The 57,671-nt window shown below is 72.1% G+C and carries 46 protein-coding genes, 1 other RNA gene and 2 pseudogenes (2 of these 49 cut by a window edge); 10 read left to right on the plus strand and 39 right to left on the minus strand.

The window, feature by feature from the left end:
- From ACIQPT_RS28215 to ACIQPT_RS28240, 6 genes are all read right to left on the minus strand, one after another.
- Positions 1–486: the start of a beta-N-acetylhexosaminidase gene (locus tag ACIQPT_RS28215; protein ID WP_401159811.1), read on the minus strand. The gene continues 1,248 nt to the left of window position 1, outside the view; the window shows 486 of its 1,734 coding nt (coding positions 1–486); it begins with the start codon at positions 484–486; its stop codon lies beyond the left edge, outside the window.
- Positions 487–490: 4 nt separating this feature from the next.
- Entirely contained in the window at positions 491–1,393 is a 903-nt protein-coding gene (locus tag ACIQPT_RS28220; RefSeq protein ID WP_401159813.1) for a carbohydrate ABC transporter permease, read from the minus strand.
- Positions 1,390–2,376 carry a carbohydrate ABC transporter permease gene (locus ACIQPT_RS28225; RefSeq protein ID WP_401159815.1) on the minus strand — a complete coding sequence of 329 codons (987 nt, stop codon included), beginning with the start codon at positions 2,374–2,376 and terminating at the stop codon, positions 1,390–1,392. The genes ACIQPT_RS28220 and ACIQPT_RS28225 overlap by 4 nt, the downstream gene beginning before the upstream one ends.
- Positions 2,377–2,378: 2 nt before the next feature.
- Entirely contained in the window at positions 2,379–3,683 is a 1,305-nt protein-coding gene (locus ACIQPT_RS28230) for an extracellular solute-binding protein (RefSeq protein WP_401159816.1), read from the minus strand.
- 269 nt (positions 3,684–3,952) lie between these two features.
- The gene (locus tag ACIQPT_RS28235) at positions 3,953–4,249 is read right to left on the minus strand and encodes a DUF3039 domain-containing protein (protein ID WP_006124925.1); all 297 of its coding nucleotides are present in this window, start codon (positions 4,247–4,249) and stop codon (positions 3,953–3,955) included.
- A gap of 30 nt (positions 4,250–4,279) precedes the next feature.
- The gene (locus tag ACIQPT_RS28240) at positions 4,280–4,840 is read right to left on the minus strand and encodes a YqgE/AlgH family protein (protein ID WP_401159818.1); all 561 of its coding nucleotides are present in this window, start codon (positions 4,838–4,840) and stop codon (positions 4,280–4,282) included.
- A 287-nt stretch (positions 4,841–5,127) separates the two neighbouring features.
- Here ACIQPT_RS28240 and murA point away from each other — a divergent pair, with 287 nt between their 5' ends.
- Positions 5,128–6,468, plus strand: coding sequence for a UDP-N-acetylglucosamine 1-carboxyvinyltransferase (gene murA, locus ACIQPT_RS28245; RefSeq protein WP_401159820.1), 1,341 nt, complete (start codon positions 5,128–5,130; stop codon positions 6,466–6,468).
- A gap of 72 nt (positions 6,469–6,540) precedes the next feature.
- Here the strand turns inward: murA and ACIQPT_RS28250 are convergent.
- A pseudogene (locus ACIQPT_RS28250) lies at positions 6,541–7,026 on the minus strand (helix-turn-helix transcriptional regulator); the annotation flags it as partial.
- A gap of 167 nt (positions 7,027–7,193) precedes the next feature.
- Positions 7,194–7,577 (minus strand): annotated as a pseudogene (locus ACIQPT_RS28255) (AraC family ligand binding domain-containing protein); the annotation flags it as partial.
- Here ACIQPT_RS28255 and ACIQPT_RS28260 point away from each other — a divergent pair.
- Positions 7,576–8,040, plus strand: coding sequence for a DUF2000 family protein (locus ACIQPT_RS28260; RefSeq protein WP_401159822.1), 465 nt, complete (start codon positions 7,576–7,578; stop codon positions 8,038–8,040). The pseudogene ACIQPT_RS28255 and the gene ACIQPT_RS28260 overlap by 2 nt on opposite strands.
- Before the next feature lie 115 nt (positions 8,041–8,155).
- Here the strand turns inward: ACIQPT_RS28260 and ACIQPT_RS28265 are convergent, their stop codons facing one another.
- From ACIQPT_RS28265 to ACIQPT_RS28290, 6 genes are all read right to left on the minus strand, one after another.
- Complete coding sequence (locus ACIQPT_RS28265; protein ID WP_003968811.1) at positions 8,156–8,437, minus strand: HU family DNA-binding protein; 282 nt, start codon at positions 8,435–8,437, stop codon at positions 8,156–8,158.
- A 376-nt stretch (positions 8,438–8,813) separates the two neighbouring features.
- Complete coding sequence (locus ACIQPT_RS28270; protein WP_401159824.1) at positions 8,814–10,250, minus strand: NAD-dependent malic enzyme; 1,437 nt, start codon at positions 10,248–10,250, stop codon at positions 8,814–8,816.
- 428 nt (positions 10,251–10,678) lie between these two features.
- A complete protein-coding gene (locus ACIQPT_RS28275) occupies positions 10,679–13,060 on the minus strand; it encodes a HelD family protein (RefSeq protein WP_401159826.1) in 2,382 nt (793 codons plus the stop codon).
- Positions 13,061–13,191: 131 nt separating this feature from the next.
- Complete coding sequence (locus ACIQPT_RS28280; RefSeq protein ID WP_401159828.1) at positions 13,192–14,229, minus strand: anti-sigma factor family protein; 1,038 nt, start codon at positions 14,227–14,229, stop codon at positions 13,192–13,194.
- A complete protein-coding gene (locus ACIQPT_RS28285; RefSeq protein WP_063739458.1) occupies positions 14,226–14,813 on the minus strand; it encodes a sigma-70 family RNA polymerase sigma factor in 588 nt (195 codons plus the stop codon). Before ACIQPT_RS28285 ends, ACIQPT_RS28280 begins: the two co-directional genes overlap by 4 nt.
- Before the next feature lie 66 nt (positions 14,814–14,879).
- Entirely contained in the window at positions 14,880–15,518 is a 639-nt protein-coding gene (locus tag ACIQPT_RS28290) for a CGNR zinc finger domain-containing protein (RefSeq protein ID WP_401159934.1), read from the minus strand.
- Positions 15,519–15,647: 129 nt separating this feature from the next.
- Here ACIQPT_RS28290 and ACIQPT_RS28295 point away from each other — a divergent pair, with 129 nt between their 5' ends.
- Positions 15,648–16,271 carry a GNAT family N-acetyltransferase gene (locus ACIQPT_RS28295; protein ID WP_401159831.1) on the plus strand — a complete coding sequence of 208 codons (624 nt, stop codon included), beginning with the start codon at positions 15,648–15,650 and terminating at the stop codon, positions 16,269–16,271.
- Here ACIQPT_RS28295 and ACIQPT_RS28300 read toward each other — a convergent pair.
- The 7 genes from ACIQPT_RS28300 to ACIQPT_RS28330 form a co-directional block, all read right to left on the minus strand.
- The gene (locus ACIQPT_RS28300) at positions 16,204–16,767 is read right to left on the minus strand and encodes a GNAT family N-acetyltransferase (protein WP_401159833.1); all 564 of its coding nucleotides are present in this window, start codon (positions 16,765–16,767) and stop codon (positions 16,204–16,206) included. The two genes, ACIQPT_RS28295 and ACIQPT_RS28300, sit on opposite strands and share 68 nt — an antisense overlap.
- A gap of 52 nt (positions 16,768–16,819) precedes the next feature.
- Entirely contained in the window at positions 16,820–17,962 is a 1,143-nt protein-coding gene (locus ACIQPT_RS28305; protein WP_401159834.1) for a uroporphyrinogen-III synthase, read from the minus strand.
- A 216-nt stretch (positions 17,963–18,178) separates the two neighbouring features.
- Entirely contained in the window at positions 18,179–19,510 is a 1,332-nt protein-coding gene (locus ACIQPT_RS28310) for a nitrate/nitrite transporter (RefSeq protein WP_401159836.1), read from the minus strand.
- Positions 19,511–19,666: 156 nt separating this feature from the next.
- Positions 19,667–20,875 (minus strand): acyltransferase family protein, encoded by a 1,209-nt coding sequence (locus ACIQPT_RS28315; protein WP_401159838.1) that lies wholly within the window; start codon positions 20,873–20,875, stop codon positions 19,667–19,669.
- Positions 20,872–23,025, minus strand: coding sequence for a glycosyltransferase (locus tag ACIQPT_RS28320; protein ID WP_401159840.1), 2,154 nt, complete (start codon positions 23,023–23,025; stop codon positions 20,872–20,874). The genes ACIQPT_RS28315 and ACIQPT_RS28320 overlap by 4 nt, the downstream gene beginning before the upstream one ends.
- A gap of 78 nt (positions 23,026–23,103) precedes the next feature.
- Positions 23,104–23,790, minus strand: a complete 687-nt coding sequence (locus tag ACIQPT_RS28325; protein WP_401159842.1) for a hypothetical protein — start codon at positions 23,788–23,790, stop codon at positions 23,104–23,106.
- Positions 23,791–23,952: 162 nt separating this feature from the next.
- Positions 23,953–24,924 carry a LysR family transcriptional regulator gene (locus tag ACIQPT_RS28330; RefSeq protein WP_401159844.1) on the minus strand — a complete coding sequence of 324 codons (972 nt, stop codon included), beginning with the start codon at positions 24,922–24,924 and terminating at the stop codon, positions 23,953–23,955.
- Positions 24,925–25,026: 102 nt separating this feature from the next.
- Between ACIQPT_RS28330 and ACIQPT_RS28335 the strand changes: the two genes are divergently transcribed.
- Entirely contained in the window at positions 25,027–26,454 is a 1,428-nt protein-coding gene (locus tag ACIQPT_RS28335) for an MFS transporter (protein WP_401159845.1), read from the plus strand.
- On the opposite strand, the gene ACIQPT_RS28340 is transcribed toward ACIQPT_RS28335, so the two are convergent.
- From ACIQPT_RS28340 to ftsE, 11 genes are all read right to left on the minus strand, one after another.
- Complete coding sequence (locus ACIQPT_RS28340) at positions 26,363–27,253, minus strand: ABC transporter ATP-binding protein (RefSeq protein WP_401159847.1); 891 nt, start codon at positions 27,251–27,253, stop codon at positions 26,363–26,365. The genes ACIQPT_RS28335 and ACIQPT_RS28340 overlap by 92 nt on opposite strands.
- Positions 27,254–27,282: 29 nt before the next feature.
- Positions 27,283–28,356 carry a FecCD family ABC transporter permease gene (locus ACIQPT_RS28345; RefSeq protein ID WP_401159849.1) on the minus strand — a complete coding sequence of 358 codons (1,074 nt, stop codon included), beginning with the start codon at positions 28,354–28,356 and terminating at the stop codon, positions 27,283–27,285.
- A complete protein-coding gene (locus ACIQPT_RS28350) occupies positions 28,353–29,426 on the minus strand; it encodes a FecCD family ABC transporter permease (RefSeq protein WP_401159851.1) in 1,074 nt (357 codons plus the stop codon). The genes ACIQPT_RS28345 and ACIQPT_RS28350 overlap by 4 nt, the downstream gene beginning before the upstream one ends.
- Positions 29,423–30,304, minus strand: a complete 882-nt coding sequence (locus ACIQPT_RS28355; RefSeq protein WP_401159853.1) for a siderophore-interacting protein — start codon at positions 30,302–30,304, stop codon at positions 29,423–29,425. The genes ACIQPT_RS28350 and ACIQPT_RS28355 overlap by 4 nt, the downstream gene beginning before the upstream one ends.
- Entirely contained in the window at positions 30,301–31,332 is a 1,032-nt protein-coding gene (locus ACIQPT_RS28360; protein ID WP_401159855.1) for an ABC transporter substrate-binding protein, read from the minus strand. The genes ACIQPT_RS28355 and ACIQPT_RS28360 overlap by 4 nt, the downstream gene beginning before the upstream one ends.
- 140 nt (positions 31,333–31,472) lie before the next feature.
- On the minus strand, positions 31,473–32,342 hold the full coding sequence (locus tag ACIQPT_RS28365; protein WP_401159857.1) for an AraC family transcriptional regulator: 870 nt from the start codon (positions 32,340–32,342) through the stop codon (positions 31,473–31,475).
- A gap of 113 nt (positions 32,343–32,455) precedes the next feature.
- Positions 32,456–32,843: a transfer-messenger RNA gene (gene ssrA, locus ACIQPT_RS28370) on the minus strand.
- Between the two features lie 96 nt (positions 32,844–32,939).
- Positions 32,940–33,428, minus strand: a complete 489-nt coding sequence (gene smpB / locus ACIQPT_RS28375; RefSeq protein ID WP_381145779.1) for an SsrA-binding protein SmpB — start codon at positions 33,426–33,428, stop codon at positions 32,940–32,942.
- An 18-nt stretch (positions 33,429–33,446) separates the two neighbouring features.
- Positions 33,447–34,634, minus strand: coding sequence for a S41 family peptidase (locus tag ACIQPT_RS28380; RefSeq protein ID WP_401159859.1), 1,188 nt, complete (start codon positions 34,632–34,634; stop codon positions 33,447–33,449).
- A gap of 68 nt (positions 34,635–34,702) precedes the next feature.
- Positions 34,703–35,620 carry a permease-like cell division protein FtsX gene (gene ftsX / locus ACIQPT_RS28385; protein WP_401159861.1) on the minus strand — a complete coding sequence of 306 codons (918 nt, stop codon included), beginning with the start codon at positions 35,618–35,620 and terminating at the stop codon, positions 34,703–34,705.
- A 54-nt stretch (positions 35,621–35,674) separates the two neighbouring features.
- Complete coding sequence (gene ftsE / locus ACIQPT_RS28390; RefSeq protein WP_003968787.1) at positions 35,675–36,364, minus strand: cell division ATP-binding protein FtsE; 690 nt, start codon at positions 36,362–36,364, stop codon at positions 35,675–35,677.
- A 260-nt stretch (positions 36,365–36,624) separates the two neighbouring features.
- Here ftsE and ACIQPT_RS28395 point away from each other — a divergent pair, with 260 nt between their 5' ends.
- Positions 36,625–36,825 carry a hypothetical protein gene (locus ACIQPT_RS28395; protein ID WP_401159863.1) on the plus strand — a complete coding sequence of 67 codons (201 nt, stop codon included), beginning with the start codon at positions 36,625–36,627 and terminating at the stop codon, positions 36,823–36,825.
- A gap of 234 nt (positions 36,826–37,059) precedes the next feature.
- On the opposite strand, the gene ACIQPT_RS28400 is transcribed toward ACIQPT_RS28395, so the two are convergent.
- From ACIQPT_RS28400 to ACIQPT_RS28415, 4 genes are all read right to left on the minus strand, one after another.
- A complete protein-coding gene (locus tag ACIQPT_RS28400) occupies positions 37,060–37,947 on the minus strand; it encodes an LPXTG cell wall anchor domain-containing protein (protein WP_401159865.1) in 888 nt (295 codons plus the stop codon).
- 340 nt (positions 37,948–38,287) lie between these two features.
- A complete protein-coding gene (prfB, locus tag ACIQPT_RS28405; protein WP_030589137.1) occupies positions 38,288–39,394 on the minus strand; it encodes a peptide chain release factor 2 in 1,107 nt (368 codons plus the stop codon).
- A gap of 70 nt (positions 39,395–39,464) precedes the next feature.
- On the minus strand, positions 39,465–40,715 hold the full coding sequence (locus ACIQPT_RS28410; RefSeq protein WP_401159867.1) for a serine/threonine-protein kinase: 1,251 nt from the start codon (positions 40,713–40,715) through the stop codon (positions 39,465–39,467).
- 170 nt (positions 40,716–40,885) lie between these two features.
- Complete coding sequence (locus tag ACIQPT_RS28415) at positions 40,886–42,580, minus strand: serine/threonine-protein kinase (RefSeq protein ID WP_401159869.1); 1,695 nt, start codon at positions 42,578–42,580, stop codon at positions 40,886–40,888.
- A gap of 478 nt (positions 42,581–43,058) precedes the next feature.
- On the opposite strand from ACIQPT_RS28415, the gene ACIQPT_RS28420 reads away from it, so the two are divergent.
- From ACIQPT_RS28420 to ACIQPT_RS28440, 5 genes are all read left to right on the plus strand, one after another.
- On the plus strand, positions 43,059–46,913 hold the full coding sequence (locus ACIQPT_RS28420) for an FHA domain-containing protein (RefSeq protein WP_401159871.1): 3,855 nt from the start codon (positions 43,059–43,061) through the stop codon (positions 46,911–46,913).
- A gap of 295 nt (positions 46,914–47,208) precedes the next feature.
- Entirely contained in the window at positions 47,209–48,573 is a 1,365-nt protein-coding gene (locus tag ACIQPT_RS28425) for an ABC transporter substrate-binding protein (protein WP_401159873.1), read from the plus strand.
- 106 nt (positions 48,574–48,679) lie between these two features.
- Positions 48,680–49,966 (plus strand): carbohydrate ABC transporter permease, encoded by a 1,287-nt coding sequence (locus tag ACIQPT_RS28430; RefSeq protein WP_401159936.1) that lies wholly within the window; start codon positions 48,680–48,682, stop codon positions 49,964–49,966.
- Positions 49,963–50,841 (plus strand): carbohydrate ABC transporter permease, encoded by an 879-nt coding sequence (locus ACIQPT_RS28435; protein WP_401159875.1) that lies wholly within the window; start codon positions 49,963–49,965, stop codon positions 50,839–50,841. The genes ACIQPT_RS28430 and ACIQPT_RS28435 overlap by 4 nt, the downstream gene beginning before the upstream one ends.
- 178 nt (positions 50,842–51,019) lie before the next feature.
- A complete protein-coding gene (locus tag ACIQPT_RS28440) occupies positions 51,020–53,251 on the plus strand; it encodes a CDP-glycerol glycerophosphotransferase family protein (RefSeq protein ID WP_401159877.1) in 2,232 nt (743 codons plus the stop codon).
- Positions 53,252–53,275: 24 nt separating this feature from the next.
- On the opposite strand, the gene ACIQPT_RS28445 is transcribed toward ACIQPT_RS28440, so the two are convergent.
- The 3 genes in view from ACIQPT_RS28445 to ACIQPT_RS28455 are tightly spaced (each overlapping or abutting the next) and all read right to left on the minus strand, a layout consistent with a single transcriptional unit that may run on beyond the window.
- Positions 53,276–54,418, minus strand: a complete 1,143-nt coding sequence (locus tag ACIQPT_RS28445) for a glycosyltransferase (protein WP_401159879.1) — start codon at positions 54,416–54,418, stop codon at positions 53,276–53,278.
- A complete protein-coding gene (locus tag ACIQPT_RS28450; RefSeq protein WP_401159881.1) occupies positions 54,415–57,327 on the minus strand; it encodes a CDP-glycerol glycerophosphotransferase family protein in 2,913 nt (970 codons plus the stop codon). The genes ACIQPT_RS28445 and ACIQPT_RS28450 overlap by 4 nt, the downstream gene beginning before the upstream one ends.
- Positions 57,324–57,671: the 3' end of a CDP-glycerol glycerophosphotransferase family protein gene (locus ACIQPT_RS28455; RefSeq protein WP_401159882.1), read on the minus strand. Its footprint extends 3,114 nt past the window's final position; 348 of the gene's 3,462 nt are visible here — the last part of the coding sequence; the start codon falls outside the window, past its right edge; it ends in the stop codon at positions 57,324–57,326. Before ACIQPT_RS28455 ends, ACIQPT_RS28450 begins: the two co-directional genes overlap by 4 nt.

The following is a 57,671-nucleotide window of genomic DNA, read 5'->3' on the forward strand; positions in this document are numbered from 1 at the left end:
GACCGCCGGGACCTCCCAGGTGCGGCCCGGGGCGAGGGGCGTCCGTCGGAAGGCGTCCGGGCCGAGGAGCTGACGGAGGGTCTGCGCGCCCCGGAAGACACCCGCCGCGCTGCCTCCCGTGAGGCGTACGGCGTCCGCTTCGACGGCCAGGCGGTAGGCCTCGGGGGCGAGCGCGGCGTCGAGGGCCAGGACGATGCCGCGCTTGCCAGCACCCGCGCCTGTGCCTGTGCCCGCGCCTGTGCCTGTGCCCGTGCCCGCGCCTGTGCCCGTGCTGCCGGCCTCCGGCAGGGGCAGTCCGGTGGCCGCGCCGAGCGTGGTGCGCAGCCAGTGGGCGACGCCCTCCGTGCCCGGTGCGGCGCTCAGCGGGGTCGTGCGGTCCAGGGCGTACGGGCCGGAGGGGGCGGGGGTCAGGGTGCGCGGGGCCGGGATCAGGCCGAGAGCCGCGGTGTCCACGGAGTCCGGCGCCGTCGTGTCCTCGGGTGTCATGCCATCAGTCCTTAACCGCTCCGCCCAGTCCGGAGACGAGGCGTCGCTGTACGAGTACGAAGAAGACCAGTACGGGGATGGTCATCACCGTCGAGGCTGCCATGATCCCTCCCCAGTCGTTCTCGTCCGGTTTGAAGAAGACCAGCAGCGCCATCGGCAGCGTCGACTGGGAGGTGTCGCTGATGATGAACGACTTCGCGAACAGGAAGTCGTTCCAGGTGGTGATGAAGGAGAAGACGCTCGTCGCGACCAGGCCGGGGAAGACCAGCGGGAAGAGGATCTGCCACAGGAAGCGGGTGCGGCTCGCTCCGTCGATGTAGGCGGCCTCCTCCAGGGCCTCGGGGACGGCCTTGACGAAGCCGCGCAGCATCCAGATGGCGAACGGCAGCGAGAAGGCGAGGTGCGGCAGGATCAGCGAGCCGAGCGTGTTCAGCTGGCCGAAGTCCCGCATCAGGAAGAACAGCGGGATGGTCAGCGCCTCCACCGGCACCATCTGCGCGACCAGGAACATGATCAGCAGCGTGGTGCGGAACTTGAAGCGGAAGCGGGTCACGGCGGTGGCGGCCAGGAAGGCGACCAGCGCGGAGAGGATGACGACCGTGCCCGCCACCAGCAGGCTGTTGAGGAAGTAGCGGCCGAAGTCCTGCTGTTCGAAGACCCGGCGGAACGAGTCGAGGGAGGGCGCGAGCGTCCAGGGGCGGGCGTCGGTGGACTGGATCTCCCCGGCCGGTTTGAACGCGGAGAGCACCATCCAGTAGAGCGGGAAGGCGACGGCCACGGCGATGAGCAGGGCGGCGGCCTCGGCGGCCAGCCTGCCGGGGCGCTTGACGCGCAGGAGCCCACGTGCGCCGCCTGTGCCCTTGCGTACAGGGCTGTCATGTACGGAGCTGTCGGTCGTCGCGCTCACAGTTCCTCCCCCTGGCGGCGTACGAGACGCAGATAGACGAGCGTGACGGCCAGCAGGATCACCAGCATCACGACGCCGATCGCCGATCCGAGGCTGTACTGCGAGGACGCGAACGCCTTCTGGTACGCGTACACGTTGAGCACCAGGTTCTGGCCGGCGATGCCGCCGCCGTTGGTCATGACGTAGATCTGGGTGAAGACCTTGAAGTCCCAGATGATCGACTGGATGGTGACGACGATCAGGATGGGCTTGAGCATCGGCGCCATGATGGTGCGCCAGATCCGCCACTGGGACGCGCCGTCCAGCGAGGCGGCCTCCAGCACTTCGGTGGGGATGGCCCGGATGCCCGCGTACACGGTGACCATCACGAACGGGAACGAGCACCACAGGACTTCGAGGAGCACGAGCGCGAAGGCGCTGTAGCGGCCGTACGTCCAGGAGAAGTCGCCGAGCCCCAGCACCTTGTTGACCGGTCCGAAGTCGGGGTCGAAGAGGAAGACCCAGACGGTGGAGCCGGTGATCGCGGGGGTGGCCCAGGCGCCGAGCGCGGCCATCATCAGCGCGAGCCGGGGCAGGGCGCGGATGCGGGTGAGCAGGACGGCGAGTGCGCAGCCGACGAACAGGGTGGAGACCACGCAGGCCGCGGCGAACAGGACCGTGGCGAGGAGGACCTGCCAGAACTGGCTGTCGTTGAAGAGGGTCGCGTAGTTGCCGAAGCCCTGGAAGGTGGTGGGTTCGCCGCCGCTGACCTGGGCCTGGGTGTACTCCAGGAACGAGATCAGGCCGAGCTGGTAGATCGGGTAGACCAGCAGCCCGGCGAGCAGGACGAGGGCGGGCAGGAGGTAGAGCCAGGGGGTCCAGCCGGAGTGCCCCTTGGGGGACACGGACCGGCCGCGCCGAGGCGGGCGGCCGGCGGGGGTGCCGGCGCCCGCCCCGGCCGTACCGGTGGCCGGGGCCTTGAGAGCGGTGGTGTGCGTGGTCATCGTCAGCCCGCGTCGGTGAAGGCCGCGTCCATCTTCTTCGCCGCGTCGTCCGAGGCCCGCGCCACGTCCTTACGGCCGGAGACGATCTCCTGGAACATGTTCGGCAGGACCAGCGAGGCGTCGATCTGGCCCCAGGCGGGCGAGGCGGGGACGAACTTGGCGCCCGCGCCCAGGGTCTGGACGAACGGGGCGACGAAGGGCTGCTTCTTCGCGGCGTTGTCCAGGACGTCGGTGTAGGTGGGCAGGAAGCCCATCGCGTCGAACATCTGGGCCTGGGTCTTCTTGCCGCTCAGCGACTTCATCAGGTCGACGGCGAGGGTGCGGTGCGAACTGCTCTTGAGGACACCGAGGTTGTTGCCGCCCGCGAAGGCGGGGGCGATGGAGCCCTCGGCGATGCCGGGCAGCGGAACGACGGCGTACTTGCCCTTGACCGCGCCCGCCTCGACGGCCGCGTGGCTGAAGTCGCCGCCGATGGCCATGGCGGCCTTGCCGGAGGCGAAGGCGGTCACGGTGGCGTTGCCGCCCATGGAGGCGCACTTGGCGGCCGGGCAGTTGTCGTCGCCGAAGAGGGAGGTGTAGGCCTCGATGCCCTTGCGGGCCTTCTCGCTGTTGATGCCGGACTTGTACGCACCCCCGCTCTCGCCCGCGAGTTCGCCGCCGTGGGCCCAGATGAAGGGCATCGCGCCGTAGGTGTACGCGCCGCCGACGGCGAGTCCGTAGAGGTCGGGCTTGGCCTTGCGGACCTTCTTGGCGGTGGAGATCAGCTCGGCCTGGGACTTGGGGGCGTCGATGCCGAGGTCCTTGAAGACGTCGGTGCGGTAGTAGAGGGCCCGGACGCCGACGAAGAAGGGGGCGCCGTAGACCTTGTCGCCGACGGTGACGGACTGCTTGGCGATCGGGTCGGTGTCCTTGGCCTCGTCCCAGGCGCCGAACTCCTCGGTCACGTCCGCGAGTCCGCCGTCCTTGACGTATCCGGCGGTGTCGCTGTTGCCGTACTCGATGAGGTCCGGGGCGCTCTTGGGGTCGTTGAACGCCGCCTTGATGCGCTGGGCGCGGGTGTCGACGGGTATGTACTCGACCTCGACCTTCGCGCCCTTGTGGGCCTTCTCGAAGTCGGCGACGGCCGCGTCGACGACCTTCTCCTTGGGCTTGTTGCCGACCTCCTGGAAGAGCCAGACACGGAGTGTGCCGCTCTTCTCGTCACCCTTCGCACTGGTGTCGGAGGTCTGCGGCGCGCAGGCGGTGGCGGTGAGGCCGGCCAGCACAAGCGCCGCAGCCGGGGCGGCAATTCGGGCAGAAAGCTTCATCCGGAACCCCTACCGGTCATGCGTTGCATCATGTGCAACGTGCGTTTCGTTCTGCACAACTGGCAGGAGAGTAGATCCGCGTTCCGGAGACGACAAGTGGTCTCGACCACTCTGTGACCAGCGGATGCAGCCCGTGCAACGCGACGCCCCGGTCACCCTCCGTGAGCAGGCAGAGGGAGCCGGGCAGTGGGGCCTGGCATGGAGAAGGCCCCCGGGGCGCGCGGTGAACGCGCGCCCCGGGGGCCCGACAGCAAAGTGAGGGAGCGGACCTACTTCTTGTCCTTGCCGCCGCCCTTGCCCTTGTCCTTGTCGCCGCCGGCGCCCATGGACTCGTAGATCTCCTTGCACATGGGACAGACCGGGTACTTCTTGGGGTCGCGCCCCGGTACCCAGACCTTCCCGCACAGCGCGACCACGGGAGTGCCCTCCAGGGCGCTCGCCATGATCTTGTCCTTCTGGACGTAATGGGCGTAGCGCTCGTGGTCGCCGTCGCCCCTCGACACCTGCGGCGTCGGTTCGACGAGGGTCCCCGTACCTGCCCCGCGATCGGGCTCAAGAGTGCTCATAACCGCCAAGGGTACTGAAAGAGACGGGCATCAGTTGAGCGAAGGGTCGTCCGGATACGTGGCGATCATCGCGAGCTCGCTGCGCTGGCGGCGGAGCACCGCCCGCCAGAGCTGCTCGGGGCGCGGGGACGAGACGTCGCCGGGCTCCGACTCGACCACGAACCACGCGCCCTCGTTCAGCTCGCCCTCCAGTTGACCGGGGCCCCAGCCCGCGTATCCGGCGAAGATCCGCAGCGAGCCGAGGGCAGGGCCGAGCAGCTCCGGCGGGGTCTCCAGGTCGACCAGGCCGATCGCCCCGTGCACCCGCCGCCAGCCGAGCGGGCCCTCGTCGCCGGGGATCACCGCCACGCCGAGCGCGGAGTCCAGCGAGACCGGGCCGCCCTGGAAGACGACGTCCGGCTCACCGGTCAGGCCGGCCCAGGACGCGAGGATGTCACCGACGCCGACCGGGGTCGGGCGGTTGAGGACCACGCCGAGGGAGCCCTCCTCGTCGTGGTCGAGGAGCAGCACCACCGCGCGGTCGAAATTCGGGTCCGTGAGGGCGGGTGCGGCCACGAGCAGTCGCCCTGTGAGCGAGGACACCTCGGTCATGGCAGGAATGATCCCGCATCTTCGCCCTTCGCGGGGGCCGAGTGACCGTGATGCCGCCCTCAGGAGAGCGAGCGCAGCTCAGGGCGCACGGAGGCACGGGGAGCGCACCGGACGACGGGGGCGCGGTGGGCCATCCGGACGGTAACCCTCCGCAAGATCGGATGCGCGGAGGGTGTTGTGGCGGATTCATGACGTTCGTACACCCCCCTTCGCCTTACGGAAGGGGGGTAGGAGGCCATTACCCTTTTCGTTGGCCCCCTGCCCGACCACTCCGGAACGCGAGATACATGACCGGCACAGACGATGTCCTGCTTGTCCACGGCGGCACCCCGCTGGAGGGCGAGATCCGCGTCCGAGGCGCCAAGAACCTGGTGCCGAAGGCAATGGTCGCCGCGCTGCTCGGCAGCGGGCCCAGCCGTCTCCGCAATGTTCCCGACATCCGTGACGTACGGGTCGTCCGGGGACTGCTGCAGCTGCACGGCGTCACCGTCCGCCCCGGCGACGAGCCGGGCGAACTGATCCTCGACCCCTCGCACGTCGAGTCGGCGAACGTCGCCGACATCGACGCCCACGCGGGTTCGTCGCGCATCCCGATCCTTTTCTGCGGCCCGCTGCTGCACCGCCTCGGCCACGCCTTCATCCCGGGCCTGGGCGGCTGCGACATCGGCGGCCGGCCGATCGACTTCCACTTCGAGGTGCTGCGCCAGTTCGGCGCGACCATCGAGAAGCGGGCCGACGGCCAGTATCTGGAGGCCCCGCAGCGACTGCGCGGCACCAAGATCCGGCTGCCGTACCCCTCGGTGGGCTCCACCGAGCAGGTGCTGCTCACCGCGGTGCTCGCCGAGGGCGTCACCGAGCTGTCCAACGCGGCCGTCGAGCCGGAGATCGAGGACCTCATCTGCGTACTGCAGAAGATGGGCGCGATCATCTCCATGGACACCGACCGGACCATCCGGATCACCGGTGTCGACCAGCTCGACGGGTACACCCACCGGGCGATCCCGGACCGCCTGGAGGCGGCCTCCTGGGCGTCGGCGGCGCTGGCGACCGAGGGCAACATCTATGTGCGCGGCGCCCAGCAGCGCTCGATGATGACCTTCCTGAACACCTTCCGCCGGGTCGGCGGCGCCTTCGAGATCGACGACGAGGGCATCCGCTTCTGGCACCCGGGCGGCGCGCTCAACGCCATCGCGCTGGAGACGGACGTGCACCCCGGCTTCCAGACCGACTGGCAGCAGCCGCTGGTCGTGGCGCTGACGCAGGCCGCCGGCCTGTCGATCGTCCACGAGACGGTGTACGAGTCGCGGCTCGGCTTCACCTCCGCGCTCAACCAGATGGGTGCGCACATCCAGCTGTACCGCGAGTGCCTGGGCGGCTCCGACTGCCGCTTCGGCCAGCGCAACTTCCTGCACTCGGCGGTCGTCTCCGGACCGACCAAGCTGCAGGGCGCGGACCTGGTCATCCCGGACCTCCGGGGCGGCTTCTCGTATCTGATCGCGGCGCTGGCGGCGCAGGGCACCTCCCGGGTGCACGGCATCGACCTGATCAACCGCGGTTACGAGAACTTCATGGAGAAGCTGGAGAAGCTCGGCGCGAAGGTGGAGCTGCCGGGCGGTTCGCTCGTCTGACCCACCCGCGTGCCGCGACGGCCCGCACAGTGCTGCCGCACACAGCGCTGCGTACCCGGTGCCCCGGTCCCCTCACAGGGGGCCGGGGCGCCGTGCTGTTCCGGCGAACCGGCCCGGGGTGGTGCCCGCGATCCGCTTGAAGTGCCGGGTGAGGTGGGACTGGTCGTGGAAGCCCACGGCGGTCGCCGCCTCCCCGGGCGGCACCCCTTCGAGCAGCAGGCGGCGGGCCCGGTCGACCCGGCGGGACGTCAGGTACTGGTGCGGTGCGATGGCGTACGCCGCGCTGAACGCCCGTACGAGATGGGCGGGGTGCGCGTGGACCAGCCGGGCGGCCTCCGCCAGGGTGATGCCCTCGCCCAGCCGCTCGTCCAGGAGCTCGCGCAGGTCCCGGGCGACGCCCGGGGCGAGCGGCGGGCCCGCGGGGGCCCGAGCGGGGCGCAGGTGGCCCCTCAGCCGCTCCCCGATGAACGCCAGGCGGCTCTCGGCCTCCAGGGCGCCGTCCGGGTCCGCCAGGGCCGTGTGGAGCCGGCCGACGCGGGTGCGCAGCAGCGGGTCGGCAGGGCGTGGCCGGCGGGTCAGGACCGGATAGGCCGCGGCGTCTGGTGCGGTGCATCGCAAGGCGCTGGAACGTCCTCATCGCGGAGCGATTCGGGCGTTTCGGCAACGCCGCGAGGTGCCGTGCCAGGCGCCGCGGACCCGGTCCTGATCCGCCGGCCACGCCCTGGGTCGGGGGTGTCCACGGCGGGGCCGATGAGGCCCGCGTCGAGCTGCGTCATGTCCAGGTAGAGCACCCGTTTGCGGAAGCCGTCGGCGGTCGCGGGCGAACCGTTGTGCGGGACCTGCGGCGGCAGCAGGCTCACCGTGCCGTCCGGGGTGCCGCGCTCGTGGCGGTCCAGGTCGTAGCGGACGGCTCCGTCGTCGACGATCAGGAGCGTCCAGGCGTCGTGGACGTGCATGGGGTAGGCGTGCTCGGTGAAGCGGGCGTGGAAGACCTCCACGACGCCCGGGACCGCCGGACGCCAGGCGGCGACATCCTGGATCTCCTGCCGTGCGACCACGTTAAGAACGTACAAGACCCGGCCCGGGGCGACCGGCGAGTCTCGGACCATGAGAAACACGCACGAGACCGGCAGCGACACCACGACGACCGGGAGCGCACCCGTCCGCTTCGACACGAAGGTCGCGGTGCTGCTCCGCGACGACCTGGAGTCCTGGCAACGGCTGAATGTGACCGCCTTCCTGGTCAGCGGTCTGGGAACGGCGGCGCCGGAAGTGATCGGCGAGCCCTACGAGGACGCCGACTCCACCCCGTACCTGCCGATGATCCGGCAGCCGGTGCTGGTCTTCGAGGGATCGAAGGAGACGCTGACCGCGGCGCACGCCAAGGCGCTCTCCAGGTCCCTGACGACGGCCGTGTTCACCTCGGACCTGTTCGGTACGGGGAACGACCGGGACAACCGGGCGGCGGTACGGGCGGTGGGGCGGGACGCGCTCGATCTGGTGGGGCTGCTCGTGTACGGGCCCCGTAACGCCGTGGACAAGGCCCTCAAGGGCGCGCGGATGCATCCCTGACGTTCCTGGGCTGCTCCGGTGTACGGGCGCCCCAGCGGGGCGCATGTGCCCCTGGCATGCGCGAGGGCGGCCACCCCTGGTCGGGGGTGGCCGCCCTCTGTTGCGCCTTTGAGGGTTACTTACCCTTGGCGGCTTCCTTGAGCTTCGAGCCCGCGGAGACCTTCACGCTGTAGCCGGCGGGGATGTTGATCGGGTCGCCGGTCTGCGGGTTGCGAGCGGTGCGAGCGGCACGGTGGGTGCGCTCGAAGGTCAGGAAGCCGGGGATGGTGACCTTCTCGTCGCCCTTGGCGACAATCTCACCGACGGTCTCGGCGAGCGCGGCCAGCACGGCGTCGGCGTCCTTGCGAGTCACCTCGGCGCGGTCGGCCAGGGCGGCCACCAGCTCACTGCGGTTCATGTTGTTACTCCCGTGTTCTTCTTGCCTGTGAGGCGTGAGATCGAAGCCGATGCTGCCAGGGCCCTCTGACAGTCCCCGGACCCGGGTCTGATGTCAGACCCTCTCGCCCGATTACGCATCCTGCCCCCACCAGCGGCGGGAAAGCCAATCCGGAACCCTTCGGGGTCGATGAAAAGCGCCACGGTTTGCTCGTGGTGACGCTCCGTCGACTTGGCCGAGCGGTCCGCAGCGGATGCCGGGCCCCGCAGGGCCCACTGCCCGCCCACCCTAAAGGGGCGTTTGGGGCGCCGCGACCCGCGACGCGCCGTACGGCACGGGCGGGTGCGGCCCGGGGTGTCCCGCGGATACCCCTTGCGGGGCCCCCGAAACGGTGGGGTCAGACGGAGGTGGCGGTGGCCGATCCGGGGCCGGCGGCGGCCTTCGCGGCGGCCCGGACGGCTCCGGCGACCGCGCCCGCCACCTTGTCGTTGAAGACCGAGGGGATGATGTAGTTCGCGTTGATCTCGTCCTCGGCGACCACATCGGCCAGCGCGCCGGCCGCGGCGAGCATCATCTCCGTGTTGACGGTGCGGGACTGAGCGTCCAGCAGACCGCGGAAAACACCCGGGAAGACCAGCACGTTGTTGATCTGGTTGGGGAAGTCGGAGCGGCCGGTGGCGACGACCGCGGCCGTCTGACGGGCGATCGCGGGGTCGACCTCGGGGTCCGGGTTCGCGAGCGCGAACACGATCGCACCGTCCGCCATCGCGGCGACGTCGTCGCCGTTCAGGACGTTCGGGGCGGAGACGCCGATGAAGACGTCGGCGCCGACGACGGCCTGCTTGAGGGTGCCGGTGACGCCCTCGGGGTTGGTGTTGTCGGCGATCCAGCGCAGCGGCGAGTCCGGGTCGGCGGCGACCAGGTCCTCGCGTCCGGCGTGCACGACACCGTGGATGTCGGCGACGACGGCGTGCTTGACGCCCGCGGCGATGAGCAGCTTCAGGATGGCCGTACCGGCCGCTCCCGCACCGGACATGACGACCCGTACGTCCCCGATGCCCTTGCCCACCACGCGCAGCGCGTTGGTGAGGGAGGCCAGGACGACGATCGCGGTGCCGTGCTGGTCGTCGTGGAAGACGGGGATGTCGAGGGCCTCGCGCAGCCGGGCCTCGATCTCGAAGCAGCGCGGCGCGGAGATGTCCTCCAGGTTGATGCCCGCGAAGCCGGGGGCGATGGCCTTGACGATCTCGACGATGGCGTCGGTGTCCTGGGTGTCCAGGCAGATCGGCCAGGCGTCGATGCCCGCGAAGCGCTTGAAGAGGGCCGCCTTGCCCTCCATGACGGGCAGCGCGGCCATCGGGCCGATGTTGCCGAGGCCGAGCACCGCGGAGCCGTCCGTCACAACTGCGACGGAGTTGCGCTTGATGGTGAGGCGGCGCGCGTCCTCGGGGTTCTCGGCGATGGCCATGCAGACCCGGGCGACGCCGGGGGTGTAGATCATCGACAGGTCGTCACGGTTGCGGATGGGGTGCTTGGACGCCATCTCGATCTTGCCGCCGAGGTGCATGAGGAACGTACGGTCGGAGACCTTACCCAGCACGACGCCCTCGATGTCGCGCAGACCTTCGACGATCTCGTCCGCGTGCGAGGTGGAAGTGGCGGCGATGGTGACGTCGATCCGCAGCTTCTCGTGGCCGGAAGCGGTCACGTCGAGGCCGGTGACCGAGCCCCCGGAGGACTCCACGGCCGTGGTGAGCTGGGAGACCGCGGTGCCGCTCGCGGGCACCTCCAGCCTGACCGTCATCGAGTACGAGACGCTGGGCGCCGTTGCCATGGCCGAGTCCTTCGCTTTCCTTAGCTTCATTGCCGCGCAACCGGAACCCTCGTTCCGGTCACGCTTCCCGATCGTCGCACCTACCGACTGGTAGCCGGTAATGACTGCCGCCTTTCGGAAAGTAGTTTCCACCATACGAGAAACTACCCGTTCGGCGGAACCCCCAAGGGGACCCGAACCCGGCCGGGCGACCCGTGAAACAAGAACAGACCCGCGCCACCAGCAGGTGACGCGGGTCTGTCCGGTTCTTCACTTGGGTGGCACCGACCCGCCATGCTCGCCTCGCGGCAAGTGGTCGCTCGAAGCGACGAAGGTTGGGCCCGGGGGCTTGGATCGAGTCGGTGCCAGTACCAAGGTAACAAACACCCCCGAGAAGTGATTCCCGTGCGACAGGTTGACTCGCGGAACCCTCCCCGACCGGCTGTACGTCAGTCCCTCAGCAGGTCCGGCACCCCGTCCTCGTCCGGCAGATCCCGCTCCCCCGAGACCACCGTGAGCTGCTGCGTCGCCCGGGTGAGCGCCACGTACAGCACCCGCAGACCGGCCGGGGACTCGTCCGCGATCTCCGCGGGCGAGACGACCACCGTGGCGTCGTACTCCAGCCCCTTGGCCTCCAGGCTGCCCAGCGCCACGACCCGCTCCCCCAGCTCCGCGAGCCATGCGCGGGCCTGGGCGCGCCGGTTCATCGCCACGACCACACCGACCGTGCCGTCCACCTCCGCGAGCAGCCTGGCGGCCTCCTCGCGGACCGTGGCGGCCAGGTCCTCGTCGCGCACCGGCTCGAAGCGGGGCACCACCCCGGTCGAGCGGACCGCCGCCGGGGACTCCATGCCGGGCATCGCCAGCGCCAGCACCTTCGCGGCCAGCTCCGCGATCTCCGCCGGGTTGCGGTAGTTGACGGTGAGGGTGAAGCGGCGGCGCGGCCGGGAGCCGAGCGCCTCGTCCCGGGCGGCGCCCGCCTCGTCCGGGTCGGACCAGGAGGACTGGGCCGGGTCGCCGACGATCGTCCAGGTGGCGTGCCGGCCCCGGCGGCCGACCATGCGCCACTGCATCGGGGTGAGGTCCTGCGCCTCGTCGACGATGACGTGGGCGTATTCGGTGCGCTCCGCCGCGAGCCGCTCGGCCCGCTCCCACTGGGTCTCCTCGCGCTGCGGCATCAGCTCCTCCAGACCCGAGAGCTGGTCCAGCGGGTCCGCCTCACGCCGGCGCTTCGGCCGGTTCGGGGTGCCCAGCAGCGCCTGGAGCTCGTCCAGGAGCGCCACGTCGTGGACGGAGAGCGGACCGTTGCCGTCCGCGTCCAGACGCTTCAGGGAGCGGGCCAGCCGGCGCACCTCGCCCTGGTTGAGGATGCGCCGGGACCAGCGGCCCAGACGCCGTTCGTCGGCCATCGCGGCCAGCACCCGGCGCGGCGTCAGTTCGGGCCACCAGGCGTCGAGGAACTCCAGGAACGGGGTCTCGGTGGAGACGTCCTCGTCGAACGACGAGCGCAGCTCCGCCACCAGCTGGGGGTCGGTGTACCGGCCGCGTCCGGAGGACCTGTTCCACAGGGCGTCCAGCAGCAGCTTGCGGGCGCGCGGGCGCAGCAGGTTGACCGGGGCGGTGCCGCCCAGGGCGTTGTGCCGGATACGCCGGAGCTCGTCGGCCTCCAGCTCCACCCGGGCCCCGAAGGCGACGACACGCAGCCGGTCGGGGGGCGTCGCGGCACCGCCCTGTTCCGGCTCGTCGCCGAAGGAGAGCTGGCCGTGCTCCTCACGTGGTGCCGCGGGCCGGCCCTGTTCCAGCGCGCCCCGGGCGGCCTTGCGCAGCACGTGGAGCATCCGGGAGGAGCCCTTGATCCGGGCCACGGCCGGTTCGTCGTACGTCGTCGCGCCCTGGAGGCCCGCCGCGTCGTCGGACAGCGAGCCGACCGCGCGGATCGCGACCTGGCCCTCCTCGCCGAGCGAGGGCAGCACCCCTTCGGTGTACGCGACCAGGAGCGGGGTGGGCGAGACGACCAGGATGCCGCCCGCGTACCGCCGCCGGTCCTGGTAGAGCAGATACGCCGCCCGGTGCAGGGCGACCGCGGTCTTGCCGGTGCCGGGGCCGCCGGTGACCTCGGTGACGGAGGCGGCGGGGGCCCGGATGACCAGGTCCTGTTCGGCCTGGATGGAGGAGACGATGTCCCGCATGGTGTGGCTGCGGGCCTGGCCGAGCGCCGCCATCAGCGCGCCGTCCCCGATCACCGGCAGCTTCTCGCCGTCCAGGAACGCCGTCAGCTCCGGGCGCATCAGGTCGTCCTCGACCCCGAGGACCTTGCGGCCCTTGGAGCGGATGACCCGGCGGCGTACGACGCGGCCGGGCTCCTTCGGGGTCGAGCGGTAGAACGGGGCGGCGGCCGGGGCCCGCCAGTCGATGACCAGCGGGGCGTAGTCGGAGTCCAGGACCCCGATCCGGCCGATGTGGAGCGTTTCGGCGATATCGGCGGTGGCGTCCTCCCGGACGGTGTCGTCGGCCGGTTCGACGGAGGTGTACGCGCCGTCCGGGCCGCGCTCCCCGTCCTTGCCGAGCAGCAGATCGATCCGCCCGAACAGGAAGTCCTCGAACTCGCTGTTCAGCCGATTGAGGTGGATCCCCGCCCGGAACACCTGGGCGTCCCGCTCCGCGAGCGCGCCGGGGGTACCGACCTGGCCGCGCTTCACGGCGTCGTTCATAAGGAATTCCGCCTCGTCGATCTTCTCTTCGAGGCGGTGATAAACACGGTCGAGATGCTCCTGCTCGACACCGATTTCCCGGTCCCGCAGCGATTCGACAGCGGCATCCTGCGCGGCCACCGAGGCCCCCTTCGTCACAGCACTGGGCAGCCGTCAACCCTATGCGAACGGGGGCCCGAGCGCACCTGCCGCCCGGATCCCGATCGCGCGTCGTACCGGGTGGGGCGCAGGGGAGCGCGGTGGGGCGCGGTTCAGGCCCCGATCTCCACCAGCCGCTCCCCGTCGAAGGTCCGCACCTCGAAGCGGTCGATGTCCTTCCGGTCCATCGCCGCGCCGCCGTGCACGTACAGCGGGGCCTTCGCCGTCGGGTTCGTGGCGCCCTCGATGCCGTACCCCCACTGCGGGACGGACCAGGAGGTGACGACCTCCTCCTCACCGGTCTTGGAGACGGCGACCAGATTGCACTTCTGCGGTCCCTTGACGTTCTTCAGCTCCAGGACCGTGTGGGTGCCCCAGGCCTTCTCCTCCATGCCGACGGTCGCGCCGACCCGGGTGGTGGGGTCGGTCGCGGAGACCTTCTCCGTCATGTGCTCGAAGAAGGCGTCCTCGGCCGGGCTGGTGGGATGCGGGTCGTTCGCGGCCACCGAGCCGCCGCCGCGGTCGTCGCCCGCGGTGACCGCGAAGGCGGCGACCGGGCCGCCGATGATCAGGGCGGCGGCCGCGGCGACCAGATACCGGCTGCGCCGGGTGCGGCGGTGCCGCTTGTGCGCGACCTCGTCCATCAGCCCGCCGAGCAGCCGGGGCGCGGGCCGCTCCGGCACGTGCGGCACGGGACGGGCCCCGGGCACGGCGGCGGGCGACTCGGAGAGCATCGCGAGCATGGGCTCCATCGCGGCGAACTCGTCGAGATGCGCGGCGCACCGGGCGCAGCCCGCGAGGTGCGCCTCGAAGGCGCTCGCCTGCGCGTCGTCGAGGATGCCGAGGACGTACGCGGCGGCCGCGTCGTGCTCGGGCCCTTCGGGAGGCACCCCGAACGGCTCGCCCCGGCCGGAGGGACCACCGGGGCCACCAGGACCGGAGGGACCGCCAGGACCGGAGGGGCCACCGGGGCCTGAGGGACCACCGGGGCCGCCGGGGCGTGCGGGGCCCGTGCCGTGGCCGGAGCCGGGGAGGTGCGCGGGCCCTGAGGGGTGTGCAGGACCCGCGGTATACGGGGGACTCGAGGGACCGGACGGCGTGCGGGGGCCGGGAGGCCGGGGCCCGAACGGCTGCCACTGCTGGTCGCTCATGCCGTGATCCCCCTCTCTTCGAGTGCGAGCTTCATCGAACGGAGTGCGTAGAACACCCGGGACCGCACGGTCCCGCTGGGGACGCCGAGCACTTCGGCGGCCTCATTGACCGTACGTCCCTTGAAGTAGGTCTCGACCAATGCTTCCCGGTGCGCGGGGGTCAAATCTTCGAGCGCGTCCGAGAGCGTCATCAGCCACAGCGCCTTGTCGATCTCGTCCTCCGCGGGAATGACCTCCAGCGGCGACGGATCCACCTCGCGCGGCCGGGCCTGCCGGCTGCGGTGGTTGTCGATGACGATGCGCCGGGCGACCGTCACCAGCCAGGGTCGGACGGAGCCGGTGGCCCGGTTGAGCCGGCCGGCGTTCTTCCAGGCACGGATGAGCGTCTCCTGCACCACGTCCTCGGCCCGCTGGCGGTCGCCCGCGACGAGTCGGAGCACGTACGCGAGCAGCGGCCCGGCATGTTCGCGGTACAGCGCCCGCATCAGTTCCTCGTCCGGTATCCCGGAGGGGGACGGGGGCGGCTCACTGCGATGTCGTGCCCTGTGCGGACGGTCATCGGCCACGGCCGCATCCTTGCGCACCCGAACCTCCCGGTCGAGACCTCTGAAACGAGCTCTTCGACCATCGATACGGGGGCAGGGGCCGGTTCATTCAACGCCGGGCGGAATTTCTTTCTCCGGACCGCACGCGTCGGGTGCGCCCAGGGTCCTGCGCCGGTGCCGGGCGACCCGCTCCCGGTTGCCGCAGACCTCGCCGGAGCACCAGCGCCGCCGCCCGCCGCGCGAGGTGTCCAGGTAGAGCCGGTGGCAGGCCTCGCCCTGGCAGCGGCGCAGGGCCGCCCGCGCGACCGGGTCGGTGAGCAGGTCCACCGCGTCCCGGGCGACGACCGCGAGGAGCCCCGCGCAGTCGGGCGCGGTGCTCAGGGCCCGCACCAGGCCGCCGTCGGCTCCGCGCACCGCGCGGGGGCCCGGAGGCGCCCCGGCCGCCAGGGAGTTGAGCCGCTCCAGCGCTCCGTCGGCCTCGGGGCCGCCGAGCTGAGCGATCATCAGGCGACTGACGGAGGAGCGCAGTTCGTGGAAGCGGACCACCCAGGTGTCGTCCAGTGCCGTCAGTTCGGTGCCCGGCGGGACGAGCCGGGCGGCGGTCAGCCACTGGGCCAGGTGCGCGGTCCCGTCGAGCTGTTCGCAGGTCCCGGGCACCCCGCCCGCACGTTCCGTGGCCACCAGGTCGAGACAGATCCGGCCCGCGTCGAACCGCCACATCCGCGCACCCCTGCCCGCTGCCATGCTCACGCTCACCGCCTTGGGTCACCCGGTGGAACGACCCTCCCCAGAGTGCTCCTGTCGAGGCCCGGCCGGAACCCCTGCCGCCGCCCCCGTACCGTGACAGCCATGGGGTACGAGGGGGAGGTACGTATGGACCCGTACGACGGGAGCACCGTGATCGGCTCCGAAGGGTTGCGGCTGCGCCGGTGGCGCGAGGAGGATCTGCCGGCGCTGCTGCGCGCGTACGACGATCCGGCGATGCGGCGCTGGCTGGACACCCAGGTCTCCGGAGCGGAGGGGGCAACCCGCTGGCTGGAGACCCGGCGTACGGAGTGGGCGGCGGGCACCCGCTTCGCCTTCGCCGTGACAGAGAGCGGGCGGGACGGCGAACCGCTCGGCAACATCGTGCTGAAGCGGCCGGATCCGGCGAACGACTGCGCAGAGGTGGGCTATTGGACAACGGCACCGGCGCGCGGCCGGGGCGTGGCGCCACGGGCGCTGGCGGCGCTGACCGACTGGGCGTTCGCGTCGTTCGGCGAACAGGGCCTGAAACGGCTGGAGTTGCTGCATCAGGTGGACAACGAGGCCTCGTGCCGGGTGGCGGAGAAGTGCGGGTACGCGCTGGCGCGGGTGATCCCGGCACTGCCGCCCGCCTATCCGCTGGACGGCCATGTGCATATGCGTGAGGCTCCGGCAGCAGCGGCGCTCAGCCGGCCGGCGGGTCGTCGTGGAGAAGCCGCTGGAACAGGTGGTGGTCGCGCCAGCGGGCGTTGATGTGCAGATAGCCGGGTGCGGTGCCGATCCGCTCGAACCCGGCCTTGGTGAGCACCCGTTGGGACGCGGCGTTCTCGGTGACGGTGGCCGCCTCGACGCGGTGCAGGCCCAGCAGGTCGCGGGCCGCCTCGCCGACCGCGCGGACGGCGGCGGTGGCCAGTCCGCGTCCGGTGTGGCCCTCGTCGACCCAGTAGCCGAGGCGGGCGTTGCGGAAGGGGCCCTTCTCCACGCCGGAGAGCGTGAAGGCGCCGATCACCCGGTCGTCGGCGTCCGCGAGCACCCAGGGCATGGCCCGCCCGGCGTCCCGGTCGGCCAGCAGCGCGGTGAGCCGGGCGGCCTGGCCCTCGACGGTGTAGAAGGTCTCGGGGCGTACGGGTTCCCAGCGGCGCATGTACGCGCGGTTGCGGGTGAGGGTCGCGGCGAAGGAGGGCGCGTCGGTGAGCGCGGCGGGCCGGAAGGCCACGTCCGGGGCGAGTAGATGGAGGTGATCGTTCATCCGGTCACGCTAACCGGGGCGTTCCGGCTCCCGCGTACGGGGCCCCGGGCGGTCAGCGGCCGTACTTCGTGTCCGCCGACGGGTCCAGCGCCAGCCGGTAGCCGCGCTTGACGACCGTCTGGATCAGCCGGGGCACGCCCAGCGCCGTGCGCAGCCGGGCCATCGCCGTCTCCACCGCGTGCTCGTCGGTGCCGCTGCCGGGCAGCGCCCGCAGCAGCTCGGCGCGGGCCACCACCCAGCCGGGGCGGCGGGCCAGCGCGTGCAGGAGGGCCATGCCCGCGGGCGGCACCGCGCGGAGCTCGTCGTCGACGAGGACGGCGTGGCCCCGGATCTCGACCCGGTGGCCGGCGACGGGCAGGACGCGGGCGGCGAGCGGGAGGCGGGCGCACATCAGCTGGACGAGGGGGCCGAGCCGGAAGCGTTCCGGCTGGAGGGTGGTGATGCCCCGGGCCTGGAGCGGGAGGGCGGTGACCGGTCCGACGCAGGCGACCAGCACGTCGTCGCGCAGGGCGCCGAGGATCTCGGGCAGCAGTCCGCGGGTCTCGGCGCGGCCCAGGAACGAGACGGCGGCGGGGGCGCTGGTGAAGGTGATCGCGTCCAGGCCCCGGGCGGCGGTGACGTCGATCATCCGGTCGAGCGGGGCGATGTCCTGCGGCGGCATCCAGCGGTAGACGGGGACGACGACGACGTCGGCGCCCGCGGCCGTCAGGGACTCGACGAAGCCGGGCAGCGGTTCGCCGTGCAGCTGGAGGGCGACGCGCCGTCCTTCGACGCCTTCGGTGAGGAGCCGGTCGAGGACCTCGGCCATCGATTCGGACCCGGGCGACCAGGTCTCGGTCAGCCCGGCGGCCCGGATGGCGCCCTTGACCTTGGGGCCCCTGGCGAGGAGTTCGACCCCGCTCAGCGTCTTCAGGAGGGCATCGCCGATGCCCCAGCCGTCGGCCGCCTCGATCCAGCCGCGGAAGCCGATCGCGGTGGTGGCGACCGCGATGTCGGGGGCGTGGCCGATCAGTTCCTTGGTGGCGGCGAGGAGTTCGCTGTCGTCGGCGAGCTGCACGATCCGCAGGGCGGGGGCGTGCAGCACGGCGGCCCCGCGGCGTTTGAGGAGGGCGCCGAGCTCCTCGGCGCGACGGGCGGCGGTCACCCCGACGGTGAAGCCCGCGAGGGGGCCGTGCGTTGTGTCGTCGTCCTGCATGGCGTGTTCCCCGGCTCCTGTGTTCCCGCTGGTACGCGATGGTTCCCGCTGGTACGCGATGGTTCCCGCTGGTACGCGATGTGCGGAGGCCCGAGCCTGCCAACGGTGCGTGACAGGCTCGGTTCCCCCGTATTTCCCGGCCGTTACGTCACATGACGCCGGGGTGTCGTCCCATGGATCCCTTGGATCCCTCGTGCACCTCTGCTCAAGCCCCGCTCACACCTCCGCATAGCCGAGCCGGGCCCGCGCGGCCACGGGGGCCGGGCGGCGAAGGTATACCGCCCAGGTGAGGGTGAGACACACCCCGTAGAAGGCGAGGAAGGACCAGAAGGCCGCGGTTCCGGTGCCGGAAGTCTGGAAGGACTGGCGGAAGGCGAGGTTGATGGCCAGTCCGCCGAGCGCGCCGACGGCCCCGATGAGGCCCATGGCCGCGCCGGAGAGCCGCCGTCCGTGGGCGGCGGCCGCCTCGCCGTCGAGGCCCCGGGCCAGCGCCTTGGTGTGGAAGATGCCGGGGATCATCTTGTACGTCGATCCGTTGCCGAGGCCCGTCAGGACGAACAGGGCGGTGAAGCCGGTGAGGAAGACGGGCAGCGAGGCGCTCCCCGAGGCCTGGATGACGACACCGGTGGCGGCGGCCATCGCGGCGAAGGTGGCCAGGGTGATCCGCGCGCCGCCGTACCGGTCGGCGAGCCGGCCCCCGACGGGCCGGATCAGGGAGCCCAGCAGCGGGCCGATGAAGGTGAGCGAGGCGGCCTGGAGCGGGGTCCGGCCGAACTGGGTCTGGAGCACCAGGCCGAAGGCGAAGCTGTAGCCGATGAACGAGCCGAAGGTGCCGATGTAGAGGACCGACATGATCCAGGTGTGCGGGTCGCGGACGGCCTCCAGCGCGGCCCCGGTGTCGTTCTTCACCGGCCGGAGGTTGTCCATGTACAGGGCGGCGCACACCGCGGCCACGACGATCAGCGGGATGTACACGCCGAGGACGATCCGGGGGTGCGAGGCGCCCAGCGTGCCGATGACGAGCAGGCCGATGAGCTGGACGACGGGGACGCCGACGTTGCCGCCGCCCGCGTTCAGGCCGAGTGCCCAGCCCTTCCTGCGCAGCGGGAAGAAGGCGTTGATGTTGGTCATCGACGAGGCGAAGTTGCCGCCGCCGATCCCGGTGAGCGCCGCGACCACGACGAAGGTGGCGTACGAGGTGCCGGGCTCCATCACCCAGAACGCGGCCAGGGTCGGGACGAGCAGGCTCACCGCGCTGAAGACCGTCCAGTTGCGGCCGCCGAACCGGGCGACGGCGAAGGTGTACGGCACCCGCACCAGCGCGCCGACGAGGGTGGCGGTCGAGATGAGGAAGAACTTCCCGGCCGGGTCGATGCCGTACTCCGGTCCCATGAACAGGACCATCACCGACCAGAGCGTCCAGACGGAGAATCCGATGTGCTCGGAGAGCACGGAGAACCACAGGTTGCGGCGGGCGACGCGTTCGCCCTTCTCCCGCCAGAACGTCTCGTCCTCCGGCTCCCAGGTCTCGATCCAGCGGCCTGCCATCACGCGCCTCCACAGGGGGTCGGGGTGGTGTCCCCGTCGCTCCGGGGTGTGGTCCCGACGCTAGGGAGCCCGCGTTTCGGCGTGGTGCCGCGAGGTGACCGGTGCGCAACCTTGCTCTCACCGGGCCGTTCCCGGCCCGGTGAGATGCGGTGTCCGCTACCGCCTGCCGTCCGGCCAGAGCTGCGGCCGGCGCTTCGCGGCGACGTCCTCGGCCCAGCCGAAGGCGAGGACGCAGAGCGCGATGAGGGCCCAGGTGATCAGCAGGACGGGCACCCAGCTCTCCAGCAGCCAGGGCACGTTCTCGCTGAGGGCGTCCACCGACCAGAGCCGGTCGTAGAGGGTGGCGGCGGTCAGGATGCAGACGTTGTGCCAGAGGTAGACGGTCACGGCCCGCGAGTTGAGCAGGGTGACCGGCCGGTCGAAGGCCCGCAGCCGCCGGGGCCACTCGGTCCAGGACGGGCTGTAGTGCAGCAGGAGCAGGACGCAGCCGAAGGACCACAGCGCCTGGGCGAGCGGGATGGAGTCCAGGTCGAAACCGGCGCGGAACCCTTCCTGGCTCGCCCACCACAGGCCCGCGCCCGCGAAGAGCGGGGCGATCGACGGGACGACGTAGGCGGGCAGCCGCTTCAGGACGCCCTCCTGGTGGGCCATGCCGAGGACCCAGCAGGCGCCGAAGGTGGAGAAGTCGGTGATCGCGGAGTCGAGCCGGTCGGTGGTGGAGAACAGGTCCAGCCGCATGACGACGGCGAGCGCGAGCGGCGCGAGCAGCGTCGGCCAGGGCAGTCTGCGCAGCCCCCGCAGGATCAGCGGCGAGAACAGCACGAACCACAGGTAGGCCCGGATGTACCAGAGCGGCCCGGCCAGCTCCTCGGGCCAGCTCGCCCCGAGGATTCCGTCGATGCCCGCCACGTCGGTGGCGTACGGCGGATCGCTGAGCGGCAGCACCCAGTACGCCAGGTGCTGCCACCACCAGCCGGGGTGGCCCTCGGCGTCCGGTCCCCAGCCCTGGGCGAGCATGCCGGTGACGCCGATCGCGCCGAGCAGCCACAGCGGCGGCAGGAGCCGGCGGACGCGGCCCCGGATCACCTGGACGGCGGGCCGCTTCAGCGAGCGCGCCATCAGCGTCCCGGCCAGGGCGAACATGACGCCCATGGAGGGGAAGAGGATGGGCAGCCAGGCCCAGCCGGTCAGGTGGTAGAGGACGACCCGGAAGAGGGCGAGGGCCCGCAGCAGGTCGAAGTACCGGTCGCGGGCGGGCTTTACGGGCGCTGCCGGCTGTACGGGGGCGGGCGGCGGCGGGACCGCGCGGTCCGGGCCGTCCGGGCCGTCCGGGGCGTCGGCCCTCGGCAGGAGCGGGGCGGTCATACGAGGGGCCTCCGGTCCGTGCTGTCGCCGCTGACGGGCCCGGCTTCGGGGGCCGGTCGCGGGCGCTGGGCGGACGAGCCGCCCGGGGCCTCCACCGCGCCGGTGCGGCGCAGCTTCTGCCAGCGCAGCCGGCCGCCGGTGAGCGCGGTGATCCAGGACTGGAGCAGCACGACGTACATGAGCTGGCGGTAGAGGATCTGCTGGAGCGGCAGCGAGATCAGATGGACCATGCGCTCCTTGTCCAGCCGGAACGCGTAGGCGGCGCACACCGCCTGGACCACCAGGACGCCGAACCAGGCGGCGACGGTCTTGCCGGTCGGGCCGAAGACCAGCCCGTACAGCAGGAACACGTCGATCAGCGGCGCGAGCAGCGGGGCGACGACCATGAAGAGGGAGACGAACGGCAGTCCGACCCGGCCGAAGCGGCCCGAAGGTCCGCGTTCGATGACCGCGCGGCGGTGCTTCCAGATGGCCTGCATGGTGCCGTACGACCACCGGTAGCGCTGCGACCACAACTGCTGCACGGACTCCGGGGCCTCGGTCCAGGCGCGGGCGTTCTCCGCGTAGACCACGCGCCAGCCGTCCCGGTGCAGGGCCATCGTGACGTCGGTGTCCTCGGCGAGGGTGTCCTCGCTCATCCCGCCGACCCGTTCCAGGGCCTCGCGGCGGAAGGCTCCGACGGCCCCGGGGATGGTGGGCATGCAGCCCAGCACGTCGTACATCCGACGGTCCAGGTTGAAGCCCATCACGTACTCGATGTGCTGCCAGGCGCCGATGAGGGAGTCGCGGTTGCCGACCTTGGCGTTGCCCGCGACGGCTCCGACCCGGGGGTCGCCGAAGGGCTGGACCAGCTCGCGGACGGTGGCCGGTTCGAAGACGGTGTCGCCGTCCATCATCACGACGATGTCGTAACGGGCGTGCCGGATGCCGTTGTTGAGGGCGGCGGGTTTACCCGCGTTCTGCTGGCGCACCACCCGTACGCGGGGCAGCCGCATGGCCTCGACGAGGTCGGCGGTGCCGTCGGTGGAGCCGTCGTCGATGACGATGATCTCGATCGGGTGCTCGCTCGCGACGAGGGAGCGCACGGTGGCCTCGATGCACTCCCGTTCGTTGTACGCGGGGACGAGGACGGAGACCGGGCGGGTGACGGGCGCGCCCCAGCTGAAGTTCCTGCGGCGGACCTTGCGGGCGTGCAGGAAGGAGAGCAGCAGCATCAGCCCGAAGCGGGCCAGGACCAGGACGCCGATCACGGCGAGCCCGACGACCAGGACGCCGGTGATCCGCTCGGACACGGCGACGGCGGAGACGAACGCCTTGCCCTTCCACAGCGCGAACCCGGTGACCGGGGTGTGCGCGCTGGGGGCGTCGAGCGCGGTGGTGAGGCGGGTGAAGGTGTAGCCCTGCTTCTTGAGGTCGGGCAGCAGGGTGTCGAGCGCGGCGACGGTCTGCGAGCGGTCACCGCCGGAGTCGTGCATCAGGACGATGGCGCCCTTGCCGTCCTTCGGCGTGGCCCGCTCGACGATGGCCTGGACCCCGGGGCGCTTCCAGTCCTCGCTGTCGGTGTCGTTGACGACGGTGAGGTAGCCGCGGCTGCCGATGTACTCCGTGACCGGCCAGGACTTGTTGTCCATGGCGTCCGAGAAGGAGGAGTACGGCGGCCGGAAGATCGAGGTGCGGATGCCGGCCGCGCCCGCCAGCGCCAGCTGGTTCTGCGACAGCTCCCAGTCGATGCGGCTGGTGGACTGGTAGGAGAGGTCGGGGTGGTTGAAGGTGTGCAGGCCGATCTCGTGGCCCTCGGCGACCATCCGCCCGACCAGCCCGGGGTAGCGGGCGGCCATGTTGCCGGTGACGAAGAAGACGCCGTGGGCGTCGTACTCCTTCAGCTTGTCGAGCACCTTGGGCGTCCACACCGGGTCCGGGCCGTCGTCGAAGGTGAGGACGATCCGGCGGTCGGGTATGCGCAGGGTCTGGGCGTCACCGGAGCGGGCGTCGATGACGGGCCCGCCGGTGAGGACGTCCTTCGGCACCTGGGTGGTGCGGTCGGCGTCGCGGACCCGGTGGTCGGCGAGGATCTCGCTGTGCACGTATCCGCGCAGCATCAGCATCGCGAGCAGGGCGACGAGAAACGTCGTCGGCAGGAGGTAGCGCATGGGGAGCCTGAGCCGGCTCCGGCCACGTGGCGCTTTCCTCTTTCCGCCGTTCCTGCCCCGCGTGGCGGGGGTGTTCATTTACGGGGCGCTCTCTTCTTGCACCGGCGGGTCGGGATTCTCGGCGGGAGGCGTCGTCGGGTCGGACGGCTCGGGCTCGGGGGACGGCGTGGGGTCGACCGGCGGTTTGGCGGTCGAGGTCGTGGGGGCCGGCTTCGTGGCGCCGCCCCCGCCGCCCGCGCCGCCACCGGTGGTGCTGGGCGGGGCCGCCGACGTGGACGCGGAGGGGCTGCCCGCCGATCCGGCGGGCACGAGCACGGAGGTGGCCGACGGAGTGGCGCCCCCGGGGGTGCCGGACGCGTCGGCCGCCGCGGAACCGGAGGCGCTGGGCCCCGGCTCCGGGGTGTCGTCGGACGGGTCGCCGGCGGCCTCGCCGGGTACGGGGACCTCCTCGACCTGCTCCGCCTGCGCCTCCTCCTTGGGATCGGACAGGGGCAGCCAGGGGGCGCTGGAGTTTCCGCCGAGGACGGCGAAGACCAGCGTCACGGCGTAGGCGGCACAGACCGTGGCCAGGACCCAGCCGAGGCGTCGGAAGGTCTTGCCGCGGCGGCCGCTCTCGTCGACGAAGACGGGGCCGTCGGAGCCGTCCGGCGGGGCGGGTTCGCCGGGCAGTTCGGCGAGTTGACGGCCCAGCCCGTCGAGCTGGATCGTCGCGTCGTTGGGCTCATGCGTATGCCCGGTTCTCTTGCCTTCGCGCCAATTGTCCACAGGTGCGGCCCATCCCCCACTCAAAGAATCAGGCGCATCGAATTTGACTGGTTCTTTACTGTTGGATCGGGTCCCCACCCGTCCACGAACCAGGCGTTCATGCACCCGGACGATGAATGTAGCGCACGACATTGACGCCCAAGTGCCGCTGATCGGAGTTGATCAGGAACGGTTGCGCATCAGTGACAGATCCCCTTCGGGAAGCCAGCATCCGGACGGCGGGACCAACCAGCTCTCGGCAAGGGCCAACTGGTCAGTAGCGTTCCGCAAGGCGTCTACGCCCGGATGGTTCAGACCCGTGCGCCAGACCAGCGCCAGCGGCGAAAGCGGAACGGGATCGACGAGCGGGCGCAGCACCGTCCCGGGCAGCGGCGGGAAGTCGACCACGGCGAGCACAGGGTGTCCCGCCTTCGAGATGACCCGCTGGAATTCGGCCACACCCACGGCGAGCGGAACGGGCGGGGCCATGGTGATGCCCCACTCGGCGAACAGCGACGCGGCGAGATCGGTCCACTCCCGTGTCCGCTCGTTGCCCGCCCCCGCGTAGACGGTCTCTCCGGACAGTTCGGCCAGGGCGACGACCTCCCGCGCGGCGAGAGGATGAGAGACGGGCAGCATCAGGGCCATCGGCTCGTACCGCACGGGGTGCACGGAAAGACCCGCGCGCACCGCGGGGGCCAGCCCGGCGGCCCGGCCGAACGAGGCGTCGAGCCGGCCGGCCAGGATCTCGGCGGCGGCCCAGGTGAGCCCGGACTCGAAGCGGGCCATCAGCTCGCACTCCGGCAGCAGCTCGCGGGCCCGCGCCAGCACCCGGGCGGCGGTCGCCCCGTCGCTGTTCAGGTCGACGAGCAGCGGCCTGGCGGGCGCGCCGCTGAAGGCCCCGGCCAGTTCGGCGTGCGCGTCGAGCACCCGCCGGGCGTACGGCAGCAGCCGTTCGCCGTCCGGGGTGAGCGTGACCTGCCGGGTCGTGCGGACGAACAGCTCCGCGCCGAGCGCCCGCTCCAGCCGCCGGACGTCCCGGCTCAGCGCCTGCTGCGCGACGAAGAGGCGGGCGGCGGCCCGGGTGAAGTGCAGATCCTCGGCGACGGCGAGGAAGGCGCGCAGGAGACGGGGGTCGGTGTCGGCGGGAGGCACGGCGTGAATCTACCGCGCGGGGCACGATTCACAACGCAGTCGCGTGAATCGGTGGGGAAGAAGTGTTGGACCCGGAGGGCGGGGCACGGCCAGCCTGGCCGTATGCCGATATCCCCCGTCGTCCGCCCGGAGACCGCTGCCCGGGCGGTCCCGTCCCGCCCTGCCGTCCCGGCCCGACCGGCCCCGTCCGGCCGCCCGGTCAGGGCCGATCCGCCACCGCACGTCTCCTCTCCCCTGTTCACCGCCGTCGGCGGCCAGTTGGTCGCCGCCCCGCGCTCCGCGCCCGCGAGCACCGGGCGGCGGCGGTCCCGGTCGGCCAACCCGTACGTCCGGCTGCTGTCGACCCCCGGGTCCCGGGCGTTCACGGCGGGCAATCTGATCGCCCGGCTGCCGATGGGGATGCTCGGCGTCAGCGCGATCATCATGATCGCCGGGTCCCGGGGCTCGTACGCCCTGGCCGGGGCCGTCACCGCGACGGGCCTGGCGGCGACGGCGGTCGTCGCGCCCTTCACCGCCCGGCTCGTCGACCGCTTCGGGCAGGCGCGCGTCGCGGTGCCCGCCACCGCGCTCGCCGTGCTGGGCTCGCTGGCCCTGGTGCTCTGCGTACGCTACGACGCCCCGGCCTGGACGCTGTTCGCCGCGTACGCCGCGACCGCGACGACCCCGAACACCGGCGGGATGTCGCGGGCCCGCTGGGCACATCTGCACCGGGGCGATCCGGCGGCCCTGCACACCGCGAACTCCTTCGAGCAGGCCGCCGACGAGCTGTGCTTCATGCTGGGCCCGGTGCTGGCCGCGACGCTCTGCGGGACGCTGTTCCCGGAGGCGGGCACGGTGGTGGGGGCGGCGCTCCTGATGACCGGCGTCCTGATCTTCGCCGCCCAGCGCGCCACGGAGCCGCCCGTCACCCCCCGTACGAAGACCGTGGCCTCGCCCCTGCGCACACCGGGGATGCCCGCGCTGCTGGCGGTCTTCCTCGCCACGGGGGCGGTGTTCGGGGCGCTGGAGGTGGTCTCCATCGCGCATGCCGGGGGCGCGATCCTGGCGCTCCAGGCGGCGGGGTCGGGGGCCGCGGGCCTGGTCTACGGTTCGCTGCGGCCCGCCCGGGACGTCCGCCTCAGGCTGTTGCTGTGCCTGGCCGGGATGACGACCCTGATGTCCCTGCCGCTGCTGGCCGCCGCCGGGTCGGCCTCGCTGCCGGTCCTGGCGCTCTGCCTGCTGCTGGCGGGGGCGGCGACCGCGCCGACCATGGTCACGGGCATGACGCTGGTCCAGCGGGCCACCCGCCCGGAGCAGTTGAACGAGGGCATGACGCTCTCGGTGACCGCGCTGCTGGGCGGGGTCGCGGCCGGGGCGGCGGCCGGCGGCTGGCTGATCGAGCACGCGGGCACGGTCTCCGGCTACGCGGCCCCGATGTCCGCGGCGGCCCTCGCCCTGGTCATCGCGGGAGCGGGGACGTGGACAGGGGCGAGGACAGGGACAGGGACGGGGACGGGGACGGCTCGGCGGCGAGCGAGCCGAGCGGTATGACGAGGGGGCTGTGCGAGACGGGATCCTCGATGACCCGGCAGGGCAGCGCGAAGACGTCCTCGACCAGTTCCTCGGTGATCAGCTCGGCGGGCGGACCCTCCGCGACGACGGCCCCGTCCTTCATCGCGATGACATGGGTGCCGTAGCGGGCGGCCTGGTTCAGGTCGTGCAGGACGGCGACGAGCGTGCGGCCCTCCCGGTTGAGCCGCCGGAACAGCTCCAGCAGCTCGATCTGGTGGGCGATGTCGAGGAAGGTCGTCGGCTCGTCGAGCAGCAGCAGCGGCGTCTCCTGGGCCAGCACCATCGCCACCCAGACCCGCTGGCGCTGCCCGCCGGACAGCTCGTCGACCGGCCGCCCGGAGAGCTCGGCGACGCTGGTCTCCTCCATCGCCCGGACGACCGCCTCCTCGTCCTCCCTCGACCACTGCTTGATCAGCTTCTGGTGCGGGTGGCGGCCGCGCGCGATCAGGTCGGCGACGGTGATGCCGTCGGGGGCGAGCGAGGTCTGCGGCAGCAGGCCCAGCCTGCGGGCCACTTCCTTGGACTTGTACGAGGTGATGGCCCGGCCGTCCAGGATCACCTGCCCGGTGCTGGGGCGCAGCAGTTTCGACAGGCCGCGCAGGAGCGTCGACTTGCCGCAGGCGTTCGGGCCGACGATCACGGTGAAGGATCCGTCGGGGATCTCCACGGAGAGATTCCGCGCGATGGTGCGGCGGTCGTAGCCGATGGTGATGTCGTCGGCCCGCAGCCGGGCGTGGGAAGCGGTCCCGGCCACGGGTGCGTCATGGAGCTGGGTCATGGCAGGCAGGTCTCTCTCGGTGGAAGGGCTCATGTCCGGCGGGCTTCCCGGACGAGCAGCCAGACGAAGTACAGGCCGCCGATCGACACGGTCACGATCCCGACGGGCAGTTGGACGGGGGCGAACAGCCGCTGCCCCACCAGATCGGCGAGCACCAGCAGGAACGCGCCGAGCACCGCGGATGGCCCCAGGGCCACCGAGGAGGAGCGGGTAATCCGGCGGGCGATCTGCGGGGCGACCAGCGCGATGAAGGCGATCGGCCCGGCCGCCGCGGTGACCAGGGCGATCAGCGCGACGCCGAGCACCACGAGGACGAGCCGCACCGCCTCCGTACGGGTGCCCAGCGCGGCGGCCGCGTCGTCGCCGAGCTCCAGCCGGCGCAGGGCCGGACCGCAGGCCAGGGCGGGCGGGATCAGCAGTACGAGGAGGGCGAGGACGGGCCACAGCTGGTCGTGGCCCAGGCTGTTGAGGGTGCCCGCGCCCCAGACGGCGGAGAGCATGGCGTCCTGGATGTCCGCCCGGAGCACCAGCCAGGTGTTGAACGCCCCGAGCATGGCGGAGACCGCGATGCCGACGATGATCAGCCGGAACCCCTGGGCGGCGCCCCGGCGGTAGGCGAGGACGAAGACCACGAACGCCGTGAGGATTCCGCCCGTCAGCGATCCGGCGGCCACCTGGTGGTAGCCGCCGCCGGTCAGCAGCATCACGACGAGCGCCCCGGTGTACGAGCCGGAGGAGAAGCCGATGATGTCGGGCGAGCCCAGCGGGTTACGGGTGACCGACTGGAAGATCGCCCCGGAGACCGCGAGGGCCGCGCCGAGCAGCACCGCGAGCAGGACCCGGGGCAGCCGCCATTCGACGACGACCGTACGGGTGCCCGCCGGTCCCTCGCCGAGCAGCGCCCGTACGACGTCGGGGAGCGGGATCTCGTACGTCCCGTAGGCCAGGGTGACCACCACGACGGCGAGGGTGAGCAGCAGGAACACCGCGCAGGCGACGGCGGTGCGCACGTCCAGGCGCAGCGACCAGCGGGGGCCGCGGGTGACGAGGGTGGGCCGCCCGAAGTCGACCTTGTGGAGCACGGGTGCGGGGGTCGGGCTCACAGGCCGCTCACCTTCTTGCGGCGGACGAGCAGGATCAGGACGGGCGCGCCGACGAACGCGGTGACGATGCCCGCCTGAAGCTCCTGCGGGGACAGCACGACCCGGCCGATGACGTCGGCGACGATCAGCAGCAGGGGCGAGCAGACGGCGGTGTACGGGATGATCCAGCGCTGGTCGGGTCCGATGAACCAGCGGGCCACGTGCGGGACCATCAGCCCGACGAAGCCGATCGGTCCGGCGGCGGCGGTGGCGGCCCCGGCGAGCAGGGTCACGGCGAGGATCACCAGCAGCCGGGTGCGGACGATGTTCGCGCCGAGGGACTGCGCGAGGTCGTCGCCGAGCGCGACCGCGTTGAGCGGGCGGGCCGCGAGCAGGGCGAGCAGCAGCCCCGCCCCGATGAAGGGCAGGACGGTGGACAGAATGTCCCAGTCCCGCCCGGCGAGCGAACCGGCGGACCAGCCCACCAGTTTCACGAAGGCGTCCGGCTTGAGCAGCGTGATCGCCGAGGAGATCCCGGCGAGGACCGCGCCGATCGCGACGCCGACCAGCGTCAGCCGGACCGGGGTGCCGCCGCCCTGCCCGGCCGAGCCGATGACGTACACGAGGGCGGTGACGAGGATCGCCCCGGCGAACGAGAGCCACAGGTAGGCGGTGATCGAGGAGAGGCCGAGGAAGCCGACCCCGATCGTCACGGCGAACCCGGCGCCCGCGTTGACCCCGAGGATCCCGGGGTCGGCCAGCGGGTTGCGGGTCAGCGCCTGGATGATCGCGCCGGAGACTCCGAGGGCCGCCCCCACCGTGAGCGCGAGCAGGGCGCGCGGCACCCGCAGTTCGCGCACGATGAAGGCGTGCTCGGAGCCGTCGGGCGCGGTCAGGGCGTGCCAGACGTCCGGCAGCGGTACGGGCTTGGCGCCGACGGCCAGGCTCGCCGCGAGCACCAGGGCGAGGACGGCCAGCGCGAGGAGCAGCCCGAGGGCCCGCCCGGCGTTGGTGTGGACGAGCCCGGGGCGCGCCTCGCGCCCGGCGGCCCCGGCCCGTACCGCGACCGGGGCGGCGGCGGTGGTCGTCATAGCCCGAGCCGCTCCAGCCCCGCCTCGTACAGGTCGAGGCGGAGTTCCTCGTCCTCGGTGCGGTCCCAGACGCCGTTGAGCTCGGCCATGGTCGCGGCGTCGAGGGCCTGGTACTTCTCCAGCCACTCCTCCTGCTGGTGACGCCAGTAGCCGATGACCTTGTACCAGGCGGCGGGGTGCTTCAGCTCGTGGCGCAGATAGCGGCGGGCGCCGCGCAGTTCGCCGGACTCGCCGGCCACCCAGACGTAGGTACCGGGCGCGAGGTCGAGGCCGCGCAGGATCTCAGTGATGGCGCTGGGGCCGACGCCGTTGCCCCGGCCGGCCACCCAGCGCACGTCCAGGCGGGCGGGGCTGGTGAGTTCGATGCGGTGGGAGGCGTCGGCGATCTCGACGACGGCGACGGCGTGGGTGGCCGGGTCGAGCTGCTCCAGGAGGCGGCCGAGGGCGGGCAGCCCGGTGGCGTCGGTGACGAAGACCTGGCGGGCGGCTTCGCCCGGGGCCTCGTACAGGGAGCGCGGCGGGCCGAAGAGGAGCCGGTCGCCGGGGGCGGCCTTCGCCGCCCAGCTGGTGGCGCGGCCGTGCCCGTGCAGCACGAAGTCGATGTCGACCTCGGCGGCTTCCGGGTCGAAGCGGCGCAGGGTGTAGGGCTGGATGTGCGGGTACTGCCCGTCGGGGTAGTGCCAGTCGCCGTCCGCGTCGACCTCGGGCAGCACCAATGCGCCGTCCTCGGGCGGGAAGTGCAGCCGGACGTACTCGTCGCCGATCCGGGTCGAAGGGTAGGCGCGCAGGCTCTCGCTGTGGAGGGTGAGGCGGACCATGCCGGGCGACAGGGGCGTCACGCGGGTGACTTCGGCGACGACGGGGGCGGTGGTGCTCATGAGCGGGCCTTCTCACTGATCTGGGCGAGGACGCCGTCCAGCGCGTCCAGGCTCTCGGTGCCCCACTCGAAGGAGGAGACGACGGAGGCCGGGATGTTGCGGAAGACCATGCCGTTCTTCACGGCGGGGAGGTTCTTCCACACGGTGTTCTTCGCGAGCGTCTTGTCGACGAAGTCCCCTGCCCCGTACGCGTAGGCGATGATGTCGGCGTTGTCGAGCTTGCCGATCTGCTCCAGCGAGAGCCACTCGCTGACGGAGCCCTCCTCGCCCTTGTGCTCGCCCTCGGTGAAGGGGCGGAACTTCGCTCCCACCGCGTCCCACGCGGGCACGTAGAAGTGCCCGGCGGGGTAGGTGCCCCAGGTCGTCCGGTCCTGGCCGTGGCCGAGGACCGCGAACGTGTTGTCCTTGAGGACGTCCGCGTACTTCGTCTTCAGCTCGTCGGCCCGCTTCTCGAAGACGTCGGCCTGCTTCTTGATCTCGGCGGACTTGCCGATGGCGGCCCCGATCATCAGGGTCCGCTCCTTCCACGCGCCGACGCCCGCCGCGTCGAGCTGGACGACGGGGGCGATGCCCTGGAGCCGCTTCAGCTCGCCCTTCTTCAGGAAGCGCGTCTCGGCGAAGATCAGGTCGGGGTTCTGCTGGGCGACGGCCTCGATGTTGAGCTCGTAGTACAGCCCGATGGTGGGGGTGCCCTTGAGGGCGTCGTGGTAGCGCTTGGGGCGCAGGTCCGGGTCGTCGCTGTCGAACCCTTCGACGACGCCGACGGGCTTGATGCCCAGGTCGACGAGGGTGGCGGGCGAGTAGAAGTCGACGGAGACGATCCGCTTCGGCTCGGCGGGGACCTCGACCTTGCCGGCGATGTCGGTGACCGTGCGGGTGGCGGACCCCTCGTCCGCGCCGGCCCCCTTCGCGTCCGTGCCGCTCGCGGAACAGGAGCTGACGCCCAGCACGGCGACGAGGCTCGCGGCGGCCACGGCGAGCAGGCGTCTGCGGGACGGCGGGGCGGCGGAGGTACGGGGGCGTGTCATCGGACTCCTTCAGGAACCCCTGTCCGACGGCCGGGACATGGCCGGAACGGACTGGTTAGGGCAGGCTTACCTAAGGAAGTTACCTCAGTTCCCATGAGGGTATGACGACACGCTGTTCCGGTTTCACGACACACACCCGTTCACAGCCTCGGCTCGGTCACCCCGTTCACCGAGCGGAAGTACGCGGCGGGCGTATGGCCGGTGACCTGCCGGAAGAGATCGATGAACGTACTGGGATTGGCATAGCCCAGCCGCCGCGAGACGGCCACGACCGGCCTGCCCGCCGCGATGTCGATCAGCGCCGAACGGACACGGACGAGAATGCGCCACTGCGTCAGGCTCACCCCGGTGTCCCGCTGGAACCAGCGCATCAACGTCCGGCCGCTGAGCCCGATCACCCGGGCCCACTCCTCCGTCGTCCGGTCGTCGGCCGGATCCGCGATGATCCGCTCCGCGATCGTGAGCAGCTCCGGCATCTTCGGCAGCGGAATATCGAGCGAGACGGCCCGGACCGGCCGGATCAGATCCACCCCGACCCGCTGGAGCCGCAGCCGGGCATCGGTGGACATCTCCTCGTTCTGGTTGTGCAGCAGCAGCTCCCGCAGCAGCCGGCCCATGGGGATGCCCACGACGGTCGCCCAGTCGACGGTCACCAGCTCAGGGCTGAGGAACGTGGCGTACGTGACGGCTCCCGCGCTCGCCCGGACCCGGTGCGGGGTGCCGGCCGGCAGCCAGATCCCGAGACTCGGCGGCACCAGCCACAGCTGCCCGGCGGCCTCCACGGTGACATTGCCCGTGGTGGACCAGAGCAACTCGTGCTCCCGGTGCGCGGTCGTCGCCCACTCGGTGGGCTCGGCCGTGGGGAAGGTCCCGGTCGTCAGCAGCCAGCGCTCCCCGACCTTGGGCTCATCCGTCTCCACGGACGCGGTCCACTCGTCCCGCTCCAGGGTGGGGGCACCCCAGAGCCGCACGGCGGAGCCCTCCCCGGAGGCCTGTCGTCTTACCGTCATAACGCGTCAAGATACCTGCTTGTGTCCCATGCACCCGCGCGCGACGACAGGCCCGGACACGGAAAAAGCCTCCGCCCCGCGAGTGAACTCGCGGGGCGGAGGCTTACATGGGGTGGTGGAGATGGCGGGAATCGAACCCGCGTCCAACGGTGCGGAACCAGGGCTTCTCCGAGTGCAGTTCGCTGCGCTTTTCTCGGCCCCGGAGGTCACGCGAACAAGCCTCCGACAGGCCCAGCCACTGTTTGATTTCCTTCTCGGCCCCGTGGCCGGGCCGAGAAGTTTAGATCCCTAGTTGATGCCAGGATCCGGGTCGGGATCACCCCCGGGCTGACACTCCGCAGAGTCTTCGCTTAGCTGCTAATTAGGCAGCGAGGGCGAAGGCGGAGGAATCGCGCTTGGAATTGGCGATTATTGTTTGCGACATATGGTTTACGAGATCATTGCCGCTTCCTCGACTCGCTTCCCCTGCTTCGACATCCGCTGTCGAAACCGATCATCCCCATGTTGATTTCTCAAAACGCGCACCTTCGCTGAGGTGCACGGCCCATCGTACGTGACCAACGCCGGACGATGCCACCGTATTCCCCTTGGGCGGCCTCAGGCGCTGCGCTGCCGCCGACGGGCCGCCGAGATGGCGCGGTTCGTCTCCCGCGTGTCCTGCTTCTCGCGGAGCGTCTGGCGCTTGTCGTACTCCTTCTTGCCCTTCGCGAGCGCGATCTCGACCTTGACCCGGCCGTCCTTGAAGTACAGCGCGAGCGGCACGATCGTGTGACCGCTCTCCTGCGACTTGGACTCCAGCTTGTCGATCTCGGCCCGGTGCAGCAGCAGCTTGCGCTTCCGCTTGGCCGCGTGGTTGGTCCAGGTGCCCTGGACGTACTCGGGTACGTGGATGTTGTGGAGCCAGGCCTCGTGGTCGTCGATCTGGATGAAGCCGTCGACCAGGGAGGCCCGTCCCATGCGCAGGGACTTGACCTCCGTGCCCATGAGCACGAGGCCGCACTCGTAGGTGTCGAGGATCGTGTAGTCGTGCCGCGCCTTCTTGTTCTGCGCGATCATCTTGCGCCCGGTGTCTTTTTCCTTCGCCATAGTGCGGTCATTTTCGCACTACGACCCACCCCCGAGGCCACTCAATACTGTCTCGGCCCGCTGCTGGGCCCTCTCCCGCACCACGAGGTCGGGGGTGATGCCCTTGCCGTCGACGGTACGGCCCGCCGGAGTGCGGTAGTGGCCGACGGTCAGCTCGGCCACCGAACCGCCCGGAAGCCTGCTGGGCATCTGCACGGAGCCCTTGCCGAAGGTGGGCGATCCGACGGTGACCGCGCGGCCCCGGTCCTGGAGGGCGCCGGTCAGCAGCTCGGCGGCGCTCATCGTGCCGCCGTCGACCAGGACGACGACCGGCCGGTCCGTGTCACCACCCGGATCGGCGTACAGGGCCTGCTGCTCCCCGCGTACGTCGTACGTGGCGACCAGCCCGCCGTCCAGGAAGGCGGAGGCGGCGACGACGGCCTCGGTGACGAGCCCGCCGGAGTTGGCGCGCAGGTCGAGGAGCACCCCGGCCCCTTCGGGCGCGGTGCGGACCGCGTCCCGGACGTCGGCACCCGCCCCCTTGGTGAACGCGGTGACCTTGATCAGGACCGCCGACGAGGGCTCGGCCCCCAGCCGCCGTACGGTGACCGCCTCGGTGGTCAGCCGGGCCCGCTCCAGCGTCTCCGTCCAGCTCCGGCCCTCCCGGACCAGACCGAGCTCCACCCGGCTGCCCTCGGCCGCTCCCGTACCGTCGCCGCGCAGTAACGCGACGACCTCCGCGACGGGGCGCTTGCCGACCGCGCGGCCGTCCAGGGTGCGCAGCAGGTCACCGGCGCGGATACCGGCCCGGTCGGCGGGACCGCCGGCCTGCACGCGGGACACGGAGACATCGCCGTGGTCGGTGCGCCGGGCGGAGAGCCCGACGCCGGTGTAGGAGCCGTCCAGTGCCTGCTCGAACTCCTCGTACTCCCGCTCGTCGTACACCGCGCCCCAGCGGTCCCCGCTGCGGCTGACGACCTCCTCGGCGGCGGCCTTCACGGACTTCCCGTCGGCCTCGGCCTGGGCGGCGGCGTCCTCGATCTCCTCGCGGTCCACCGGGGCGACGGTGGAGGAGACGGCACGGGTCCGCGTCCCGGTCCCGGGACCGGGGTCCTGCGGCAGCGAACCGGTCGCGGCGGCGGTGGCGAGAGCACACCCGAAGACCAATGTCAGGGCCGCCCCGCGGCAAGGGCCGCGGAGCCCGAAGCGGTGCGCAGAGCCCGACATGGCGACGAGTCTAGGACAAGCCTCCTGGGGCGCACGGGCACTCGCCCGTGCGCCCCAGGAGGCGTATGTCATACCTTCAGATACTTGCGCAGCGCGAAGAGAGCGGCGATCGCCGGCATCAGCAGACCGATCGCGAGCACCAGCGGAAGTTTGGTGAGGACCGCGTCCCAGCCGATGAAGTTGATCAGGTTCAGCTTCTCCTGGAGCGCGAGGCCGCCGTCGATCAGGAAGTACCGGCCGCCGAGCAGCATCGCGCAGGCCAGCACGCCGCCGATCAGGCCGGCGACGGCCGCCTCCATGATGAAGGGGGCCTGGATGTAGAAGCCGGAGGCCCCCACGAGGCGCATGATGCCCGTTTCACGTCTCCGGCTGAACGCGGAGACGCGCACGGTGTTGACGATCAGGATCAGCGCGATGACCAGCATCAGGATCATCACGTAGACCGCGACGGCGTTCATACCGTTCATCAGCTCGAAGAGCTGGTCCAGGATGGACCGCTGGTCCTGGACGGACTGCACCCCGTCCCGCCCGGCGAAGGCCGTGGCGACGACCTTGTACTTCTGCGGGTCGTCCAGCTTGACCCGGTAGGACTCCTGCATCTGGTCGGGCGTGATGTTGCCCGCCATCGGGGAGTCGCCGAACTGTTCCTGGTAGTGCTTGTACGCCTCGTCGACCGTCTCGAAGTGGACCGTCTCGACGGCGTCCATCTTCTCCAGGTCGACCTTGATCTGTTCCTTCTGCTCCTTGGTGACAGCCCCCTTGGCGCACTTGGGCATGTCCTTGGCGTCGTTCTTGTTGCAGAGGAAGATCGAGACGTTGACCTTGTCGTACCAGTAGTCCTTCATCGTGCTGACCTGCTCGCGCATCAGCAGCGCACCGCCGAACAGGGCGAGCGAGAGGGCGACGGAGACCACGACCGCGAAGGTCATCGTGAGGTTGCGGCGGAGACCGACGCCGATCTCCGACAGGACGAACTGGGCGCGCATGGCGTCCTTTCAGTACTCGATGCTCGAAATGCACGAGGGGCCGGAGCCCCTCGGTCAGTGCTGGTAGCCGTAGACGCCGCGTGCCTGGTCGCGTACGAGACGGCCCTGCTCGAGCTCGATGACGCGCTTGCGCATCTGGTCGACGATGTTCTGGTCGTGGGTCGCCATGATCACGGTGGTGCCGGTCCGGTTGATCCGGTCCAGCAGCTTCATGATGCCGACCGAGGTCTGCGGGTCGAGGTTGCCGGTCGGCTCGTCCGCGATCAGCAGCATGGGGCGGTTCACGAAGGCGCGGGCGATGGCCACACGCTGCTGCTCACCACCGGAGAGCTCACCGGGCATCCGCTCCTCCTTGCCGCCGAGGCCGACGAGGTCGAGGACCTGGGGCACGGCCTTGCGGATCTCGCCGCGGGGCTTGCCGATGACCTCCTGCGCGAAGGCCACGTTCTCCGCGACCGTCTTGTTGGGCAGCAGGCGGAAGTCCTGGAAGACCGTCCCCAACTGGCGGCGCATCTGCGGCACCTTCCAGTTGGACAGCCGCGCGAGGTCCTTGCCGAGCACATGGACCATGCCCGTGCTGGCGCGCTCCTCACGCAGGATCAGTCGCATGAAGGTCGACTTGCCGGAGCCGGAGGACCCCACCAGGAAGACGAACTCACCCTTCTCGATGTCCAGCGAGACATCGCGCAGAGCCGGTCGGGTCTGCTTCGGGTAGGTCTTGGAGACGTTGTCGAATCGGATCACGGATGCACCACGGTCGGCCGGGAGTAGGTGAGCGTGACCATACGCGAACCGGGCTCACGCGTGCAGGCGGCGTCCGGCAATGGGCGTTTTATGGCGGATCAGCCCCCGGAACGAAACGGGGCGTGCCGGACCTTGTCCGGCAGGCCGCGCCGAAATCGCCGCGAGCTGGCACAGTGGTGGGGGGAACGGTTGTGTTTCCGTGAGCGTTGTGCGGAGAGAACGCAAGCAAGCGGCTCCGCCGCGCGGGAGGAGGAATGCGCATGACCTATGACCGACTGGTGTGCGCGAACTGCGCGTCCCCCGTCAGCGAGGGCCGCTGCCGTGTCTGCCGTGCCGTGCGGCAGCAGATGCTGGAGGAGCAGGGCCAGGGCCCGCTGGCCGGGATGAGCCCGGTCATGCTGATCGGCCTGATGGTGGTGCTGCTGACCGCGCTCGCGCTGCTGGCGCACCAAGCGGCCTGATCGGGCCCGCACCGCCCGCACGGCCCCTGGGGCCGCCCCTCATCGCCCCGTCGAGGGCTGACAGACGTATGCGTACGGCCGCCTGAGCGGTTCGGGCGCGCAGAAGGGCCCGGGAGGCGTCGTACGCCCTCCCGGGCCCTTCGTCATGCTGTGCCGTTCCGTGTACGGGGCCGTGTACGGACCTGACCTGCGCCCTCTACGCGCCGGTACGGTCCATCACGGTCCGCTACGGAACTAGGCGACCGTGCGACCGCCGACGAGGCGCGGCAGGATACGGAAGCCGATGCCGCCCGCGATCATCGTCGCGGCACCGATGACCAGGAAGGTCGTCTCGGCCGCACCGGTCTCGGCGAGCTCTTCCTTGCCCTTGCTCTGCTCGACCGGCTTGTTGCCGACGCTGTCGGTGTCGGTGTTGTCGGTGCACTCGGCGCCGTCGAGGTCGACGGTGCAGGTGCCGGCGTCGTCGCCACCGGTGGTGGAGCCACCGGTCGCGGAGCCGCCACCGGTGGTGCCGGTGGAGCCGCCGGAGGTGCTGGTCCCGCCCTGGTCGCCGCCGCCGTTGTTGCCGGAGCCGCCGTTGTTGCCGGAACCGCCGTTGTTGCCCGAGCCACCGTTGTTGCCCGAGCCGCCGTTGTTGCCGGAGCCGCCCTGGTCGCCACCTTCAACGGCGCCTTCGACGCCACCCTGGTCGCCACCTTCAACGGCGCCTTCGACGCCACCCTGGTCGCCACCCTCGACGGCACCTTCAACGCCGCCCTGGTCGCCACCCTCGACAGCACCTTCAACGGCACCCTCGACACCGCCCTGGTCGCCACCCTCGACAGCACCTTCAACGGCACCCTCGACGCCACCCTGGTCGGCACCGTCGACGGCACCTTCAACGGCACCCTCGACGCCACCCTGGTCGGCACCGTCAACGGCGCCCTCGACCGCACCTTCGACGGTGCCGTCGGTGGTGCCCTCGGTGTCGTTCTCGCCCAGCTGCACCTGGACGTCGGCGACGCCGGTGTCGACGCCGATCTCCAGCGCCTGCGCCGCACCGGCCGCAGTCAGCGAGGCACCCGCGGCGATAACCGCACCAGCGGCGATCCGCGCGACGCGAATACGCGTCTTCTTCGTCATGTGTTGCTACCCCCAGTAGCCGATCTCGTCATTGGAGCAGCCATATGCGGGCCGTGGGCCCTGCGGGGAATCGCTCTCGGCAAGGCCACGTCGTGTCGTGGTCACCCCGCCAGCCCCCCGGTTCACACCCGTCCCAGACATACGCATGCTGCTCTAGCACCCTGGCCAGAGTTAAGGATTACGTCAAGGCCGTTCCGTGCACTAGGCACCGATATGGGGGTTCTTGACGGCTAATCGGAAGCGCGACTGTGACGCATCGGGCACAGATCCTCCGCAACACACGCAACGCAGACGGGCCCGGACAGTTGCCTGTCCGGGCCCAACCTCCGTACCGCCGAGGCTACTTCTCGCGCTGCTTGCGCCAGCGGATGCCCGCTTCGACGAAGCCGTCGATCTCGCCGTTGAAGACCGCTTCGGGGTTGCCCATCTCGAACTCCGTACGCAGGTCCTTGACCATCTGGTACGGGTGCAGGACGTACGAACGCATCTGGTTGCCCCAGGAGTTGCCGCCGTCGCCCTTGAGCGCGTTCATCTTGGCCTGCTCCTCCTGGCGGCGGCGCTCGAGGAGCTTCGCCTGGAGGACGTTCATCGCGGACGCCTTGTTCTGGATCTGCGAGCGCTCGTTCTGGCAGGAGACGACGATGCCGGTGGGCAGGTGGGTCAGACGGACCGCGGAGTCCGTGGTGTTGACGCCCTGTCCGCCGGGGCCCGAGGAGCGGTACACGTCCACGCGCAGCTCGGACTCGTCGATCTCGATGTGGTCGGTCTGCTCGACGACCGGGAGCACCTCGACGCCCGCGAAGGACGTCTGGCGGCGGCCCTGGTTGTCGAAGGGCGAGATCCGGACCAGACGGTGGGTGCCCTGCTCGACGGAGAGCGTGCCGTAGGCGTACGGGACCTGGACGGCGAAGGTGGTCGACTTGATGCCGGCCTCTTCGGCGTAGGCGGTCTCGTAGACCTCGGTCTTGTAGTTGTGCCGCTCGGCCCAGCGGATGTACATGCGCTGGAGCTTCTCCGCGAAGTCCGCGGCGTCGACGCCGCCGGCCTCGGCCCGGATGGTCACCAGGGCCTCGCGCGCGTCGTACTCGCCGGAGAGGAGCGTGCGGACCTCCATCTCGTCCAGCGCCTTCTTCACCGACTCCAGCTCGGTCTCGGCCTCCGCCTGGGCGTCGGCGTCGGCCTCGTCGGCGGCGAGCTCGAAGAGGACTTCGAGGTCGTCGATGCGGCCGCGCAGGGTCTCGGCCTTGCGGACCTCGGCCTGGAGGTGGGAAAGCTTGCTGGTGATCTTCTGGGCCGCCTCCGGGTCGTCCCACAGGGACGGCGCCGCTGCCTGCTCCTCGAGCGCGGCGATGTCCGCCCTCAGCGCATCCAGGTCCAGGACGGCCTCGATCGACCCCATGGTCGAGGAGAGGGACTTCAGCTCTTCGGAAATATCGACGACTGCCACGGGTCCAGCGTAACGGCTGGGCGGATGAAGCTTGCCCTCCCCCGGGAACCGGACCGGGGAAAGGGCTCGCTCACGGGGTGGCCGGGGCCGAGTTCTCGCTGTCCTGGGGGGCCTGGTCCCCGTCGCCGCCGCCCGTGGCCAGCCAGCCGCCGACCGCGACGGCCGCGCAGAGGACGAGGGCGGCGGCGCCGAGGGTGATGCGGCGCTTGCGGACGGCGGCCGCCTTGTTGCGGGCGGAGCCGGGCCGGGGCCGGCCCGGGGCGCGGGGGGCGCGGGCCGTCCCGAGCGGGCCGCCCGCCAGCTCGTCCGGGGCCGGGACGCGCATGCTCGTATGCGTGTCCCGGTTGGAGTCGGGGGCGGAGCCGGGCACCAGCGGGACCGCCCCGCGGCGGCGGGGTTCCTCGGTGGCCGGGGTGTACTGCTGCTCGTCGTAGGCGACGGGTGGCTGCGGGTCGCTCTCCTCGGCGTCCGGCTCGTCCACCTCCAGCGGCGGGATGCCCGCCAGCAGGGGCAGCAGGTCGCGCAGCCGTACGGCGAGCTCGGAGGCGCGCAGCCGGGAGGCGGGGGCCTTGGCCAGGCACTGGACCAGGAGCTGCCAGAGCTCCTCGGGGATGCCGGGGAGCGGGACGACGGTCTCGGTGACGTGCCGGCGCAGGACCGCACCGGGATGGCCGCCGCCGAAGGGCGTGAATCCGGCGAGCAGCTCGTAGAGGACGGTCGCCAGGGCGTAGATGTCGACGGCGGCGCGCGGCGGGAGGCCCTCGACGATCTCGGGGGCCAGGTAGTCCGGCGTACCGATGATCTTCGTGGCCTTGGTGCGGCGCGGGGTGTCGATCAGCTTGGCGACGCCGAAGTCGGTGAGCAGGGCGGGGTGGGCGCCGCCGGGGCCGAGCGGGCCCTCCATGTCGAGCAGGATGTTCTCCGGCTTGACGTCCCGGTGGACCACCTGGGCCTTGTGCGCGGCGGCCAGCCCGTCGGCGACGTCCGCGATGATCGCGACGGCGGCCTCGGGGGCGAGGCGGCGCTCGCGGTCCAGGCGGGTGCGCAGGTCGGTGCCGCGTACGAGCGTCATGACCAGGGCCAGGTCGTTGCCGTCCACGACGAGGTCCCGGACGGCGACCACGTGCGGGTGGTCGAGTCCGAGCAGGGCGGTGCGCTCCTGCACGAAGCGGCCCACGAGCTCCTGGTCGGACGCGAGGTCCTCACGGAGCAGCTTGATGGCGACCGGGCCGTCGGGCCCTTCGCCGAGCCATACCGTGCCGGCGCTGCCGCGCCCCAGGATCTGGTGGGCCGTGTACCGGCTGCCGATATTCCGTGCCAAGACTGCTCCCTCAGCGGCTGGCGGTGGACCCCCGGCCGACAAAGTTACGCGGCGTTCGGGGTGTCACGTGCCCTGGATGGCACCGACCTTCACTTCTCCGGGCCAAATAGGCCCGGAGAAGTCGACAAAGGGACAGCGTTACGGGTCGGGCGTCGGCCGGCCGTCGCGGATCAGGCCCCGCCCGAGCCGCCGATGGTGTCGCCGACCTTGGAGATCCAGCCGGAGACCGTGCCGAACGCGTCGCCGATCGCTTCCCAGTAGCCCTTGCCCTCGGCGACCCAGTCCTGGAGCGGGGTCAGTTCCCAGATGAGCCAGCCGGCGATGACCAGGAGCACCACGGTGAACAGGCAGCCCTTGAGGCAGCCGAGTCCGGGGATGCGCATCGGGTTGGCTCCGCGCTGCCTCGGCGGACGCGGCTCGCGCGGCGGGCGCGCGGCCGGCTGCTGGGGCTGCTGCGGCTGCGGCTGCGGGGGCACGTACTGCTGCCGCTGGGGCTGCTGCGGCTGCTGGTAGCGCTGCGGCTGTTGCTGCTGCTGGTGTTGCTGCTGCGGCGGGTACTGCTGGTGCTGCGGGGCCGGCTGGCGGCGCTGGGGCGGCTGCTGCTGGTGCTGCGGCGGCCCCTGGCGCTGCGGGCGGCGGCGCAGCGGGTCCTGGCTCGGGTCGAGGTACTGGACCTGGGTCTGCTCGTTGCGGTCGCGGGCCGCCTGGAGCTGCGACTGCCAGGGGTGCGGGCCGTCCGGCTGCGGCGGCCCGTCGGGGTGCTGCGGAACGGGCGGCATGACGGCGGTCGGGTCGGCGTGACCGCCGCCGGGGCCCTGGCCCGGGCCGCTCTGGCCTCCGGGGCCGGTCTGCGGGAGCACGCTGGTCGCGGCGGCCGGGTCGTAGGAGCCCGCGTTGCTCGGCAGCACCTGCGTGGGGTCGGCCGCGCCCGGGGTCTCCGGGACGGCCGCGGGCGCCGGGTCGGGGGCGAGCAGGGCGCCCACCCCGTCGGCGGCGGCGATCTGGGCGGAGTTCGCGTGGACGCCGATGCCCGAGGCGACCGTACGCAGACCGCGGGCCAGGTTCTCGGCGCTGGGCCGCCGGTCCGGGTCCTTGCTCAGGCAACGCTCTATGACCGTCCACAGCGGGGCCGGGACGGTGGAGGGGCGGCGGGGCTCCTCGCTGAGGTGCCGGTGCAGGACTTCGAGGGCGGTGCCCCCGGCGAACGGCGGGCGGCCGGTGACCAGCTCGTACAGCAGGATGCCCGCGCCGTAGATGTCGACGGCGGAGGTCTGCGGGCGGCCCTCGGCGGACTCCGGCGCCACGTAGGCGGGGGTGCCGACGAACTCGTGGGTCCGGGTCAGGCCCGGGGAGTCGGCCAGCCGCGCGATGCCGAAGTCGGTGAGCATCGGGTGCATCTGGCCGTCGCGCTCGTCGAGCAGCACGTTGGCGGGCTTGAGGTCACGGTGGACGACGCCGTCGGCGTGGCTGGCGGCGAGCGCGTCCGCGATCTGCGCGGTGAGCAGCGCGGCGGCGACCGGGGTGAGCGGGCCGTTCTCGCGGAGGTAGCGGTGCAGGTCGGGGCCGTCGATCAGGTCCATCACCAGGGCGAGGAGATCGCCCTCGACGACGAGGTCCCGGGTGCGCACGATGTTCGGGTGGGTGAGCCGCAGCAGGACGGAGCGCTCCCGCAGGAACCGCATCACGACATCGGCGTCGTTGGCCAGCTCCTCCTTGAGGACCTTGATGGCCACGGTCTCGCCGGGCTGACCCGCGACGGCTGCCTCGGCGCCCGCGGTCTCCCGCTGGCGGGCTCGCCAGACGGTGCCCGTGGCGCCGCGTCCGAGCGGCTCCTCGAGCAGGTACTTGCTGCCTACCGGCCGCACGTCATGCGCTCCCTGCTGATCGTGGTGCTTTGCGGTCCCCCAGAGGGTGCCCGAATGTTCCGGCCCACTGTAATGCCGCCGAACGGGGCACCGGGGGCTCATGTTCCGGGGGAAGACGCGCAGAGCGGGCAGAAGGTTGCCGCACGGCCGCCCAAGGGCCGGTCAGACGTTCGACCATGGGTGCGGGGTTTCCGCCCGGCAGGCGGCGGACAGCCGCCCGGGCGCCCCTCCGAGCGTCGGGATCCGGACGCAAGCAGGCACTTTTGCGCCCACAGCCGACCATTCAAGATCATTTAAAGGTGACCGCCGGGCGTGTTGTCAGTGGCAGGTGCGAGGATGCCTCCAGCACGGATCTGCGGGCTCGGAGTCTCGCGGTGCGTGACGACCTGTACGGACGACGTGTCCGTGCCGGGTGGGGGGAATCACAGGGCGTTTCCCCTGCCGGGCACCCCCCGCGCAGAAGGGACCGCTGACGGCGATGCAGATCCGGCTGACCGTCCTCGCGCCGCGCAGCGGCCAGACCCCGGCGCGCACCTGCGACGTGCTCGTCACCGCCCCCGCCGGGACGGCGCTGGCGGCCGTCGCCTCCCAGCTGGCCTCCGCCGTGGCGGGGCCCGAGAGCTCCCAGGGCGGCGGGGCGGTCGTGCTCTTCGCCGGCCGGGAGCGGCTGGACGGGCACCGCGTCGCGCTGGGCGAGCCGCCCCTGGTGGACGGCGCGGTCCTCTCGCTCCAGGTCCCCGGCGACGACGAGGCGACGGACGACGCCGTGCCGGCCCAGCTCCATGTGGTGGCGGGGCCGGACGCGGGCGGGGTCCATCTGCTGCACGGCGGGCAGATCCGGATCGGCCGCTCCGCCGACGCGGACGTCCCGCTCGACGACCCGGACGTCTCCCGGCTGCACTGCACGGTGACGGTCTCCGACGACGGCCGGGTCTCGGTCGCCGACCTCGGTTCGACGAACGGCACCTCCCTGGACGGCGTCGAGGTGTACGAGCGGCCGGTCCGCCTGGCCCCCGGTTCGCTGCTGCGGCTCGGCGAATCCGCCCTCCGCCTCACGGCGGGCTCCCGTCCGGCGACGCTGCCGACCGCCCCGGACGGCGAGGGGCATCTGCGGGTGACCCGCGCCGAGACGGGGGCCTCCGCCCCGGGCCACGGCACCGGTGCGCCCTTCGGCGCGCGCACCCCCGACCACGGCGGCCGGGGCCCCGGCCACGCATACGGCGCACCGGCCTCCCCGTACGCCTCCTCCCCCTCCTCCCTTTCTCCCTCTCCCTCTCCCTCTTCCACCTCCGCCGGTTCCCCGGCGTCCGCCCGCGACGAGACCTCCTGGCCGGAGCACGCTGAGGCCGGGCCGGGGGCATATCCGGGACACGGCGGCGATACCCGCGGCGAGGGGTTCGCCGACGCCCCGGCGCCCCGGCGCGGCATAGGCGCCTGGGCGAGGCGGCTCAAGGGCGGCGCGAAGGGCGAGCAGGCGGCGGGCCCGGAGACGGGGGCCGGCAGATCCGGACCCTCCGCCGGCCCGGACCCGTACGGCGCCTCCCGCGCCCCGGACGGCCAGGGCGCCCGGGCGGCCCACGGATCGTCGGCGTACGGATCCGGAGCGTACGGCTCAGGGACACGCGGGTCGGAGACGCACGGATCAGAGACGTACGGGTCGGAGACGTACGGGTCGGAGGCTTACGGGTCAGAGGCCTACGGGTCCGAGACGTACGGGTCGGAGGCCTACGGGTCGGAGGCCTACCGGTCCGAGACATACAGGTCAGGGACCTACGGCTCCGCAGCGGGCCCGGGCCCCTACGGCTCTCCCGGCGGCTCCCCGACCGGCTCTCCCGGCCCCTCCGGCGGTCCGTCGGGGGCCGGGCATCTCGCCTCCCCGGCCTCCCCCGGCTCCCCCTTCTCCGCGTTGCCCTCCGCCCCCGAGGGCACCTGGCCCGATCCGGCCGCCGTGCTGCTGACCGCGCTCGGCCCCGGGCCCCGGCTCTGGGAGCGCCACCCGGAGCACCCGGAGGCGCTGGTGGTGCGGCTCGGCACGACCGACCGGGCCGAGGTGCCCGCCGTGCCGGTGACCGTGGGGCTGCGGGAGGCCGGTTCGCTGGGGCTCGCCGGTCCGCGCGCCCGGCTGGCGGGGCTGGCCCGCGCGACGGTGGCACAGCTCGCCGCGCTGCACTCCCCGTTCGACCTGGAGATCGTCCTCATCAGCACGGACCGCTCCCGCCCGCTGGAGGAACGGCGGCGCGAGTGGTCCTGGCTGGGGTGGCTGCCGCATCTGCGCCCGACGCACGGGCAGGACTGCCGGCTGCTCCTCGCGTACGACCGTGAGCAGGCGGCCGCCCGTACGGCCGAGCTGGTGCGCCGCCTCGACGAGGGGCCCCTCGGCCCCGGCTGGCCGCATCTGGACCGGGCCTCGGTGGCCGAGGCCGCCCGTGCCCACACGGGCCCGCACACGGTGGTCGTCCTGGACGGCGACCCCGGTACGGCGATGCTGCGCGAGACCACGGCGCGGCTGGCCGGGGCGGGCGCGGCGGCCGGGATCCATCTGATCTGCCTGGCCGAGACCCCGGCCGCCTCCCCCACCTCCCCGGTGTCCGCGACGTACGAGTCCGCCTGCCGGGCCTCCATCGCCTTCCGGGAGTGCGGGGCGGTCGCGATGCTGAGCGGAGACGTCGCCACGGCGTTGCGCCTGCTGCGTACGGCGGGCGGGCAGGCCGCGGGGCACGGGACGGTGGCCGCGGTGGACGCGGTGTCGGCGGCCTGGGCCGAGCGGTTCGGGCGGGCCCTGGCGCCTCTGCGCGAGGAGGGCTCGGCCGCGCTGGCGGGCCGCCCGACGACCGCGGCGCTGCCGCCGTCCGCCCGGCTGCTGGACGAGCTGGGCCTGGCCCGCGCCACTCCGGCCTCGCTGATGGCCCGCTGGGCGTCCACGGCGGAGGCCCAGCCGGGTGCATCAGCGCCCCGGACCACGGCGGCGGCTTCCGCGCCCCGCGCGGAGGTGGACAGCCCCAACTCCGGTCGCACCCTCAGCGCGGGTCCGCGCGTCGGCCCCCAGCGCACCGGGGCCTCCTCCCCGCACCGTGACTCGGGCCGCACCCCCTACCCGGCGGCGGGCGCCCCCGACCCGGACCGCACCCCGTATCCCCCGCTGGGCACCCGTGACGGCCGTGACGCCCGTGACGCCCGTGACGCCGAGCGCACGCCCTACCTGGGCGCCCAGCGTTCCGGACCGGGTCCGGCCGCCGGGGCCGGCGAGCGGGGCGACGGGGCAGCGGACCGGCCCGCCGTGCAGACCGGCCGGCCGGTCCTCGTGCTCGGGGCGGGCCCCCGGGGCCCCCTCAGTGTCGATCTCGCCGACGAGGGCCCGCACCTGCTGATCGAGGGGCCCCCGGGCAGCGGCCGCACGGAGCTGCTCCGGGCCGTCGCCGCTTCGCTCGCCTCCGCGGCCCGGCCCGACCGGCTCGGCATCCTGCTCGTCGACGGTTCCGGCGGCGAGCACGGGGAGCGCGGCGAGGGCCTGCTCCCCTGTACGGAGCTGCCGCATGTCTTCACGCACCTCGTGGCATCCGACCCGGTCCGGATGCGGGAGTTCGCGCAGGCGCTCGGCGGCGAGCTGAAGCGGCGCGCCGAGCTGCTCGGCGACCTGGACTTCGCCGCCTGGCACGAGCGGTACGCCCAGCAGGAGACCCCCCGCGTCGTGGGCCAGCGGCCGCCGAGCGGCGCCGAGCGGCGGGGCGATCTGGAATCCCCGGCCAGCGGCACCCTGCGGCTGCGCCCCGCCGCCGCCCGGTCCGGGGACCCGGGGCCTTCCCCGCTGCCCCGGCTCGTCGTCCTCGCCGACGACTTCGACGCGCTGGTCGCCCCAGCGCTCGGCAGCCCCGGCCGGCCCGCCGCCGGTTCGGTGGTGCGGGCGCTGGAGGCCGTGGCCCGGGACGGTGGACGGCTCGGGGTGCACCTGGTCGCCACCTCCGCGCGCCCCGACCGTACCGAGGACACCGAGCTGGCCCGCGGCGCCCGGCTGCGCATCGTGCTGGACGCCCCGGTGCTGCCGCCGTCCCCGGACGAACCGGCCCCCGGCCGGGGTCGGTTGGGGCATCCGGACGGCCGGGTGACCCCGTTCCAGGGGGGCCGGGTCACCGGCCGTATCCCGCGTACGGCGACGCTGCGCCCCACGGTCGTTCCGCTGGAGTGGGAGCGGATGGGCGATCCGCCGACCCGGCGCCCGGTCCGGGAGCTGGGCAACGGTCCGACGGACCTGGCGCTGCTCGCCAGTGCGCTGGAGCGCGCGGCCCGTTCGGTGAACGCCGAACGGCTGCCGGCGCTGGTGCCGTTCACAGCCTGACGCGTCCTGACGCGGCTATCCGCCCGACCCGGCTCCGACTCCGGCTCGACCATCCGCCCGACCTGACCCCGGCTCCGACGCGGCCACCGGCCCGACCGGCCCGACCGGCCCCCGAAGCTGTCGGGGCAGGCTCCCGACATGCTCTGACATGACGTCACGAGGCGATCACGATAAGTATGTTGAGCCCTCCGACGGTATTGCGGGGCCCGTGGACCGGGCGTAGGACTGTGCGCACGGACGACGTAGTCCGGGCATGCGCACATGGCCGGGCGCGTAGGGAAGAGACGGGGCAGGAATGCGCACAACCCTTCGGATACGCAGGGCCGCACTGGTTTTCGCGGCGGTCGGCGCTCTGGCGCTCACCGGCTGCGGGGGCGACGGCGACGGCAAGAAGAAGTCGGAGGAGGGCTCCGGCAAGGGCACGGACAGCGCGTCCACGGTCGACCTGCCGAAGCTGGACGGGGAGAACATCTCCGTCGCCGCGGTCTGGACCGGACCCGAGCAGGCCAACTTCACCAAGGTGCTGGACGAGTTCGAGAAGCGTACGGGCGCGGACGTCACGTTCGTCCCGGCGCAGGACCCGATCATCAACTTCCTGGGCACGAAGATCGCGGGCAAGCAGCCGCCGGACGTGGCGATGATCCCGCAGGTCGGCGCCATCCAGCAGGCGGCCGCGAAGAAGTGGGCCAAGCCGGTCGGCCCCGAGGCGCGGGCCCAGCTCGGCCAGAACTACGCCGAGGTCTGGCAGGAGCTCGGTAAGGTGGACGGCACCCAGTACGGCGTCTACTTCAAGGCCGCCAACAAGTCCCTGATCTGGTACAACGCCGCCGCGTTCGACAACGCGGGGGCCGCTGAGCCGAAGACCTGGAAGGACTTCCTGACGACTGCGGAGACCATCTCCGCCTCCGGCGTCACCCCGGTCTCGGTGGGCGGCGCGGACGGCTGGACCCTGACCGACTGGTTCGAGAACGTCTATCTCTCCCAGGCGGGTCCGGAGAAGTACGACCAGTTGGCGAAGCACGAGATCCCGTGGACCGACCCGTCCGTGAAGGACGCGCTGACCACGCTGGCGGAGCTGTTCGGGAAGCCGGAGCTGATCGCGGGCGGGGCGGACGGGGCGCTCCAGACGGAGTTCCCGGCCTCGGTGACCCAGACGTTCACCGGGGGCGACCAGCCCAAGGGCGCGATGGTCTTCGAGGGCGACTTCGTCGCCGTCAACATCGCGCAGACCGAGGCGAAGATCGGCACGGACGCCAAGGTGTTCCCGTTCCCGGCGGTCGGCGCGGACTCCCCCGTGGTGACCGGCGGCGACGCGGCCATCGCGCTGAAGGACACCAAGGGCGCGCAGGCGCTGCTGACCTGGCTGGCCTCGTCCGACGCGGCGAAGATCTGGGCCGAGGCGGGCGGGTTCATCTCCCCGAACAAGGGCCTGGACCTGAAGGCGTACCCGAACGACGTGCAGCGCACGATGGCCCAGGCGCTGATCGACGCCGGTGACGACGTCCGGTTCGACATGTCCGACCAGGCCCCGCAGTCGTTCGGCGGGACGCCCGGGAAGGGCGAGTGGAAGATCCTCCAGGACTTCCTGAAGAACCCGAAGGACATCGCGGGGACCCAGAAACAGCTGGAGTCCGAAGCGGTCAAGGCGTACAAGAGCTGACGCCGTGACGACAACGACAGCGGGGGGCGCCGGTGCGGCGCCCCCCGCCGACGACACGAGTCCGCGCCCGTCCCCGCCGCCGGATCCGGGGAAGTCCCGCCGGAGCGTGACCGGCACCCGCAGGGTCATCGCGGCGGCGTTCCTGCTGCCCGCGCTGGTGCTGCTCGGTGCGCTGGTGCTCTATCCGATCGGGTATTCGGTCTACCGGTCGTTCTTCGACCAGGCCGGTACGGGCTTCGCCGGGATCGACAACTACACGGCCCTGTTCACCGACGCCACGATCCTCACGGCGGTGAAGAACAACGCGATCTGGGTGGTCTTCGCCCCGACGGTCGCCACCGCGCTCGGGCTGATCTTCGCGGTGCTGACCGAACGGATCCGCTGGGGCACCGCGTTCAAGCTGATCGTCTTCATGCCGATGGCGATCTCGATGCTGGCCGCGGGCATCATCTTCCGGCTGGTGTACGACCAGGCTCCCGAGCGCGGTGTCGCCAACGCGGTGGCGGTGGGCGTGCACGACACGTTCAACCAGTCCTCCGGCTTCCCGAAGGCCCGCCCGCTGCCCGTGCACCCGCTGGAGAAGGGTGACGGCGGGGCGTTCGTGTCCAAGGAGCCGATCCGGGCGGGCCAACCGCTGCTGGTGCCGCTGGTCGGCGTGGCGCCGGCGAAGATGCCGGGCGACGCGCGGCCCGCCGAGGGGTCTCCGACGACCTCCGGCGGCGGGATCAGCGGGACGGCCTGGCTGGACTTCACCCGGGGCGGCGGCGGAAAGCCGAATGTCGTCGACCCGAAGGAGCTGGGCCTGAAGGGCCTCACGGTCGAGGCGGTGAAGGACGGCAGGGTCATCGCGACGGCCACGGCCGGAGCGGACGGCGTGTTCGCCCTGCCCGCCTCGGCGGACGGGGCCCAACTGCGCCTGCCCGCCGACAACTTCCGCGAGCCGTACAACGGTGTCGACTGGCTCGGGCCGTCCCTGGTGACGCCCGGGATCATCGGCAGTTACGTGTGGATGTGGGCCGGGTTCGCGATGGTGCTGATCGCCGCCGGACTGGCCGGTCTGCCGCGTGAGCTGCTGGAGGCGGCCCGGGTGGACGGCGCCAACGAGTGGCAGGTGTTCCGCCGGATCACGGTGCCGATGCTGGCGCCGGTGCTGGCGGTGGTCCTGGTGACGCTGATGATCAACGTGCTGAAGGTCTTCGACCTGGTGTTCATCATCGCGCCGGGCTCCTCCCAGGACGACGCGAACGTGCTGGCGCTCCAGCTGTACCGGTCCTCGTTCGGCACGGACGCGGACCTCGGGGTCGGGAGCGCGATCGCGGTGCTCCTGCTGCTGCTGGTGATCCCGGTGATGCTGTTCAACATTCGAAGGATCCGGAAGGAGGGACGCCGATGAGCACCCCCGAAGCACCCAAGGCCGAGCAGTCCCTCGGCGCCCGGATCGCCGCCCGCGCCGGCGGCGGGGCGATGCGGGTCTTCCTGATCCTGGTCGCCCTGTTCTGGCTGATGCCCACGATCGGCCTGCTGCTGTCCTCGCTGCGCGGTCCGCAGGACATCGCGGCGACCGGCTGGTGGAAGATCTTCACCGCCCCGTCCGAGCTGACCTTCGACAACTACCAGCGGCTGCTGGACAATTCGACGATCACCGGCTCGCTCTTCAGCACGATCATGATCACGGTGCCGTCCACGGTGCTGGTGGTGGTGATCGGCTCGCTCGCCGGATACGCCTTCGCGTGGATGGAGTTCCCCGGCCGGGACTGGTGGTTCCTGCTGGTCGTCGGGTTGCTGGTGGTGCCGGTGCAGGTCGCGCTGATCCCGGTATCCGAGCTCTTCGGCACCATCGGGATCTTCGAGACGACGCTCGGGGTGGTGCTGTTCCACACGGCGTTCGGCCTGCCGTTCGCGATCTTCCTGCTGCGGAACTTCTTCGCGGAGATCCCCCGCGAGCTGCTGGAGGCCGCCCGGCTCGACGGGGCGGGCGAGATCCGGCTCTTCACCCGGGTCGTGATGCCGCTGGGCGGTCCGGCGATCGCCTCGCTCGGGATCTTCCAGTTCCTGTGGGTGTGGAACGACATGTTGGTCGCGCTGATCTTCGCGAGCTCCGACTCGCCGCCGATCACCGTGGCGCTCCAGCAGCAGGTACGCCAGTTCGGCAACAACATCGATGTGCTCGCGCCCGGCGCGTTCGTGTCGATGGTGATCCCGCTGGCGGTGTTCTTCGCCTTCCAGCGGCAGTTCGTCTCCGGCGTGATGGCGGGCGCGGTCAAGTAGCCGCCACCGTCCGGCCGTAGCACTGCACGTCTGTACGTCAACCAGGAGCGGCCCGGTTCCCCGGAACCGGGCCGCTTCGGCGTCCACTTCCCTCTAATGCCACGTCCGGCGTAACCCTGTCATTCCATCCGACGTTTGCGGGCCACCTGGCTTCCCGCGAACGACCCATGGATGTGTAGTGCCCCGGTTCACTGTCATCGTGCCCGCATTCCGGGTCCAGGCGTATCTGCACGCGTGTCTGGATTCCGTGCTGAGTCAGTCCTTCAAGGACTACGAGATCATCGTGGTCGACGACTGCTCCCCCGACGCCTGCGGTCCGATCGCCGACGAGTACGCCCGCCGGGACCCCCGCGTCACCGCTCTGCACCTGCCCCGCAACATCGGCCTGGGCCCGGCCCGCAACGCCGGGATGGCCCGGGCGGGCGGCGACTACCTGATCTTCCTCGACGGCGACGACACCCTGCTGCCGGACGCGCTCCAGACCATCGCGGACCGGATCGACGCGACCGGCGGGCCCGACGTCCTGATGTACGACTACGCCCGTACGTATTGGACGGGCCGCAGCGTCCGCAATGTCCTGGCCGCCCACCTCGACGAGGCCGGGCCCGCCCGTTTCCGGCTCACCGACCGCCCCGAGCTGCTGCAACTCCTCATGGTCGTCTGGAACAAGGCGTACCGCCGCGCGTTCGTCGAGGCCGAGGGGTTCACCTTCCCGCCCGGCTACTACGAGGACACCCCCTGGACCTACCCGGTGCTGATGTCGGCCGATTCGATCGCGGTGCTGGACGCGGTCTGCGTCTCCTACCGGCAGCGGCGGCGCGGCAACATCCTCTCCACCACCAGCGAGAAGCACTTCGACGTCTTCGACCAGTACGACCGGGTGTTCGCGTTCATCGACTCCCGGCCCGAACTCGCCCTGTGGCGGCCGGTGATGTTCCGCCGGATGCTGGACCACTTCTCGGCGCTGTTCGCCTCCCGGGACCGGCTGCCGCTGCACAGCCGCGCCGCGTTCTTCCGCCGGGCGACCGCGTCCTGCCGCCGGTATCACACCCCCGGCGCCCCGGTCCCCCGCCGCGCCTTGCTGCGCCACGGACTGCTGCGGCTCGGCGCGCGGCGCACCTACCGGGCCCTGTCGGTGGCCCAGCGCCTCGGCGGACGGCTGCGAAAAGCGGCGGACGCCGTGCGCAGGGCGGTGCGGGGCGCGGCACTGCGGGCGCACTACCGGATCCAGTCGCGGCTGCCGCTGCGCACCCGGGACGCGGTGTTCACCGCCCGGGGCGGCCGGGGGTACGGGGGCAACCCGGCGGCGATCGAGGCGAAGGTCCGCGAGCTGGTCCCGGGGATGCGGACGGCCTGGATCTGCCGGCCCGTCGACGCCCACACCGTGCCGACCGGCACCCGGCACCTCGCACCCGGCTCCTTCGCCCACGGGACGGCGCTGGCCCGTTCCGCGTATCTGGTGAACGACGGCTCCTTCGACCCGGGGCTGGTCAAGCGGCGGGGCCAGGTGCTGTTGCAGACGCACGAGGGCACGCCGCTGCGGACCGTGGGCACCGATCTGCTGGACCGGCCCGCCGCCGCCCGGGGCACCGACTTCGAACAACTGCTGCGCTCGGTCGACACCTGGGACTTCTCCCTCTCGGCGAACCCGCACTCCACCCTCGTACGGGAGCGGGCCTACCCGTCCGCGTACACGACGCTGGAATACGGCTCGCCGCGCAACGACGTGTACCACCGCACCGGTCCGGCCGATGTGGCGCGGCTGCGGGAGACGCTGGGGATCCCGGCGGGCAGCATCGCCCTGCTGTACGCCCCGACGCACCGCGACTACCGGCGGGTCCAGCGGCCCGCCCTGGATCTGGAGCTGCTGGTCCGGGTGCTGGGCCCGCAGTTCGTGGTGCTGTCCCGGGCGCCGCTCCCGGCCGGCCCCGGGGGCGGCCGCCGGGTGCCGCATCCCCGGATCATCGACGTCGGCGCGCACCGGTCGGTGGAGACGCTGGCGCTCGCCTCGGACGCCCTGATCACGGACTACGCCTCGCTGATGTTCGACTACGTCAACCTGGACCGCCCGGTGGTGCTGCACCTGGAGGACATCGAGGCGTACGAGGCGGCCCGGGGCACGTACTTCGACATCACGGCGTTCCCGCCCGGCATCGTGGCCCGGGGCCAGGACGAGCTGTTCGACATCTTCGCCACGGACCACTGGCGGGGCTCCCGCTCGGCGCAGTTGCGGGCCGCGTTCCGGGCCCGGTTCTGCCCGTACGACGACGGGTACGCCGCCGAGCGGGTGGTGCGGCGGGTCTTCCTCGGGGAGACGGACGGGCTGCCGCTGCCGGTGCCGTCCGCCGCCCGCCGGACGCCCGCGGCCCTGCCCGCGCAGGACGGGGCCGGGGCGACCGTCGGAGGCTGACCCCGGCCCGTACCCCAGGACCGCTCAGCGTTCGAGGAACGCGAACAGCTCCTCCCAGCGCCGCAGGGTCTCCGGCTCGGAGAACCGCTGGACGCCGGAGCGGGCCCGCGCGCCCATGGAGTCGCGGAGCCGGGGGTTGCCGGTGAGCCGCAGCAGCCGGTCGGCGAGGGCGGCGATGTCCCCGGCGGGGGCCAGGAGCCCGTCCTCGCCGTCGCGGACGATCTCGCGCACGCCGGGCGCGCAGTCGAAGGCGGCGCAGGGCACGCCGCTGGCCATCGCCTCCAGGAGCGCGAGCGGGAAGCCCTCGCCGCGCGAGGACTGGACGAAGACGGAGGCCTCGGCGAGGGCCCGCTCCACGTCGTCGGTGCGGCCCATCCACTCCACGGACCCGTCGAGGCCGAGGGCCGTGCACTGCGCCTTCAGCGCGGCCTCGTCCTCGCCGGCCCCGTACACGCGCAGCCGCCAGTCGGGGCGGAAGGGCGCGACCTGGGCCCAGGTGTCCAGGAGCAGGTCGATGCCCTTCTGGTCGCTGAGCCGGCCGATGCTGGCGACGGTCCGCGCGGTGCGCGGGGAGGGCACGGCGGGGAGGCGGGAGAGGGCGTTGGGGAGGAAGCCGACGTTGTTCATGCCGTCCCCGGCCCACTGGTCGGCGTCCTCCTCGGTGAGGACGAGCCAGTGGTCGAGGTCCTTGTAGTGGTTCTTGATCCAGCGGTAGCGGTGGCTCGCGCGGGAGTAGCCGTACGACTCGTGGCTCATCCCGATGACCCGCAGTCCGGTGGTGTCGGCCTCCCCGACCCACTCCATCGCCCAGACCTGGGTGACGATGACGACCGCGCCGGGTCGGGCGGTCGCGAAGATCTCCGAGAGCCGGCCGACCGCCCGCTTCTTGGCGGCGACGCGGGCCGCCTCCTTGCGCCGGGTGGGGATCCGGAAGCGGTCGCGGATGCCGTGGGGCGTCCAGGGGGTCGGCGGGTGGGCGGGGTAGAGGGCGGTGACGGGGTGGGCGGGCTGTTCGGGCAGCGCCATCGTGAGGTCGGAGGCGTGGATGCCGATGGCGTGGACCCGGTGGCCCTGGCCGGCGAGGAGCCGGGCGGTCTGGTGCATCCAGCCGGTGACACCGCCGAGTTCGTCGGTGCTGTTGGAGACGATGAAGACGTCGCGGCTCATCGGCCGGCCCCCCGCTCGTGGTCGATGGTGTGGCGGGCGCCCCGGGAGGCCTGGGGTCCGAAGACGGCGGCGACGGCACCGCGGGCCGCGTCGCCCCGGTCGTAGGGCCCGAACTGCTCGGCGAATTCCCGGCGTTGCTCCGCGTACCGGGTGTCGGACTTCTTCAGCTCCGCGAGCGCTCCGAACAGCTCGTCCTGCGTCGAGGTCACCGGCCCGGGGGCCCTCTCCCGCAGGTCGAAGTAGCTGCCGCGCTCGGCCGCGTAGGTGTCGAGGTCGGGGGCGAACAGCACGATGGGCCGGTCGAGCAGGGCGAAGTCGAACATGATCGAGGAGTAGTCGGTGACCAGCACATCGGTGAGGGCGAGGAGTTCGCTGACGTCGTGGTGGCGCGAGACGTCGACGACGGTCCCGGGCGGGCAGACCGGCAGCCGGGCGGACTCCAGGTAGTGGGACCGGACGAGCAGGGTGTGGGTGTCGCCGAACCGCTCCGCGAACTCCCGTACGTCCAACAGGAGTCGGCTCCTGCGCTGCTTTCCGGGGCCGCCCCGGAACGTCGGTGCGTACAGCACGGTCTTCTTGTGGTCGGCCAGCCCGAGCTCCCCGGCGAGCGGCGGACGCGGCAGCCGCCCTTCGCTCTCGGACCGCTCCCGCTCGGCGATCAGGGCGTCATTGCGCGGGTAGCCGGTGCGCAGGAGCTTCTCCTCGGGCAGCCGGTAGGCGCGGGCCAGGGTGTTCACGTCGTGCTCGGAGCGGACGAGGAAGTGGTCGAAGCGGTCCACGGCCCGCTGGAGCCGTTCGCGCTGCGGGGCGTTCTGGAGCCGTACGCGGGTCTCGTCGAAGCCCATCCGCTTGTACGCGGAGCCGTGCCAGGTCTGGAGGTACGTGGTGTGCCGGGGCTTGCGCAGTTGCTGCGGGAAGCCCTGGTTGTCGACCCAGTATTCGGCGCGGGCCAGCGCCCACAGGTAGCGCCAGGACCAGCGGCGTACGAGGCGGGCGTCGGCCGGGAAGCCGGCCGGGGCGGGGTCGTAGGACCAGGTGGCGTGCAGTTTCAGGCCCTGGCGGCGGATCTCCTCGTAGAGGGCGCGGGGGCTGTCGCCGTAGCAGGTGCCCATGTGGCTCTCCAGGACGACGGAGCCCCGGCGCACGGGGAGCCGGGTGAGCCAGGTGTTGTAGGCGGAGGTCTTGAAGCCGCGGGAGCGGTAGCGGTCGAGGCGCTTGCGGAGGGCCCGGACGAGGAGCTTCGCCTTGCGGGCGGGCCGGAAGTGCGTGGCGTAGCGGATCAGCCGGCGGGTGGTGCGGGCCGGGCGGCGGCGGGCCGTCAGCCGGAGCGCGAGGTGGTCCTTCAGCGTGATGTAGGGCTCCCAGGTGTCCCCGGCGAAGGGCCCGAGCCGGGGCCGGGCGGCGAACCGGGCCGCCCCTGCCGCCTGGTCCTGCGGGGCGAACAGATCGCTGACGGACCGGGGCCCGTCCGGACCGTCGGCCTGTACGGTCAGCCGCGCGTCCCACGCCGTGTCGCGGACCCCCACGGGGCGCAGGCGGCGCGAGACGTCGGCCCGCGCGCGCCAGATGATCCCGTCGCCGTCGTGCCGGACCTCCTCGACCGGGAACGCGACGGCGCGCGCCCCGCCCCGGGACCGGAACTCCAGGGTGGCGGTGAGCGGGGCTTCGGGGCCGGGTCCGCTGTGGCCGGGCAGCACGAGGCGCCCTTCGAGCAGCAGGCGGCCGTCCCCGTCGGCGCAGCAGCGGGTGAGCCGGTTCATCAGCCGCAGCTCGCCGAACGGGCGGTGCTGGTGGCCGAGTTCGGTGACGTCGAGGGGCGGGCCCGAGGTGTCACGGTCGCCGCCACCGCCCTTGCGGTCGCTGCTGCCCTCGCCGCCCCAGGTGACCCGTCCGTCCGCGTCCGTCGTCAGCGGCGCGCACACGGTGGCGGGCCGGCTCAGCGCGTAGGCCGCCGCGAGGACCCCTTCCGCGTCGCCCCGGGCCAGCAGGCTCACGGCGACCCGCTCCAGCGGCGGCAGCTCCGGCGGGACGGGCGTGGTCAGTGTGCGGGCGGCGGCCGCGGCGACCCGGGTGCGGCGGGCGGCGGGCAGCCGGGGGAAGGACCGGGCGAGCGGCACCAGATGGTCGCGGGCGAACGCCTTCTCCCGCTCCTCGCGCAGTTCGGGCAGCCCGCGCGCGAGGAGGGTGTTGGCGACCCGGCGGTGGGCCTCGACCAGGGCGGTGAGGTCGCGGGCCCGGTCGGGAACGGCCCGGCCGGTCACGATCAGCCGGCGGACCAGGGCGATCCGGCCGACCGCGGCGGCGGCGAGCGGGCCGAAGAGGATCTCGCCGTGCGCCAGGTCCTCCTCGTACCGCAGCCCGTGCCGCCTGGCGGCCTCGCGGCGCAGGCAGAATCCGGTCACCAGGGCGTCCCTGACGACGAGTTCGGGGGCGTCGGCGAAGCGGGCGAGGGTGCGGGAGCGGGCGTACAGCTCGCCCTGCCAGGACGGCTCCCGCTCCTTGCCGCTCTCGTCGGCGATCCGGCTCCAGCGGCCGGCGATCAGGTCGGCGCGGCTGGTCTCGCCCGCCTGCCAGAGGTTGCGGCAGGCGTGGAGCTGGAGGCGTTCGCCGGTGCCGAGGACCAGGACGTACCGGCCGCTCGCCGCGTCCAGGCCCGCGTTGCGCAGGGCCCCGGTGGTGCGGACGGCCGGGTCGGCGTGGACGAGGCGGACCCGGTCGGGGGCCCGGTCGGCGAGGGTCCGGGCGGCGGTGCGGACGGCCGGGTCGGTGGCGGAGGCGAGGACGACGACGGCCTCGGAGCCGCGCAGCGACTGGCCGAGCACGGACTCCACGGAGGCGCGGAGCGCGTCGGCGCCCCCGGGTCCTTCACTGTCCCCGCCGCCGGTGATCACACAGCTGAAGTCGCTCATGCCTGCTCCCCCTTGAGCATCCGGTCGACGACCCCGGCGGCGGCGCTCCCGTCGTCGAGGTCGCAGAACGCCTCCCGGAACCGCTCGTACGCCTCCCGGTGCCCGGCGATGGCGGCCTCCGGGTCGCGCAGGGCGGCGACGATCCCGGCGGATGCGGGGATCAGGGGGCCCGGGGCGCGGTGCTCGAAGTCGAAGCAGAAGCCGCGCAAGGTGTCGCGGTAGTGGGCCAGGTCGTAGGTGTGGAAGAGCATCGGGCGGCCGGTCTGCGCGAAGTCGAACATGATCGAGGAGTAGTCGGTGACCAACGCGTCGCTGATCAGCAGCAGTTCGGCGACGTCCGGGTG

Origin of the sequence: Streptomyces sp. NPDC091289, from assembly GCF_044757365.1 — a bacterium.
Lineage (GTDB): Bacteria > Actinomycetota > Actinomycetes > Streptomycetales > Streptomycetaceae > Streptomyces.

Excerpts from the sequence above, each read along its gene's own strand:
- ACIQPT_RS28225 (WP_401159815.1), bottom strand. The coding sequence starts at position 2,376 with ATGACCACGCACACCACCGCTCTCAAGGCCCCGGCCACCGGTACGGCC.
- ACIQPT_RS28230 (WP_401159816.1), bottom strand. The coding sequence starts at position 3,683 with ATGAAGCTTTCTGCCCGAATTGCCGCCCCGGCTGCGGCGCTTGTGCTG.
- ACIQPT_RS28235 (WP_006124925.1), bottom strand. The coding sequence starts at position 4,249 with ATGAGCACTCTTGAGCCCGATCGCGGGGCAGGTACGGGGACCCTCGTC.
- ACIQPT_RS28240 (WP_401159818.1), bottom strand. The coding sequence starts at position 4,840 with ATGACCGAGGTGTCCTCGCTCACAGGGCGACTGCTCGTGGCCGCACCC.
- murA (WP_401159820.1), top strand. The coding sequence starts at position 5,128 with ATGACCGGCACAGACGATGTCCTGCTTGTCCACGGCGGCACCCCGCTG.
- ACIQPT_RS28260 (WP_401159822.1), top strand. The coding sequence starts at position 7,576 with ATGAGAAACACGCACGAGACCGGCAGCGACACCACGACGACCGGGAGC.
- ACIQPT_RS28265 (WP_003968811.1), bottom strand. The coding sequence starts at position 8,437 with ATGAACCGCAGTGAGCTGGTGGCCGCCCTGGCCGACCGCGCCGAGGTG.
- ACIQPT_RS28270 (WP_401159824.1), bottom strand. The coding sequence starts at position 10,250 with ATGGCAACGGCGCCCAGCGTCTCGTACTCGATGACGGTCAGGCTGGAG.
- ACIQPT_RS28280 (WP_401159828.1), bottom strand. The coding sequence starts at position 14,229 with ATGAGCGACCAGCAGTGGCAGCCGTTCGGGCCCCGGCCTCCCGGCCCC.
- ACIQPT_RS28290 (WP_401159934.1), bottom strand. The coding sequence starts at position 15,518 with ATGGCAGCGGGCAGGGGTGCGCGGATGTGGCGGTTCGACGCGGGCCGG.
- ACIQPT_RS28295 (WP_401159831.1), top strand. The coding sequence starts at position 15,648 with ATGGACCCGTACGACGGGAGCACCGTGATCGGCTCCGAAGGGTTGCGG.
- ACIQPT_RS28300 (WP_401159833.1), bottom strand. The coding sequence starts at position 16,767 with ATGAACGATCACCTCCATCTACTCGCCCCGGACGTGGCCTTCCGGCCC.
- ACIQPT_RS28305 (WP_401159834.1), bottom strand. The coding sequence starts at position 17,962 with ATGCAGGACGACGACACAACGCACGGCCCCCTCGCGGGCTTCACCGTC.
- ACIQPT_RS28310 (WP_401159836.1), bottom strand. The coding sequence starts at position 19,510 with ATGGCAGGCCGCTGGATCGAGACCTGGGAGCCGGAGGACGAGACGTTC.
- ACIQPT_RS28315 (WP_401159838.1), bottom strand. The coding sequence starts at position 20,875 with ATGACCGCCCCGCTCCTGCCGAGGGCCGACGCCCCGGACGGCCCGGAC.
- ACIQPT_RS28320 (WP_401159840.1), bottom strand. The coding sequence starts at position 23,025 with ATGCGCTACCTCCTGCCGACGACGTTTCTCGTCGCCCTGCTCGCGATG.
- ACIQPT_RS28335 (WP_401159845.1), top strand. The coding sequence starts at position 25,027 with ATGCCGATATCCCCCGTCGTCCGCCCGGAGACCGCTGCCCGGGCGGTC.
- ACIQPT_RS28340 (WP_401159847.1), bottom strand. The coding sequence starts at position 27,253 with ATGACCCAGCTCCATGACGCACCCGTGGCCGGGACCGCTTCCCACGCC.
- ACIQPT_RS28350 (WP_401159851.1), bottom strand. The coding sequence starts at position 29,426 with ATGACGACCACCGCCGCCGCCCCGGTCGCGGTACGGGCCGGGGCCGCC.
- ACIQPT_RS28355 (WP_401159853.1), bottom strand. The coding sequence starts at position 30,304 with ATGAGCACCACCGCCCCCGTCGTCGCCGAAGTCACCCGCGTGACGCCC.
- ACIQPT_RS28360 (WP_401159855.1), bottom strand. The coding sequence starts at position 31,332 with ATGACACGCCCCCGTACCTCCGCCGCCCCGCCGTCCCGCAGACGCCTG.
- ACIQPT_RS28365 (WP_401159857.1), bottom strand. The coding sequence starts at position 32,342 with ATGACGGTAAGACGACAGGCCTCCGGGGAGGGCTCCGCCGTGCGGCTC.
- smpB (WP_381145779.1), bottom strand. The coding sequence starts at position 33,428 with ATGGCGAAGGAAAAAGACACCGGGCGCAAGATGATCGCGCAGAACAAG.
- ACIQPT_RS28380 (WP_401159859.1), bottom strand. The coding sequence starts at position 34,634 with ATGTCGGGCTCTGCGCACCGCTTCGGGCTCCGCGGCCCTTGCCGCGGG.
- ftsX (WP_401159861.1), bottom strand. The coding sequence starts at position 35,620 with ATGCGCGCCCAGTTCGTCCTGTCGGAGATCGGCGTCGGTCTCCGCCGC.
- ACIQPT_RS28395 (WP_401159863.1), top strand. The coding sequence starts at position 36,625 with ATGACCTATGACCGACTGGTGTGCGCGAACTGCGCGTCCCCCGTCAGC.
- ACIQPT_RS28400 (WP_401159865.1), bottom strand. The coding sequence starts at position 37,947 with ATGACGAAGAAGACGCGTATTCGCGTCGCGCGGATCGCCGCTGGTGCG.
- ACIQPT_RS28420 (WP_401159871.1), top strand. The coding sequence starts at position 43,059 with ATGCAGATCCGGCTGACCGTCCTCGCGCCGCGCAGCGGCCAGACCCCG.
- ACIQPT_RS28425 (WP_401159873.1), top strand. The coding sequence starts at position 47,209 with ATGCGCACAACCCTTCGGATACGCAGGGCCGCACTGGTTTTCGCGGCG.
- ACIQPT_RS28435 (WP_401159875.1), top strand. The coding sequence starts at position 49,963 with ATGAGCACCCCCGAAGCACCCAAGGCCGAGCAGTCCCTCGGCGCCCGG.
- ACIQPT_RS28445 (WP_401159879.1), bottom strand. The coding sequence starts at position 54,418 with ATGAGCCGCGACGTCTTCATCGTCTCCAACAGCACCGACGAACTCGGC.
- ACIQPT_RS28450 (WP_401159881.1), bottom strand. The coding sequence starts at position 57,327 with ATGAGCGACTTCAGCTGTGTGATCACCGGCGGCGGGGACAGTGAAGGA.